At 73.1% G+C, this 56,330-nt stretch carries 54 protein-coding genes (2 of these 54 running past the window's edge); 29 read left to right on the top strand and 25 right to left on the bottom strand.

Going from position 1 to position 56,330, the window contains the following annotated elements; translation table 11 throughout:
* From BM339_RS05345 to BM339_RS05335, 3 genes are all read right to left on the bottom strand, one after another.
* On the bottom strand, positions 1-866 hold the 5' portion of the coding sequence (locus BM339_RS05345) for a hypothetical protein (protein WP_021597189.1). Its footprint begins 316 nt before the window's first position; only the first 866 of its 1,182 coding nucleotides appear in the window; it begins with the start codon at positions 864-866; its stop codon lies beyond the left edge, outside the window.
* Positions 863-1,345: a SigE family RNA polymerase sigma factor gene (locus tag BM339_RS05340; protein WP_412517187.1), complete on the bottom strand. Its 483-nt coding sequence runs from the start codon at positions 1,343-1,345 to the stop codon at positions 863-865. The genes BM339_RS05345 and BM339_RS05340 overlap by 4 nt, the downstream gene beginning before the upstream one ends.
* A gap of 121 nt (positions 1,346-1,466) precedes the next feature.
* Positions 1,467-2,243: an SDR family oxidoreductase gene (locus BM339_RS05335; protein WP_075020046.1), complete on the bottom strand. Its 777-nt coding sequence runs from the start codon at positions 2,241-2,243 to the stop codon at positions 1,467-1,469.
* Between the two features lie 127 nt (positions 2,244-2,370).
* Here BM339_RS05335 and BM339_RS05330 point away from each other — a divergent pair, with 127 nt between their 5' ends.
* From BM339_RS05330 to BM339_RS05320, 3 genes are all read left to right on the top strand, one after another.
* The gene (locus tag BM339_RS05330) at positions 2,371-3,207 is read left to right on the top strand and encodes an SDR family NAD(P)-dependent oxidoreductase (protein ID WP_075020045.1); all 837 of its coding nucleotides are present in this window, start codon (positions 2,371-2,373) and stop codon (positions 3,205-3,207) included.
* 126 nt (positions 3,208-3,333) lie between these two features.
* Positions 3,334-4,767, top strand: coding sequence for a glycoside hydrolase family 47 protein (locus BM339_RS05325; protein WP_075020044.1), 1,434 nt, complete (start codon positions 3,334-3,336; stop codon positions 4,765-4,767).
* A gap of 17 nt (positions 4,768-4,784) precedes the next feature.
* Positions 4,785-5,354 (top strand): putative glycolipid-binding domain-containing protein, encoded by a 570-nt coding sequence (locus tag BM339_RS05320; protein WP_075020043.1) that lies wholly within the window; start codon positions 4,785-4,787, stop codon positions 5,352-5,354.
* Positions 5,355-5,385: 31 nt separating this feature from the next.
* Here the strand turns inward: BM339_RS05320 and BM339_RS05315 are convergent, their stop codons facing one another.
* From BM339_RS05315 to BM339_RS49610, 5 genes are all read right to left on the bottom strand, one after another.
* The gene (locus tag BM339_RS05315; RefSeq protein WP_143118279.1) at positions 5,386-6,954 is read right to left on the bottom strand and encodes a hypothetical protein; all 1,569 of its coding nucleotides are present in this window, start codon (positions 6,952-6,954) and stop codon (positions 5,386-5,388) included.
* 88 nt (positions 6,955-7,042) lie between these two features.
* The gene (locus BM339_RS05310) at positions 7,043-8,503 is read right to left on the bottom strand and encodes a pentapeptide repeat-containing protein (protein ID WP_075020041.1); all 1,461 of its coding nucleotides are present in this window, start codon (positions 8,501-8,503) and stop codon (positions 7,043-7,045) included.
* Between the two features lie 60 nt (positions 8,504-8,563).
* On the bottom strand, positions 8,564-9,223 hold the full coding sequence (locus BM339_RS05305; RefSeq protein ID WP_021597197.1) for a response regulator transcription factor: 660 nt from the start codon (positions 9,221-9,223) through the stop codon (positions 8,564-8,566).
* Entirely contained in the window at positions 9,208-10,704 is a 1,497-nt protein-coding gene (locus BM339_RS05300) for a sensor histidine kinase (RefSeq protein ID WP_075020040.1), read from the bottom strand. The genes BM339_RS05305 and BM339_RS05300 overlap by 16 nt, the downstream gene beginning before the upstream one ends.
* Positions 10,682-11,014, bottom strand: coding sequence for a hypothetical protein (locus tag BM339_RS49610; RefSeq protein WP_075020039.1), 333 nt, complete (start codon positions 11,012-11,014; stop codon positions 10,682-10,684). Before BM339_RS49610 ends, BM339_RS05300 begins: the two co-directional genes overlap by 23 nt.
* Positions 11,015-11,174: 160 nt before the next feature.
* On the opposite strand from BM339_RS49610, the gene BM339_RS05290 reads away from it, so the two are divergent.
* Positions 11,175-11,801, top strand: coding sequence for a DUF4956 domain-containing protein (locus BM339_RS05290; RefSeq protein ID WP_021598939.1), 627 nt, complete (start codon positions 11,175-11,177; stop codon positions 11,799-11,801).
* On the top strand, positions 11,798-12,673 hold the full coding sequence (locus BM339_RS05285; protein WP_075020038.1) for a polyphosphate polymerase domain-containing protein: 876 nt from the start codon (positions 11,798-11,800) through the stop codon (positions 12,671-12,673). Before BM339_RS05290 ends, BM339_RS05285 begins: the two co-directional genes overlap by 4 nt.
* Here BM339_RS05285 and BM339_RS05280 read toward each other — a convergent pair.
* Positions 12,657-13,649, bottom strand: coding sequence for an ArsR/SmtB family transcription factor (locus tag BM339_RS05280; RefSeq protein ID WP_075020037.1), 993 nt, complete (start codon positions 13,647-13,649; stop codon positions 12,657-12,659). The two genes, BM339_RS05285 and BM339_RS05280, sit on opposite strands and share 17 nt — an antisense overlap.
* Positions 13,650-13,708: 59 nt before the next feature.
* On the opposite strand from BM339_RS05280, the gene BM339_RS05275 reads away from it, so the two are divergent.
* On the top strand, positions 13,709-14,887 hold the full coding sequence (locus tag BM339_RS05275) for an MFS transporter (RefSeq protein WP_075020036.1): 1,179 nt from the start codon (positions 13,709-13,711) through the stop codon (positions 14,885-14,887).
* 5 nt (positions 14,888-14,892) lie between these two features.
* On the opposite strand, the gene mftR is transcribed toward BM339_RS05275, so the two are convergent.
* The gene (gene mftR, locus BM339_RS05270; RefSeq protein WP_021598935.1) at positions 14,893-15,486 is read right to left on the bottom strand and encodes a mycofactocin system transcriptional regulator; all 594 of its coding nucleotides are present in this window, start codon (positions 15,484-15,486) and stop codon (positions 14,893-14,895) included.
* A gap of 87 nt (positions 15,487-15,573) precedes the next feature.
* Here mftR and mftA point away from each other — a divergent pair, with 87 nt between their 5' ends.
* From mftA to BM339_RS05230, 8 genes are read left to right on the top strand one after another with little or no spacing between them, the layout of a single operon-like run.
* Positions 15,574-15,708: a mycofactocin precursor MftA gene (gene mftA, locus BM339_RS05265; RefSeq protein WP_021598934.1), complete on the top strand. Its 135-nt coding sequence runs from the start codon at positions 15,574-15,576 to the stop codon at positions 15,706-15,708.
* Positions 15,709-15,715: 7 nt separating this feature from the next.
* Positions 15,716-16,006, top strand: coding sequence for a mycofactocin biosynthesis chaperone MftB (gene mftB, locus BM339_RS05260; RefSeq protein ID WP_075020035.1), 291 nt, complete (start codon positions 15,716-15,718; stop codon positions 16,004-16,006).
* 40 nt (positions 16,007-16,046) lie between these two features.
* Positions 16,047-17,288, top strand: coding sequence for a mycofactocin radical SAM maturase (gene mftC / locus BM339_RS05255; RefSeq protein ID WP_021598932.1), 1,242 nt, complete (start codon positions 16,047-16,049; stop codon positions 17,286-17,288).
* The gene (gene mftD / locus BM339_RS05250) at positions 17,285-18,475 is read left to right on the top strand and encodes a pre-mycofactocin synthase MftD (RefSeq protein WP_075020034.1); all 1,191 of its coding nucleotides are present in this window, start codon (positions 17,285-17,287) and stop codon (positions 18,473-18,475) included. Before mftC ends, mftD begins: the two co-directional genes overlap by 4 nt.
* Positions 18,472-19,269: a mycofactocin-coupled SDR family oxidoreductase gene (locus tag BM339_RS05245; protein ID WP_024936568.1), complete on the top strand. Its 798-nt coding sequence runs from the start codon at positions 18,472-18,474 to the stop codon at positions 19,267-19,269. Before mftD ends, BM339_RS05245 begins: the two co-directional genes overlap by 4 nt.
* Complete coding sequence (gene mftE / locus BM339_RS05240) at positions 19,266-19,943, top strand: mycofactocin biosynthesis peptidyl-dipeptidase MftE (RefSeq protein ID WP_024936567.1); 678 nt, start codon at positions 19,266-19,268, stop codon at positions 19,941-19,943. The genes BM339_RS05245 and mftE overlap by 4 nt, the downstream gene beginning before the upstream one ends.
* Entirely contained in the window at positions 19,930-21,363 is a 1,434-nt protein-coding gene (gene mftF, locus BM339_RS05235) for a mycofactocin biosynthesis glycosyltransferase MftF (protein WP_075020033.1), read from the top strand. The genes mftE and mftF overlap by 14 nt, the downstream gene beginning before the upstream one ends.
* A 50-nt stretch (positions 21,364-21,413) precedes the next feature.
* Positions 21,414-22,265 carry a DUF72 domain-containing protein gene (locus tag BM339_RS05230; RefSeq protein ID WP_075020160.1) on the top strand — a complete coding sequence of 284 codons (852 nt, stop codon included), beginning with the start codon at positions 21,414-21,416 and terminating at the stop codon, positions 22,263-22,265.
* Positions 22,266-22,293: 28 nt separating this feature from the next.
* Here the strand turns inward: BM339_RS05230 and BM339_RS05225 are convergent, their stop codons facing one another.
* Positions 22,294-22,998 (bottom strand): FadR/GntR family transcriptional regulator, encoded by a 705-nt coding sequence (locus BM339_RS05225; RefSeq protein WP_021596608.1) that lies wholly within the window; start codon positions 22,996-22,998, stop codon positions 22,294-22,296.
* 138 nt (positions 22,999-23,136) lie between these two features.
* Here BM339_RS05225 and BM339_RS05220 point away from each other — a divergent pair, with 138 nt between their 5' ends.
* Positions 23,137-24,528, top strand: coding sequence for a GntP family permease (locus tag BM339_RS05220; protein ID WP_021596609.1), 1,392 nt, complete (start codon positions 23,137-23,139; stop codon positions 24,526-24,528).
* Positions 24,529-25,044: a cupin domain-containing protein gene (locus tag BM339_RS49605; RefSeq protein ID WP_075020032.1), complete on the top strand. Its 516-nt coding sequence runs from the start codon at positions 24,529-24,531 to the stop codon at positions 25,042-25,044.
* 38 nt (positions 25,045-25,082) lie between these two features.
* Here BM339_RS49605 and BM339_RS05210 read toward each other — a convergent pair whose 3' ends face one another.
* The 5 genes from BM339_RS05210 to BM339_RS05190 form a co-directional block, all read right to left on the bottom strand.
* Entirely contained in the window at positions 25,083-25,616 is a 534-nt protein-coding gene (locus BM339_RS05210; RefSeq protein ID WP_021596611.1) for an HU family DNA-binding protein, read from the bottom strand.
* Between the two features lie 66 nt (positions 25,617-25,682).
* Positions 25,683-26,642, bottom strand: a complete 960-nt coding sequence (locus BM339_RS05205) for a glycine betaine ABC transporter substrate-binding protein (protein ID WP_075020031.1) — start codon at positions 26,640-26,642, stop codon at positions 25,683-25,685.
* A 19-nt stretch (positions 26,643-26,661) separates the two neighbouring features.
* On the bottom strand, positions 26,662-27,423 hold the full coding sequence (locus BM339_RS05200; RefSeq protein ID WP_075020030.1) for an ABC transporter permease: 762 nt from the start codon (positions 27,421-27,423) through the stop codon (positions 26,662-26,664).
* Positions 27,420-28,385, bottom strand: a complete 966-nt coding sequence (locus BM339_RS05195) for an ABC transporter ATP-binding protein (protein ID WP_021596614.1) — start codon at positions 28,383-28,385, stop codon at positions 27,420-27,422. The genes BM339_RS05200 and BM339_RS05195 overlap by 4 nt, the downstream gene beginning before the upstream one ends.
* Positions 28,382-29,026, bottom strand: coding sequence for an ABC transporter permease (locus tag BM339_RS05190; protein ID WP_075020159.1), 645 nt, complete (start codon positions 29,024-29,026; stop codon positions 28,382-28,384). Before BM339_RS05190 ends, BM339_RS05195 begins: the two co-directional genes overlap by 4 nt.
* Before the next feature lie 359 nt (positions 29,027-29,385).
* On the opposite strand from BM339_RS05190, the gene BM339_RS05185 reads away from it, so the two are divergent.
* Positions 29,386-30,336, top strand: a complete 951-nt coding sequence (locus BM339_RS05185; protein WP_021596616.1) for an alpha/beta hydrolase — start codon at positions 29,386-29,388, stop codon at positions 30,334-30,336.
* Here the strand turns inward: BM339_RS05185 and BM339_RS05180 are convergent.
* Positions 30,333-31,238, bottom strand: a complete 906-nt coding sequence (locus BM339_RS05180) for a PDR/VanB family oxidoreductase (RefSeq protein ID WP_218163565.1) — start codon at positions 31,236-31,238, stop codon at positions 30,333-30,335. The two genes, BM339_RS05185 and BM339_RS05180, sit on opposite strands and share 4 nt — an antisense overlap.
* A gap of 3,169 nt (positions 31,239-34,407) precedes the next feature.
* Between BM339_RS05180 and BM339_RS05175 the strand changes: the two genes are divergently transcribed.
* Complete coding sequence (locus tag BM339_RS05175; protein ID WP_021596618.1) at positions 34,408-34,764, top strand: MmcQ/YjbR family DNA-binding protein; 357 nt, start codon at positions 34,408-34,410, stop codon at positions 34,762-34,764.
* On the opposite strand, the gene BM339_RS05170 is transcribed toward BM339_RS05175, so the two are convergent.
* Complete coding sequence (locus BM339_RS05170; RefSeq protein WP_143118278.1) at positions 34,742-35,497, bottom strand: hypothetical protein; 756 nt, start codon at positions 35,495-35,497, stop codon at positions 34,742-34,744. The genes BM339_RS05175 and BM339_RS05170 overlap by 23 nt on opposite strands.
* Before the next feature lie 300 nt (positions 35,498-35,797).
* Positions 35,798-36,598 carry an alpha/beta hydrolase gene (locus tag BM339_RS05165; RefSeq protein WP_075020027.1) on the bottom strand — a complete coding sequence of 267 codons (801 nt, stop codon included), beginning with the start codon at positions 36,596-36,598 and terminating at the stop codon, positions 35,798-35,800.
* A gap of 65 nt (positions 36,599-36,663) precedes the next feature.
* Between BM339_RS05165 and BM339_RS05160 the strand changes: the two genes are divergently transcribed.
* From BM339_RS05160 to BM339_RS05145, 4 genes are all read left to right on the top strand, one after another.
* Positions 36,664-37,233 (top strand): RNA polymerase sigma factor, encoded by a 570-nt coding sequence (locus tag BM339_RS05160; protein ID WP_024936561.1) that lies wholly within the window; start codon positions 36,664-36,666, stop codon positions 37,231-37,233.
* Between the two features lie 112 nt (positions 37,234-37,345).
* Entirely contained in the window at positions 37,346-37,780 is a 435-nt protein-coding gene (locus BM339_RS05155; protein ID WP_075020026.1) for a VOC family protein, read from the top strand.
* Between the two features lie 600 nt (positions 37,781-38,380).
* Complete coding sequence (locus BM339_RS05150; protein ID WP_024936559.1) at positions 38,381-38,692, top strand: hypothetical protein; 312 nt, start codon at positions 38,381-38,383, stop codon at positions 38,690-38,692.
* 158 nt (positions 38,693-38,850) lie between these two features.
* Complete coding sequence (locus tag BM339_RS05145) at positions 38,851-39,486, top strand: hypothetical protein (RefSeq protein WP_075020158.1); 636 nt, start codon at positions 38,851-38,853, stop codon at positions 39,484-39,486.
* 190 nt (positions 39,487-39,676) lie between these two features.
* Here the strand turns inward: BM339_RS05145 and BM339_RS05140 are convergent, their stop codons facing one another.
* Positions 39,677-41,812 carry a protein kinase domain-containing protein gene (locus tag BM339_RS05140; protein WP_075020025.1) on the bottom strand — a complete coding sequence of 712 codons (2,136 nt, stop codon included), beginning with the start codon at positions 41,810-41,812 and terminating at the stop codon, positions 39,677-39,679.
* Positions 41,812-43,971, bottom strand: coding sequence for an outer membrane protein assembly factor BamB family protein (locus BM339_RS05135; RefSeq protein ID WP_075020024.1), 2,160 nt, complete (start codon positions 43,969-43,971; stop codon positions 41,812-41,814). The genes BM339_RS05140 and BM339_RS05135 overlap by 1 nt, the downstream gene beginning before the upstream one ends.
* A gap of 479 nt (positions 43,972-44,450) precedes the next feature.
* On the opposite strand from BM339_RS05135, the gene BM339_RS05130 reads away from it, so the two are divergent.
* On the top strand, positions 44,451-45,362 hold the full coding sequence (locus tag BM339_RS05130; RefSeq protein ID WP_075020023.1) for an LLM class F420-dependent oxidoreductase: 912 nt from the start codon (positions 44,451-44,453) through the stop codon (positions 45,360-45,362).
* Here BM339_RS05130 and BM339_RS05125 read toward each other — a convergent pair.
* Together BM339_RS05125 and BM339_RS05120 are read right to left on the bottom strand one after the other, a co-directional pair.
* Positions 45,349-45,726 carry a VOC family protein gene (locus BM339_RS05125; protein WP_021599056.1) on the bottom strand — a complete coding sequence of 126 codons (378 nt, stop codon included), beginning with the start codon at positions 45,724-45,726 and terminating at the stop codon, positions 45,349-45,351. The genes BM339_RS05130 and BM339_RS05125 overlap by 14 nt on opposite strands.
* Positions 45,723-46,349, bottom strand: a complete 627-nt coding sequence (locus tag BM339_RS05120) for a TetR/AcrR family transcriptional regulator (protein WP_075020022.1) — start codon at positions 46,347-46,349, stop codon at positions 45,723-45,725. Before BM339_RS05120 ends, BM339_RS05125 begins: the two co-directional genes overlap by 4 nt.
* Before the next feature lie 273 nt (positions 46,350-46,622).
* On the opposite strand from BM339_RS05120, the gene BM339_RS05115 reads away from it, so the two are divergent.
* From BM339_RS05115 to BM339_RS05100, 4 genes are all read left to right on the top strand, one after another.
* Positions 46,623-47,546, top strand: a complete 924-nt coding sequence (locus BM339_RS05115) for an ABC transporter substrate-binding protein (RefSeq protein WP_075020021.1) — start codon at positions 46,623-46,625, stop codon at positions 47,544-47,546.
* A 283-nt stretch (positions 47,547-47,829) separates the two neighbouring features.
* A complete protein-coding gene (locus BM339_RS05110; protein WP_052357468.1) occupies positions 47,830-48,849 on the top strand; it encodes a FecCD family ABC transporter permease in 1,020 nt (339 codons plus the stop codon).
* Entirely contained in the window at positions 48,846-49,616 is a 771-nt protein-coding gene (locus BM339_RS05105; RefSeq protein WP_021599051.1) for an ABC transporter ATP-binding protein, read from the top strand. Before BM339_RS05110 ends, BM339_RS05105 begins: the two co-directional genes overlap by 4 nt.
* The gene (locus tag BM339_RS05100; RefSeq protein ID WP_256255213.1) at positions 49,613-50,305 is read left to right on the top strand and encodes an adenosylcobinamide amidohydrolase; all 693 of its coding nucleotides are present in this window, start codon (positions 49,613-49,615) and stop codon (positions 50,303-50,305) included. Before BM339_RS05105 ends, BM339_RS05100 begins: the two co-directional genes overlap by 4 nt.
* Before the next feature lie 116 nt (positions 50,306-50,421).
* Here BM339_RS05100 and BM339_RS05095 read toward each other — a convergent pair whose 3' ends face one another.
* Both BM339_RS05095 and BM339_RS05090 read right to left on the bottom strand, forming a co-directional pair.
* A complete protein-coding gene (locus BM339_RS05095; RefSeq protein ID WP_075020020.1) occupies positions 50,422-51,828 on the bottom strand; it encodes a coiled-coil domain-containing protein in 1,407 nt (468 codons plus the stop codon).
* A gap of 77 nt (positions 51,829-51,905) precedes the next feature.
* A complete protein-coding gene (locus BM339_RS05090; RefSeq protein ID WP_075020019.1) occupies positions 51,906-53,453 on the bottom strand; it encodes an AMP-binding protein in 1,548 nt (515 codons plus the stop codon).
* A 234-nt stretch (positions 53,454-53,687) separates the two neighbouring features.
* On the opposite strand from BM339_RS05090, the gene BM339_RS48415 reads away from it, so the two are divergent.
* Together BM339_RS48415 and BM339_RS05080 are read left to right on the top strand one after the other, a co-directional pair.
* A complete protein-coding gene (locus tag BM339_RS48415; protein ID WP_075020018.1) occupies positions 53,688-55,787 on the top strand; it encodes a vWA domain-containing protein in 2,100 nt (699 codons plus the stop codon).
* Positions 55,784-56,330: the 5' end (the start) of an extracellular solute-binding protein gene (locus tag BM339_RS05080; RefSeq protein WP_075020017.1), read on the top strand. Its footprint extends 812 nt past the window's final position; the window shows 547 of its 1,359 coding nt (coding positions 1-547); the start codon lies at positions 55,784-55,786; its stop codon lies off the right edge, out of view. The genes BM339_RS48415 and BM339_RS05080 overlap by 4 nt, the downstream gene beginning before the upstream one ends.

The following is a 56,330-nucleotide window of genomic DNA, read 5'->3' as shown; positions in this document are numbered from 1 at the left end:
CAGTAGTCGGCCTCGTGCGCGGGCGCCGGCCGCCGCTCACCGGACGGGGTGAAGAAGACCTTGGTCGGCACGGTCGCGGTGGGCGCCCAGATCAGGGTTCCGTCCCGGCTCCACCCCAGGTCCTGCCGGGCGTTCGGATTGTCGCGCAGGGGCGGCATGGGGTGGAACGCGCCCGGCCTGGACGCGCTTTCGGCGAGGTAGTAGCCGGTTCTGGGAGACGCGCCCGGATCGGCCTGGACGTCGGGGTTCTTGTCATAGGCGGTCATTAGCAGCCGGCGACCGTCGGGCGACCAGGCCGCTCCGCCGACGGGGTGGTCGACCGGGATCCAGTCGGTGACCTTCTGCGTCCTCATGTCGAGCACCCCGACCCTGGTCGTGGGGAGGGGCCCCTGCAGGACGGCCGCCCGCGCCATGCCGGGGGCGACGCTGACGTACGCCCAGCGGGTCCGCTCGTATGTACCGGTCGACGGGTTGTACAGGTGCCACGTGCGTTCGAGCGTCCGCCGGCCGTCGTCCGTGTGCGTGCGGAAGGTGAAGTAGGCGGCCACGGCCGTGTGCCCGGCGGCGACGAGGTGGCGCGGGAAAGCGCTGCCCGGATCCGTGCGCAGCGTCGTGTCCGACGACAGGGCCACCGGTTCGAACGCGGGTGCCGAGGGCCGGTGCCGCTGGGCCGGGCCGCCGGCGGAGGAGACGACGGCCACGGCCGCCGCACCGACGAGGAGCGCGGTCGCCCCTCCCGTCAGCGCCATCCTGAGCGGACGGCGCCGGGGGCGTGCGCGCAGCGCCCGGTCGGCCAGGTCGGCGGGGACGCGCGCCTCCGCGGCCCAGTCCTCGCACGCGCTCTTGACGATCGGCTCCGCCTTCATCGCCCGACCTCCTCGGCCAGTTCGGATTCGTTCAGTTCGGGAGCCAGCCGGCGCAGGCGCGCGAGCGAGCGGTGGGTCGTGCTGCGCACCGTGCCGATGCTGCATCCGAGGATCTGCGCCACCTCCGCCTCGGGCCGGTCCTCCAGGAAGCGGAGCGCCAGCACCATCCGCTGCCGGGGAGTGAGGCGGGCCAGGGCGCCGCGGACGGCGAGCTTCAGATCGACCGCCGATATGTCGTCCCGTGCGATCTCCTCGGGCAGAACCCCCCGCTGCGTCTCGCGCTGCTTCCACTTGAGCCGCCGGAAGCTGGCCTGCTGCCGGTACATCACCCGGCGTACGTAAGCCTCCGGGTTCTCCACGGCGGTCCAGCGGGCGGCCGTCTTCGCCAGGGCGATCTGCAGGACGTCCTCCGCCGCGTGCTGGTCGCCCCCGGCGAGCAGGTACGCCAGGCGCATCAGCGCCGCCGATCTCGATGTCACGAACTCACGGAAATGTCGCTCTGTGGCGGCATCCATCGTCACCTCCGAAATGATGTCGTCTCTGAGACGCCTCCGGAGGCTCGCCACTATGCCTGCGCCGCGGAACTTTCCGCGGGCGTGTTCAGAAGTGCGACGGGTCGCGGAGGGTGGCCTCGGCGCCGCCGTCCACGTAGATGACCTGGCCGGTCATGTGGGTGTTGACCGTGGAGACCAGCCAGCGGAGCGCCTCGGCGATCACCTCCGGTTCGGCGTGGCCGTTCAGCGGCATCGGGACGGCCTCGTTCATGATCTCCAGCATGGCCTCGTCCTCGAACAGCGGCCTGGTCATCGGCGTCCTGACGACGCCCGGCGCGATCGCGTTCAGCGGGATGCCCGCGCCCGCCCACTCGGGGGTGGTGCAGGCGCGGCGCAGCCACTGGGCGAGGGCCGACTTCGACGACGGGTACAGCAGGCCGCCGGCGCCGCTCTCCTCGATCCTCGCCGCCGCCGCGATCGCCGCCGGCTCGTCGCGGCCGAGGCAGGCGCGGACGACGTCGCCGTCCACCGGGTGCGTGCCGGAGATCGAGGCGACCACCGCGGCGCGCGGCGCCTCGGCCTCCGCGAGGAGGGGACGCAGCCCCTCCAGCAGGTCGACGGCGCCGAAGAAGTTCACCTTGACCGGCGTGACGGTGAAGTCGGAGACGCCGGCGCAGGCCACGGCGGCGTCGAGCCGCCCGCCCGCCTTCTCCAGCGTCTCCTCGACCGCGCGCGCCCGGCCGTCCGGGACGCCGAGGTCGGCGCACACGTCGGTGCGGTGCAGGTCGATGCCGATGACCGTGTCGCCCGCTTCCCGGAGGATCTCGGTGAGGGCCTTGCCGATGCCGGAGGCCGCGCCGCTGACGGCGATGGTGCGTGCCATGGCGGCACGGTAGCCGCGGCCCGGGCGCGTACGACTGGACCGTCCCGATCACCGGGAGGTCCCCCGTTCCTCCCGCTGAGCGGGAGTCGCGCGGCGCACCCGCCCGGGGTGCGGCTGTGATCGTGGGATGGCGGCACGGAGACCGGTCGCGCTGGTGACCGGGGCGAGCCGGGGCATCGGCCGGCGGACGGCGCTCGCGCTCGCCGCCGCCGGGCACGACGTCGCGTTCACCGCGCGGACCGTCGACGAGGGGACGGGCCGGGTCCCTCCCCGGCACGGCCTGGCGGAGGCGATCCCCGTCCCCGGGAGCCTGGCGCGGACACGGGCGGAGATCGAGGCGCTCGGGGCGCGGGCCCTCCCCGTCCGGATGGACCTGCTCGACCGCGGGAGCGTCACCGCCGCGGCCCGGACGGTCCTGGACGCGTGGGGGCGGGTGGACGTCCTGGTCAACAACGCGGTGGCACATGTCGCGGGCACCCACGAGCGGTTCCTGGACCTGGACCTGACCGTCGCCGAGCGAACGGTCACCGGCAACTACCTGAACCAGATCGCGCTCCTGCAGGTCGTGCTTCCGGCGATGCTCGACCACGGCGCCGGGACGATCGTCGACCTGTGCTCGGGGTCGGCGGCCAGCGACCCGCCGGGCCCTCCCGGCGAGGGCGGGTGGGGCGTCGCGTACTCGGCGTCCAAGGCGGCGTTCGGTCGGCTCGCCGGAGCGATCAACGCCGAGTACCTCGGGCACGGGATCCGGGCCTTCAACCTCGACCCGGGCTTCGTCGTCACCGAGGCCGGCGCGGCGCGCGGCGGGCTCGGCCCCCTGTGGGAAAGGGGGTTCGAGTCGACGCCCGAGGAGGTGCCGGCGGCGGCCGTCGTCTGGCTCGTCACGGATCCCGCCGCGGACGAATACCTCGGCCGCGTCATCCGGGCACCCAAGCTCGTCACCGACCTGGGCCTGCTCCAATAGCCACACTTCTGCGAATTCGCACCGTCCGTCGCAGGGGCCGTATGTGGCCACGCTGATGGTCATCTTCCCCCCGCGGTGATACGAGTGACGTGATTGACAACGTTGTCGTACACCGGACGGTGCGCAGTGCGATCCCGCCATTCCCTCACCCGCAGAAGTGTTCTCACCGCCACGGCGGGCCTGGTCGCCGCAGGCGCGCTCCCGGCGCCCGCCCACGCGGAACGGCTCTCCCCCGGCCGTCCGAAGGACTGGCGCCCGGTGGCCAGGGACGTGCGCCGCGAAATGCTGCACACGTGGAACTCCTACAAGCGGCTCGCCTGGGGCCACGATCACCTGCTGCCGGTGAGCGGCGGGCACAGCGAATTCTTCGACCAAGAACATCCCGTGGGGCTGACCATTGTCGAGGCCCTAGACACGCTCTACCTGATGGAGCTGGACGACGAACTGGCCGAGGGCGTCGCCTGGGTGAAGGAGAATCTCGATTTCTCCGCCGTCAACGCCGATGTCCAGGTTTTCGAGACCAATATCCGGATGGTGGGCGGCCTGCTGTCCGGCTACCTGGCCACCGGTGAGCGGGCGCTGCTCCGGCACGCCAAGCAGATCGCCGACATCCTCATGCCCTGCTTCGACCGGTCGCCGACCGGCATCCCGTACCGCTTCGTCAACCCGAGCACGGGCGAGATCAGCGGGGTGACCAACCCGCTGGCGGAGGTCGGCACCATCATCACCGAGTTCGGCACGCTCTCCCGGCTGACCGGCGACCGCAGGTACCACCGGGCGGCCAGGAAGGCGATGAAGGCCGTCATCGAGCGGCGTTCCGACCTGGACCTCCTCGGCACGGAGATCAATGTCGAGACCGGGGAGTGGGTCAACGACACCGCGACCGTCCACCCGCCGGTCGACTCGTTCTACGAGTACGTCTGGGACGCCTGGGATCTGTTCGGCGACACCGAGTTCCGCGACCTGTACCGGATGCTGACCCGGGCCATCATCAAGCACGAGGCCACCACCATCAACGGTCACGTGTGGTTCGCCCAGGTCGACAAGGACGACGCCGAGCAGGTCACGGCCGAGCAGTCCGAACTCGGCTCGTTCTACGCCGGCCTTCTCGGCCAGAGCGGCCATCGGCGGCTCGGCGACGCCTACCTCGCCTCGTGGACCTCGGTGCTCGACCGGTTCCCGGTGCTTCCCGAGGGCTATGACCCCACGTCCGGTGCCGCGACCGCGAAGGGCAACCAGCTGCGGCCCGAGTACGTCGACTCCTGTTTCAACCTGTGGCTGGTCGAAGGGCCGGGCCGGCACGCGTCGGAGCGGTACCGAAAGCTCGCGTACGACTACTACCTGCGGCAGAAGAAGCACTCCCGCGTCCCGAACGGGTGGACCATCATCGACGACGTCACCACCTCGCCCCTGAAGCACGGCGATCTCACGTCGGGTTACTGGTGGTCGGAGCAGATGAAGTACTGGTACCTCATGTTCGCCAAGGCCCCGCGCTTCGACTACCGGAACAACTACCTCTCCACGGAGGGCAACGCTTTCCGCGGACTTCGCCGACGCTGAGGCTTACCCTTACCGGCATGTCGTTCGCCGCTCTGCCCTCGGTCGCGTCCTGGCGGCACGAGGGGGCTCGCGCAGGGTTCGAGGTCGCGTTCTTCTCCGTCGACGCTCGTGGTGCCCGGGTCACGGGCACCACGGCGGCGACGGAGGACGGCGTGTCCTGGGTCGTGGACTACGCGATCCAGCTGGACACCTCGTGGCTGACCAGGTCCGCGCGGATCACCGGGCGCAGCGGCGGCTCCGCCACCGTCACGGAGATCGAGGCCGACGGTGCGGGGAACTGGCGGATCGACGGGGTCGCCGCACCCCACTTGCAGGGGTGCCTCGACCTGGACCTGGAGGCGTCGGCGATGACCAACACCTTCCCGGTGCACCGGTTGCGCTTCCCCGACGAGCGGCCGGTCGACGCACCGGCGGCCTACGTCCGCGCGGTCGGGCTGGACGTGGACCGTCTGGAACAGACCTACTCCCGTTCCAGCGAAGAGCACTACGACTACGCCGCACCCGCCTTCGACTTCGCCTGCCGCCTGGTCTACGACCGGCACGGCCTCATCGTCGACTACCCCGGCATCGCCACCCGAGTCCAGTGACCCGTCGCCTGACCCGCCCGGAACGGGCGGCTCAGGCCAGAGCCGCCCCGAAGCGGACGGCGTCCGCGGGGATCCCGCCCTGGCCCGGGACGAAGAGCAGGGGCGTCCCGGACGTGCCCGGCCACGGGATTCCATGCACGGCGCCCTTGCCGTAGGTCACGTCATCGGGGGTCGCGACGAGCACCTGGCCGTAACGGCTGGAGAGCGCGGCGCCGAAATGGTCCCCGGCCTGCGGGACCTGTCCGATGCTCTCCTGGGTGAGGGAGACGTCGCCGTTTCCGGGCGCGCTCGCCGCCTCGCCGAAGATCTGCACTCTGCCGGCGTCCGCGGCGGTGCCGACGTCCTCACGGGGGACGCCGACCACCAGCGGCTCGCCGAGGCCGTCCCGCCACGGACCGCCGAGTTCGAGCACCGACCCGAACTGGTCTCCGGTCTCGGCGGTCCCGGCGACATCGGCGCTGTCCTGGGTGACGCTCCACCGCTGGGGCAGCGGCAGCTCGTCGTCGTCCGTGGCGAACAGGTGGACCATGCCGGCGTCGCCCGCCGAGCCGATGTCCTCCAACGGGACGCCGACCGCCAGCCTGACGTGCGACGGGCCGTCGTGCTCGCAGAACGAATCGAGCGCGAGGCGGGCACCGAACTGGTCGCCGGGTTCCGTGGCGCCGTCCACTCCCGGAGAGTCCTGCGTCAGGGGCGTGTCGCTGCTCAGATCTCTGGCCAGATGCACCATGCCGGCATCCCGGTCGCCGCTCAGATCCTCGCCCGGCGCCCCCACGACCAGCGTGTAGCCCTCGACGCCGGTGACGCTGCAGCTGAAGCCGCCGGGCCCCTGAAACAGTTCGACCGCGGTGCCGAACCCGTCACCGGCCTCCACGCCGCCGCCGATGCCCGGGCTGTCCTGCGTGAGCGCGGCGACGGTCGCGACGTCGCCGGTGTCCCCGTCGAACGTCACGACGCCCGCGGCGCCGGCGTCCGCGACGCTCCCCACGTCCTCGCCGGGCACGCCGAACGCGAGCGCGGGGGCGGGCCGGAAGTCGCCGCTGGTCCTGTTGACGGCGAGCCCGGCGCCGAACCGGTCCCCCGCTTCGGGGCCGCCGGGTATGCCGTGGGTGCCCTGCCGGAGCACGATCCCCGCGCGGCCGCCGCCCAGCCCGTCGGCCGATCCGAAGATCACCTGGATGATCCCCGCGTCATCGGCATCGCCGGCGGACTCCGAGGGCACGCCCACCACGAGATCGGTGCGGTCGTCGAAGTCGACGTCCATCGTCCGGATGACGGCACCGAACCCGTCGCCGGACTCGGGGCTCTCGCCGACCCCCGGCCCTCCCTGCGCCAGCACGGCCCGCTCACCCGTCCCCGGATCGCCCTCCGCGCCGTAGAGCACGGTGATCCGCCCGGCCCCCGGCACTCCCCCCACGGCGGCATCGGGGTCGCCGACCACGACGTCGCCGCACCGGTCCCCGTTGAAGTCGGGGCCCTGCGGGGTGCACGCCGCCGCCCGGCCGGGCACTCCCGCGACCGCCGCTCCGGGCGCCGCCACCACCGCCACCGCCGCGACCGCCAACGCCGCGGTCACCACTGCCAGCCCGTCGCGTCCCACCGGGATCCCCGTTCGCTCGGTGACATCCGTCACATGGGTGACGGGCCAGGAGGCGAAGCGGTTTACGCGATCTCGGTCCGTGGCGCGGTCACGTGGCCGTGCCGTGCAGGACGACGTCGCCGGGCGGGTCGGTCCCGAACACCACGTCGCCGTGGAAGCTGGCCCGGCCGGATGACCCGTCCAAGGTGAAGACGGCGTGGTCGAAGCCGCTGCCGTCGAACCGGGTCGTGCCGTGGAACTGAGCGCCGGCGAAGTCGGCGAAGTCGGCTTCGCAGCCGCTGAAGTCCAGGTCGACGAACGTGGCACCGCAGAGCCACAGGTCCATGCCCTTCCACTGACCGGGGCCGGGCCGGAGCCGTTCGGCGAGCGTCCGCTGCGCTTCCCGCCGCAGCCGCAGCAGCGCGTCCTGCTCGGGTGCGCGGCCGTCCACGCGCAGGTCGAACGGGAGGGGGATCCGCAGGAAAGCGCACAAAGTGGCCACGAGTCGCTGCCGCACCTCGGGCCGGTCGTCACCGAGCCGGGCCAGGATCTGGAGCCCGGCCGACCGGACCTCCGGGTCGGGGTCGGCGAGCTGCCCGGTGTACGGCGCCACCGAGGCGTCCGGCACCAGGTCCGCGGCGCCGTCCCGCGCCCCGGCGGTGACCGGTCGCGTGGTCCAGCCGAGCGGCCACACCGACTCGCCGTCACCGGTGTCGCCGCCCCAATACGCCCCGGTGAGGTCGACCGCGGGCTGGTCGAGGTGGGCGCGCCCGGCGAACCGCGCACCGGCGAACGTCGCCGCCGCGCCGAAGCGGGCGTAGTGGAACCAGGCGGGGCCGTCGAAGCGGACGTCGCGGAACGACGCGTCGCCGAGGAACCGGGCGCCGTCGCCGCCCTCCTCCCAGTCCTGGTAGTCCTCGATGAGCACCGCGACGGGCCAGTTCGGGTCGTCCTCGTTCGGCTCCTCCCACGGCGCCGGATCGATCTCCTCGACCGTCTCCCAGGCCTCGTCGTCGTCCCACCAGGTGTCGGCGCCCCGGCCGAACCAGGCCGTCCCGGAGAACACCGCGCCGGTGAAGTCCGCCCGCCGGCGGAACCGCGCCCGGCCGAACTCCGCGTCGCCGCCGAAACGCGCCCCGGTGAAGACGGCGTCGCCGTAGAAGACCGCGCGCTGGAACGCGGCGTCCGCGAACGCCGCGCCGGCGAAGACCGCTGTGCCGTGGAAGCGGGTGTCGGCGAACTCGGCGGCGTCGAGCCGGCAGCCGCTGAAGTCGGCATCGCCGAGCGTGCAGCCCGACAGGTCCACGCTGATGTCGTCCCAGGGAGCGGGGCCACCGGCGCGCAGCCGGTCGATGAGCGGTTGCAGCACCGCGTGGCGCTCCCCGGCCGCGGCACCGTCCGCCGGCGGGGTGCGCAGCCATGAGCAGACGGCGTCCGTGACCGGTTGCCGCCGCTCGGGATCGGTCTCCGCGTGCGCGATCAGCGCGTCGACCTCCGCGTGTCGCGTGCCCGGCGCGGCGGCTTCGAGCCGGCCGAGTGCCGCCCTGTAGGCGGCCGAAGGCTCCTCCACGGCCAGAGCCTAGCGGCGGCGGCCGCTCGGAGGGGCCGTTCCGCCATTCGCCCGCGGGGCCTAGAGGCGCAGGCGGTAGCCGGTGCCGCGGACCGTCTCGAAGCGGTCGGCCCCGAGCTTGCGGCGCAGATAGCGGACGTAGACGTCCACCACGTTGGAGCCGGGATCGAAGTCGAAGCCCCACACGTGCGCCAGCATCTGCTCGCGGGTCAGCACCTGGTCGGGGTTGCGGCAGAACATCTCGGCGAGGGCGAACTCCCGGGAGGTCAGCTCGACGGTCCGGCCCGGCACGTGGGCCCGGCGGGTGCGCAGGTCCAGCACGAGGTCGCCGACCCGCAGCAGCGTCGGCTCGCGCGCCCCGTCGGCGCGCAGCCGCAGCCGCACCCGGGCGAGGAGCTCGGCGAAGGCGAACGGTTTCGCGATGTAGTCGTCGGCGCCGCCCTCCAGCCCCGCGACGGTGTCGGCCACCCCGTCGCGGGCGGTGAGGATGATGACCGGGAGCGTGACGCGCTCCTCGCGGAGCCGGCGCAGGACGGTGAACCCGTCGCGCAGCGGCAGGCCGACGTCCAGGATCATCAGGTTGAACGCGCCGCCGCGGGCCAGCTCGTAGGCGGTGATCCCGTCGGCCGCCACGGCGGTGCGGAAGCCGGCGCCGCCGAGGCCCTTCTCCAGGAACGAGGTGATGCGCGGCTCGTCCTCGGCGATCAGGATCCGGCCCATGCGGCCTCCTCCCTGGGCTCGGCGTCCAGGGCGAGCGGCTCGCCCTGCGGGATGCACAGGGGCAGCTCCAGGACGAAGCGGGCGCCCCCGCCGGCCGGGTGCTCGACCCGGGCGCCGCCGCCGTGGGCGCGGGCGATCGAGGCGACGATGGCCAGCCCGAGGCCGGCGCCCTCGGTCGGCCGGGGGCCCGGCACGCCGCGGACGAACCGGCCGAAGATGCGCGCGGCGTCCTCCTCCGCCACGCCCGGACCGGTGTCGCGGACCCACAGCGTCACCACCGAGCCGTGCACCGCCGAGCCGACCTCGATGGTGTCGTCCGGGACGGTGTGCTGGACGGCGTTGGCGGCCAGCTGCATGAGCGCCTGGGTGAGCCGCTGCCGGTCGGCGATGACCCGCACTTCCGCCACCTCGCCCACCCGCCACCGCCGCGCGCCCAGCCCGCGCGCCTTGGCGACCGTCTCGACCGTGAGGTCGGCCAGGTCGACCTCGGACTGGGTGAGGAAGTCCGAGCGCTCGGCCTTGGCCAGGATCAGCAGGTCGTCGACGATGCGGTTCATCCGGTCGAGCTCGTCGATGAGCAGCTCGCGCGTCTCGGCGCGCTCGCCGGGGTCGTCGCCCATCAGCTCCAGATGGCCCCGGATCACCGTCAGCGGCGTGCGCAGCTCGTGCCCCGCGTCGTCGACGAACCGGCGCTGCGCGGCGAAGGACGCCTCCAGCCGGTCGAGCATCACGTTGAACGTCGAGGCCAGGGCGGAGACGTCGTCGGTGCCGCGCACCTCCAGCCGCCGGGCCAGGTCGGACGCGCCGATCCGCTCCGCCGTCCGGCGCACCATCCGGATCGGCGCCAGCACCCGCCCCGCGATCAGCCAGCCGGCCAGCCCGGCGACGGCGAGCGCGCCGAACGCGGTGACGGCGAGGACCCGCGTCGTCTCGGCCACCTCGTCCCGCTGCGCGTCGCGGAACTCGGCGACGACCAGGGCGGCGCGGGCGGGGTCGCCCTTCATCCGCACCGGGATGGCGGCGTACCGGACGCGTCCCGCCGCGCTGTCCGCCCACCCGTGGACGGGCCGGTCCGCGCCGGCGACCCGGGCGATGAACGCGGCGTCGTGGTCGAGCCTGGCGGGCGGCGGGTAGGGGCTGCGGCGGTCGGCGCGGCCGTCGACGACGGTGAAGAACGTCTCGCCGTCGTCCGGGAGGTTGTGCCCCAGGTAGCCGGTGAGCAGCGCGCGGACGTCCCGGACCGGGCGTCCGGTCGCCGGGTCGGCGCCGTTGTGGGCGTACTCGCGCAGCTTCTCGGCCTCGTGCCCCAGTTCGGCGGCGATCCGGTCGTCCAGGCGGGCCGACAGCACCGACCAGGTGACCGACACCGACCCGCCGAGCGCCAGCGCGACCAGCAGCAGCATCCAGCCGACGATGCGGGCGCGGGCGCTCAGGCCGCGGCGGACCTCCCGCGCGCCCTCAGTCGTCGGCATCGCGGTCATCGGCCTCCACCTCCACCTCGTCATCGTCGTCGCTGGCCGGCGGCACCGGCGACGGGGCCGCCCGGACGTCCTGCCGCGGCGCGGGGCGGGCGGAGCGGGCGGGATCGGCGGGCCCGGCGGGCCCGGCGGGCGCCCTCGCCGGGCGGGAGGCGGCCGGGGCACGGCCGCGGGACGCGGGCGGCGGGGACACCTGGACGGTGTCGCCGAGCCGCGGCGGATGCGAGTTCTGGGCGTGGGCGAATCCGGCGGCGAGGCCGAGGGTGGCCATGGCCGCCGCCGTCATGCCGGCGATCGCCGCGCGGGTGGCCATGGGGCAACTATCTCCCGGTGGCCCGCCGCTCACGACGCCGCGGCGATGAGAACCCTCTCATTGTGTGCGGATGAAAGTGCTCTCATGGTCATCTCATGGTGATCTCACCGGGCGGGGGGAGTCTCCCCTGAGCAGGAATCCGCCGTCCAGAGGGGTAACCGTGCGCACTGACGTCATCTACGGCCTGGCCGTGGACCTGGTCGCGATCACGATCCTCGCGCACCTGATCTACTTCTACCGCCACTACCGGCGGGACCTGCGGCTCGCCTACGTCTCGGTCAACGCCGGCGTCTTCACGGTCGTGACGCTGCTGCTCGTCCAGCGGGCGGACCTCGCGATCGGCTTCGGCCTGTTCGGGGTGCTGTCGATCATCCGGCTGCGGTCCAGCGCGCTGACCCAGGAGGAGGTCGGCTACTACTTCGTCTCGCTCGCCCTCGGCCTGGTCAACGGCCTGGCGGCCCAGGCGCCGTGGGTGGCGCTCCCGCTGGACGCGGTGCTGCTCGGCGTCATGTACGTGGCGGACCATCCCCGGTTGCCGCCCCGCACGGTGCAGCGCGTCGTGACGCTGGACGTCGTGCACCCCCACGAGGGGGCGCTGCGCGCCGACCTGGAGAACCGGCTCGGCGGCACGCTGCTGCGGCACTCGGTGATCGAGGTCGACTACGTCCGGGACATCACGGTGGTGGACGTGCGCTTCCTGCCCCGCGCCCCGCGGCGCGAGACCGTCCGCGTGCCGGCCACCAGGGCCTCCGCCCCGGAGGACTCGCTGCCGGGGAGCACCACGTGACGGACACCGCCGCGCTGATCGGCGCCGCCGCGGCGCGCCTGCCCGCCATCGGGCTCGACGGCGTGCTGGCCCGGTCGGCGCTGCAGCTCCGCATGGACCGCAAGTACATCCTCCCGGCGCGGCTGGCGCCCGAACTGCTCGACAGGATCGCCGGGACGCACGCGGTGCTGGAGATCGGCGGGCTGCGCACGTTCCGGTACACCTCGACCTACTTCGACACCCCCGGCCTGCTCACCTACCGGCAGCACGTGCAGGACCGGCGCCGGCGGTTCAAGATCCGCACCCGGACGTACCTGGACAGCGACGAGTGCATGTTCGAGGTGAAGGTGAACGGGGCGCGCGATGCCACCGACAAGCGCCGGATGCCGTATGACCCGGCCTGCCGCACGCGGATCACGCCGCCCGCCGAGGACTTCCTCTGGGAGACGCTGCTGGCCGCCTACCGGATGAACCCGCCCGCCCCCCTGGTCTCCTCGGCGACCACGTCGTACCGGCGGCTGACGCTCGCCCAGCGCCGCGGCACCGGGCGCGTCACGCTCGACTTCGGGCTCGTCTGCACCCGGCCGGGCGCGCGGGCTTGGGGCCGCGACGACTGGCTGCTGGTGGAGTCCAAGTCGGCGGCGGTGGACGCCCCGGCCGACCGGCTGCTGCGCCGGATGGGCGCCCGCCCGGTCAGGATCAGCAAGTACTGCCTGGCGGTGGCCGTCCTGTACCCGGGGGCGGTCGCCAACCCGTGGCACCGCGTCCTGCGCCGCTGCTTCGACCCCGCCGACGCCGTCTTCGACCCCGCCGGGCACGCGCTGGACCCCGCCGGCCCCGCCTGCGGCCGCGGCGCCGGCCGGTCGCCCGCCGGCGTCACGCCGGGCCGCTGACCTGCGCCTCCACGAGAGCGTCCCCGGCGGCCGTCCGGTAGTACAGGACGGATCGCCCGGCGCGGCGGCGGTCGACCAGGCGGGCGTCGCGCAGCACCTTGAGATGGCGGCCGACCGAGCCGAGGCCCTGGCCGGTCAGCGCGACGAGCTGAGTGGTGCTCAGCGGCGTCGCGAGGTGGACGAGGACGCTCGCGCGTGCCGGCCCGAGGAGCCGTCCGAGCGCTTCGGGGACGGCGGTGCCGCCCGCGCCGGCCAGCGGTGCCGCGCAGGGGTAGACGATCACGTACCGGTCGGGGTCGGGCTCTTCCCAGGCCACCCACCCCAGGCGCGGCGTGACCGGGACGAAGAGCAGTTGCGCCCCGGAGATGTCGCGCGGCGGGAAGTCGTGCGCGGTGATCTGCAGGCGGCCGTCACCGAGCCACCGCATCCCCGGGCGCATGTCGTCCAGCGCGGCGGCCCAGCCGCCCCGGCTCAGCTGCCCGGCCCGCGCGACCGCGTCGGCCTCGAGGAGGCGGCGGCGGCGTTCCCAGTCGGGCTCGACGGCGTGCGTCCAGACCCACTCCAGCAGGGCGGCGATCCGCTCGGGCACGTCGGGGCGGCGCAGCTCGGCGGGCAGCGGGTGCCCGAGCGAGACCTCCAGGTCGGCGAGCGCCCGCTCGGCAGGGGTCCGGCGGATGGTCGCGAGCTCCTCGTGGAACTCCGGCGAGCCCGTGCCCGGATGCGGCGGGGTGAGGAAGTCGGCGCTCCACTTGGTCCGGGCGCCGAGGGCCGCCTCCAGCAGCGCGGCGGTGACCGGCTCCCGCCGGAGGACCTGCCGGTACGCGGCCAGATGGGCGTCGAACCAGGCCCGCTCCCCCGGATGCGCCGCGGTCCCCGCGTGCAGGGCCCGCAGGCAGGCGGTCGTCTCCGCCAGGGCCGAGACGACGAACCGCCCGCCCGCGAGGGTGTCCGCGTTGATCAGCCACCACGACCCCATGTTTCGCCTCCCTGCGAAACATTAACGGCCGCCCGGCGCCGGGCCGGAGCCTTTCGATCATGCGCACGTATCGGGAGCTCTTCCGCGCACCGGAGTACACGCCGCTCTTCGCGTCGTTCACGGTGCACGTGTCCGCCCAGACCATCGGCGCGCTGGCGCTCGGCACGCTCGTGTACGACGCGACCCGGTCGCCGCTGCTCTCGGCGCTCAGCATGTTCGGGGGCTCGTTCGCCCAGATGGTCGGCGCGCTGACCCTCCTGTCCGCCGCCGACCGCCTGCCGCCCCGGAACGCGCTCGCCTGCATGGCCCTGGTCTTCGCCGCGGGCACGGCCGCGATGGCGGTCCCCGGGCTCCCGGTGGCGGTCCTGCTGGTCATCGTGCTGGCCCTCGGCCTGGTCGCCTCGCTCGGCGCCGGCGTCCGCTACAGCCTGCTGAGCGAGATCCTTCCCCGCGAGGGCCAGATCCTCGGCCGCTCGGTCCTGAACATGTCCGCCGGGACCATGCAGATCTGCGGCTTCGCCATCGGCGGCGTGCTGGTCGCGACGTTCTCGTCCCGGGGCACCCTGCTCACCGGGGCCGTCCTCTACCTCCTCTCCGGGGTCCTGGTGCTCGCCGGCCTGAGCCGGCGCCCGCCCCGCGCCACCGGCCGCCCGAGCGTCGCGCAGACCTGGCACGGCAACGTCCGGCTGCTCTCGTCCGCCCCGCGCCGCGCGACCTTCCTGGCGATGTGGGTGCCGAACGGGCTGATCGTCGGCTGCGAGGCGCTCTTCGTCTCCTACTCCCCGGACCACGCGGGCCTCCTGCTCACCGCGGGCGCCGCCGGCATGCTGATCGGCGACACCGCGGCGGGCCGCTTCGTCCCGCACCACCTGCGCGAACGTCTGGGCACACCACTGCTCCTGCTGCTGGCGGCGCCCTATCTGGTCTTCGCGGGCGGGCCGCCGCTCCCCATCGGCGTGGCGGCCGTCCTGCTCGCCTCCGTCGGCTATGCCTCCACCCTGCTGTTCCAGGACCGCCTCATGGCCCTGACGCCGGTCTCCATGCACGGCCACGCCCTGGCTCTGCACGCGTCCGGCATGCTCGCCATGCAGGGCGTGGGCGCGGCGCTGGGGGGCGGCGTCGCCCAGCTCACCTCCCCCGCGCTCGCCATGGCGATCATGGCCGCCGCCTCGGTGACCGTCACCCTCGCCCTCGCCTCCGGCCTGCGTCCTCTCCCCCGCCCCCAGCCCGCGCGGTGAGGGGGCTACTCCTGAAAGCCCCGGGCGAGGGCGCGCAGGGACGTGTCGAGCAGATCGCCGAGGTCGCTTCCGGGGCGCCGGAGCCACTGCTCGTAGGCGGCGACGGCGGCGCCGAGGCAGGTGGCCGCGACCGCCTGCGGCATCAGGTCGTCCACGGGACGTCCGAGGCGGGCGGCGGCGAACCCGGCGACGACGGCGCGCCAGTCCGCGTAGCGGAGGGTCGAGTGCGCCTGGAGCGCGGGGACCTGGAGGATCAGCGTCATCCGCAGCCGGTGCCAGGGGACCTCGGCCGGGTCGAGCCGGTTGAACTCCACGATCGCCTCGCGCAGCGCGTCCATCATCGGGGCCCGCGGCGGCCAGGCGGCGAACCGCTCGCGCATGCGCTCCAGCTCGCCCTCGAAGTCCCCCCAGACCACGTCGTTCTTCGAGCCGTAGTACCGGAAGAAGGTGCGGCGGCCGATGCCGGCGGCGGACGCGATGTCGTCGACGGTCGTCTCCTCGAAGCCGCGCTCGTCGAAGAGCCGCAGCGCGACGCGCTCCAGCTCGCTGCGGGACGTGCGCGGCCGGCGGCCGACGCGGGGCGCGGACGGTCCCGTCACCGGGCCCCCTTCCTTTCGGCACTCGGTGCCATTATTGTGGCGGCCACGACACGCGATCGTGCGTGCACGATTTTCAGGGAGTCTCCCATGAGCGACGCTTCCCAGACCGCGACCGCATCCACGGCCCCCGCCGAGGACGAGACCGCGACCGGCCCGGAACTCGTCGAGGAGGACCTGCTCGTCGAGGAGGTCTCGATCGACGGCATGTGCGGCGTCTACTGACCCGCCGATGGACCGGACACCCGCCGCGAGCGACTTCGACCTGGACGCCGCCTGGGACCTGCATCCCCAGGTGGCGGTGCGGCCGGAGCCGTTCGGGGCGCTGCTCTACCACTACGGCACGCGGCGGCTGTCGTTCCTGAAGGACCGCAGGCTGCTGGACGCCGTCCGCGCCCTGGGCGACCAGCCCCGGGCCCGGGACGCCCTGCTCGGGGCCGGCGTGCCCGAGGACGATCTCGGCCGGTACCGGACCGCGCTGTCCACGCTGGCGTCCTCCGACATGCTCGTCCCGCGGCTTTGAGCCGTCCCCCCGAAGGAGCCGTTCTTTTGAAGGAGCAGGCATGGTGACCAGCACCGCGACGGCACCCCGCCCGTCCGCCGGCCGCCTGGTGGACCACTTCCAGCACGGGCTCCAGGCCCCGATCTGCCTGACGTGGGAGCTGACGTACGCGTGCAACCTGGCGTGCGTCCACTGCCTGTCCAGCTCGGGCCGCCGGGACCCGCGGGAGCTGACCACCGCCGAGGCGAAGGGCGTCATCGACGAGCTGCAGCGGATGCAGGTCTTCTACGTCAACATCGGCGGCGGCGAGCCCACGGTCCGGTCCGACTTCTGGGAGCTGGTCGACTACGCCACCGACCGCGGCGTCGGCGTGAAGTTCTCCACCAACGGCGTGAAGATCACGCCGGAGGTGGCGGCGAGGCTGGCCCGCAGCGACTACGTGGACGTCCAGATCTCGCTGGACGGCGCGACGGCGGACGTCAACGACGCGGTCCGCGGCGGCGGCTCCTACGCCACCGCGATCCGCGCGATGGAGAACCTGCACGAGGCCGGGTTCCGCGAGTTCAAGGTGTCGGTCGTGGTGACCCGCCACAACGCCGGCCAGCTGGACGCCTTCAAGGCGATCGCCGACCGGTACGGCGCGCAGCTGCGGCTGACGAGGCTCCGGCCGTCCGGACGCGGCGCCGACGTGTGGGACGAGCTGCACCCCACCGCGGCGCAGCAGGAGGACCTGTACCACTGGCTGGTCGAGCACGGCGAGCGCGTCCTGACCGGGGACTCCTTCTTCCACCTGTCGGCGTTCGGGTCGGCGCTGCCGGGGCTGAACCTGTGCGGCGCGGGCCGGGTGGTGTGCCTGATCGACCCGGTCGGCGACGTGTACGCCTGCCCCTTCGCCATCCATGACCGGTTCCTGGCGGGCAACGTGCGGGACGAGGGCGGCTTCGCCACGGTCTGGCGGGAGTCGGAGCTGTTCACCGAGCTGCGGCGGCCCGACACCGGCGGCGCCTGCACGCGGTGCTCCGCCTACGACGCCTGCCGGGGCGGCTGCATGGCGGCCAAGTTCTTCACCGGGCTGCCGCTGGACGGTCCCGACCCCGAGTGCGTCAAGGGACACGGCGAGGCGGCGCTGCGCTCGGCCGACCGCACCGGGGCGCCGCGCCCGAGCGGCGACCACTCCCACACCGGGCCGGTGCGAGCCCGGCCGGTCGCGCTCGGCATGCCCGCGATGCCCGCTTCCGGGCGCCCGGACCGCTTCTGCGACGAGAGCCCGCTGGCCGGGCACGACACAAGAGGACGATCATGAGCGGTGGCTGGTTCGAGACGGTCGTCGAGGCGCAGCGGCGAGCGAAACGGCGTCTCCCGAGGTCGGTGTACAGCGCGCTGCTGGCGGGCTCCGAGCGCGGGGTGTCCTACGACGACAACATGAAGGCGTTCGGCGAGCTGGGGTTCGCCCCGCACGTGGCCGGCCTGTCGGCCAAGCGCGACATGGAGACCACCGTCCTCGGCCAGCAGATCTCGCTGCCGGTGATCATCTCCCCGACCGGCGTCCAGGCCGTGCACCCCGAGGGCGAGGTGGCGGTGGCGCGGGCCGCCGCCGCGCGCGGGACGGCGATGGGGCTCAGCTCGTTCGCGAGCAAGCCGCTGGACGAGGTCGTCGCGGCCAACCCCCAGGTGTTCTTCCAGATGTACTGGATGGGCACCAAGGACGAGATGGCCCGGCGGATGGAGCAGGCGCGCGCGGCCGGGGCTAAGGGCCTCATCGCCACGCTCGACTGGTCGTTCTCCCACAGCCGCGACTGGGGCAGCCCGTGGATCCCCGAGCGCCTCGACCTCAAGGCCATGGCGAAGCTCGCGCCGCAGGCGGTGACGCGCCCCCGCTGGCTCTACGAGTACGCCAAGACCAGGCGCCTGCCCGACCTCACCACGCCGAACCTCGCCGACCCGGGCGCTGAGCCCCCGACGTTCTTCGGCGCCTACGGGCAGTGGATGCAGACCCCTCCCCCGTCGTGGGAGGACGTCCGCTGGCTGCGCGAGCAGTGGGACGGGCCGTTCATGCTCAAGGGCGTGTGCCGGGTCGACGACGCCCTGCGCGCGGTGGACGCCGGGGTGAGCGCGATCTCGGTGTCCAACCACGGCGGCAACAACCTCGACGGGACGCCCGCGCCGATCCGCGCGCTGCCCGCCGTCGCGGACGCGGTGGGCGGCCAGGCCGAGGTCCTGCTCGACGGCGGCGTCCGGCGCGGCGGCGACGTGGTCAAGGCGCTGGCCCTCGGCGCGAAGGCCGTCATGATCGGGCGCGCCTACCTGTGGGGCCTCGCCGCGAACGGGCAGGCCGGCGTGGAGAACGTGCTCGACATCCTGCGCGCCGGGATCGACTCGTCCCTGCTGGCACTGGGCCGCTCGTCCGTCCACGAGCTGACGCCCGGCGACGTGCTCGTCCCGCCGGGGTTCACGCGGACGCTCGGCGCCGTGGAGGAACCGCGGCCGTGAGCGCGGCGGGGCGCCCGGTCGCGGTGGTCACCGGCGCCGCCCGCGGCATCGGCGCGGCGGTCGCCGGCGCGCTCGCCTCCGCGGGCTACGACCTCGTGCTCGGCGACGTCCCGTCCCCCGACGCGGTCGAGGGTCTCGGCTACCCGCTGGCCGGCGCCCGCGACCTCGCCGAGGTGGAGGAGCGCTGCCGGGGCCTCGGCGCGGGCGTCGCGGCGCTGCCCTGCGACGTCCGGTCGCTCTCGGACACGGCGCGGCTCGTGGACGCCGCGGACGGCCGGCTCGTCGCCGCCGTGGCCGTCGCCGGGATCATCGGCGCCGAGGGGCCCGCCTGGGAGCTGGCCCCGGCCGACCTCGACCGCGACCTGTCGGTCAACCTGCACGGGGTGGCCAACCTCGCCCGCGCGGCCGTGCCGCGCCTGCTGCGCGCCCCGCGCGGCCGGGGGCGCTTCGTCGCCGTCGTCTCCTCCGCCGGGGAGCGGGGGCTGCCACGGCTGGCGTCCTACGTCGCCGCGAAGCACGCGGCGCTCGGGTACGTCCGCGCGCTGGCGGCCGACCTCGGGCCGAGCGGCGTCACGGCCAACGCGGTCCTGCCCGGCGGCACCGCCACCGCGCTGCTCGACCGCACCGCCGGCGTCTACGGGCTCTCCGGCGCCGGCGAGCTGGCCCGGCACCAGCGGCTGGGCCGGCTGCTCGACCCCGCCGAGATCGCCTCGGCGGTGGTGTGGCTGTGCTCGGACGGCGCATCGGCGACCACCGGTGCGGCCCTCCACGTCGACGGCGGTTTCACCGGATGAGCCGCCCGCTCGTCGACGCGACATGGCCGGAGGCGCAGAGGCCGGGCCGGGTACTGCTCGTCCCAGCGGGCTCCCTCGAACAGCACGGGCCGCACCTGCCGCTGGACACCGACACCCGCATCGCCTCCGCCGTCGCGGCGCACGCCCACCGGGCCCGCCCGGCGGCCGACCTCGGCCCCGCCCTCCCCTACGGCGCCAGCGGCGAGCACGCCGGCTTCCCCGGCACGCTCAGCATCGGCACCGAGGCCCTCGCGCGGCAGGTCACCGAACTGGCGCGGGACGCGTCCCGGCACTGGCCCGCCCTGCTGATCGTCAACGGGCACGGCGGCAACGTCGACGCCCTCCGGCAGGCGGCCGAGCTGTGCTCCCGGGAGGGGCGGCGGCTCCTCGTCCACCACCTGGACGTCCGCGGCGGCGACGCGCACGCCGGGCGCACCGAGACCTCGCTCCTCCTGCATCTGGCGCCCGAGGCGGTCCGCCTGGACCTCGCCGAGAAGGGGGCCACCGAGGCGCTGCCCGCCCTCATGCCCAGGCTGCGGGCGGGCGGGGTGCGCGCGGTCAGCCCCAACGGCGTCCTCGGCGACCCGGCCGGCGCGAGCGCCGCCGAGGGCGCGCGCCTCTTCCAAGCCCTGACCCGGTCACTTCTCGACAGGCTCGACGATGAACTCGGCTAAGACCCCGATGCCCGCCGGCTTCCGGCTCCGTCCTGATCCGGGCCTGGCACCCCTTGAGGACGGGCGCGTCCTGCTGGGCGGCGCGCCCGCGCGCATCGTCCGGCTGACCCCGGACGGCGCCGGCCTCGTCCGGAGGTGGAGCGACGGCGCCCCGGTAGGACCCGGCCGCGGCGGCGGGCTCCTCGCCCGGCGGCTCGTGCAGGCGGGCATGATGCACCCGATCCCGCCGGAACGGGCGGCCGACCCGGCCGAGGTGACGGTCGTCGTGCCCGCCTACGGGCGAGCCGAGCAGCTCGCCGGATGCCTGGCCGGGCTGGGACCGGACCACCCGGTCATCGTGGTGGACGACGGCTCCCCCGATCCCCGGCCCATCGCCGAGGCGGCGGCCCGGGCGGGCGCCCGGCTGATCCGCCGCGACGCGAACGGCGGGGCGGGCGCGGCCCGCAACACCGGCGCACGCGCGGCCCGGACGCCCTTCATCGCGTTCGTCGACTCCGACTGCGTGCCCGAGCCCGGCTGGCTCGGGGCGCTGCTGCCGCACTTCGCCGACCCGGCCGTCGCGGCGGTCGCGCCCCGCATCACCTCGCACGTCACCGGCTCCGGGGTGCTGGCCCGCTATGAGGCCGAGGGCTCGGCTCTGGACATGGGCGCCGCGGAGAGCATCGTCCGGCCGCGCTCGGCCGTCTCCTACGTGCCGAGCGCCGCCCTGGTCGTCCGGCGCGCCGCGTTCGGGACGGGCTTCGACGAGGGCATGCGCGTCGGCGAGGACGTCGACTTCGTGTGGCGGCTCGCGGACGAGGGCCACCACGTCCGCTACGTCCCCGGGTCCGTGGTGGCCCACCGGCACCGGACGCGGCTGCGGGCCTGGCTCGCCCGCAGGCACGACTACGGGACGTCGGCCGCGCCGCTGGCGATCCGGCATCCCGAGGAGCTTCCCGCGCTGACCATGTCCGGCTGGAGCGCGCTGGCCTGGGGCCTCGCGGCGGCCGGCTCCCCCGTGGCCGGGCTCGCCGTCACCGCGGGCGGCACGGCGCTGCTGGCCCGCAAGTTCGCCGCCTGGACGGACCGGCCGTGGCCGCTGGCGGTCCGCATGGCGTCCGGCGGCACCCTCGCGGCCGGGGAGGTCCTCGGCCGCACGGTGACCCGGACGTGGTGGCCGCTGGCCGTCCCGGTCGGCGTCGCCGTCCCGCGCCTGCGCCTCCCCCTCGCGGCGGCCGTCCTCGGGCCCGCCGCCGCCGCGCTCCGCCGCCAGGGCGGCTCGTCCCTCGGCCCCCTGACGTGGACGGGCCTGCGCGTCCTGGACGAGTTCGCCTACGGCCTCGGCGTCTGGCGCGGCTGCGTCGAGGAACGCACCGTCGCCCCGCTCCTCCCGCGGCTGTGGTGGACGTCCAAGGACGGGCTCGGTTCCCGCTCCGGGTGAGCCCGCCCGGACGGCTCCGCGGCGCGCGGGACACCGGTAGCGTCGGGGCCATGCGGCTTCATGTGGGGTGCGCGATGTGGGCGCACGCGCGGTGGCAGGGGCGCTTCGTGCCGCCGTCGCTGCCGCCGGGCGAGCGGCTCAGGGCCTATGCGAGCTGGTGCGACGCGGTGGAGGGGAACACGACCTTCTACGCGACGCCGTCGCGCGCCACGGTGGAGTCGTGGGCGGAGCAGACCTCCGAAGACTTCCGCTTCGTGCTCAAGCTGCCGAAGCAGGTCACGCACGAGGGCCGGCTCGCCAGGGGCGGCGAGGAACTGCGGACGTTCCTGCACGCGATCGAGCCCCTGCGGTCACGGGCGCACGCCCTCTGGGTGCAGCTGCCCGCCTCGTTCGGCCCCGGAGACCTCGGGACGCTGGCCGGCTTCCTGCACGGGCTCCCCGCGGAGCACAGGTACGCGGTCGAGGTGCGGCATCGCGCGTTCTTCGAGGACGCGGGGTGCGTCCGCGACCTCGAACGGGTGCTCTCGCGGGCGGGGGCCGAGTGGGTGCCGTTCGACACGACCGTGTTCTTCCAGAGCCCTCCGACCAGTGACGCCGAACGCGACGCGTGGACGAAGAAGCCGCGCGTGCCGCGCCGTTCGGCGGCTCTGACGGACCGTCCGATCGTCCGCTACCTCGGACGGGACGACACCGGGCGCACCGTCGAGGGCTGGCGGTTCTGGATCGGCCGGGTCACCGAGTGGCTGCGGGAGGAACGCTCGCCGACCGTGTTCGTCCACACCCCGGACAACGCCGACGCGCTCGACCTCGCCCGCCGCTTCCACGCCGAGGTGAGGGCCCGCGTGCCGGAGCTGGAACCGCTGCCGGAACCCGTCCCGGCCGAGCCGCCCACGCTCTTCTGACGGGCGGCCGCTGAGCGCGGCGGCTCGGTCAGTCGCGCGGATCCAGCATCGCCTGGGTCGCCTCGTCGACGATGTCGCGCATGGCCCGCTCGGCGGCGTCCGCGTCGCCGGACTGGACGGCCTGCGCCACCTCCGCGTGCCAGCGGATCGCGATCGGCTCGGGATGCGCGGGCATCAGGTGGTGGTGGGTGCGGCCGGCCAGGACGGCGGCGACCACGCCGCTCAGCGCGCCGATCATCTCGTTGCCGGACGCCTCCAGGAGCGTCCGGTGGAAGAGGATGTCCGCGGTCAGGTAGGCCTCCAGGTCGCCGGACTTGCCGTGCACGGCCATCTCCATGACGGCGCCGGTCAGCGTCCCGCACTGCGCGGGGGTCGCGCGGCGGGCGGCCAGGGCGGCGGCCATCGGCTCCAGCCCGCGGCGCAACTCCCCGAGCGAGCGCAGCTGCTCTTCCCGCCCGTCGCCGTCGAGCCGCCATCCGATGATCTGCGGGTCGAAGAGGTTCCAGCCCTGCCGCGGGGCGACCGTGACGCCGACCCGGCGGCGACTGGTCACCATGCCCATCGACTCCAGGACCCGGATCGCCTCCCGGACCACCGACCGGGACACCCCGAGCCGGGACTCCAGCTGCTCGATCCGCAGCACCTCGCCCGCGGGCAGCGCTCCGGACGTGATCAGCGTGCCGAGCGTGTCGAGGACGCTGCCGTGCAGTCCGGTCTGCGGGGTCTCCGTCATGCCCCAATCATCACACGAAGCGAGGGCAGGTCCCGATAAAGATATGTTTTTTCCGCTCCATCTCTTGTTAAGAGCAGGTCATAAGCGTCACACTCGGGCGACCATCGTCATTTGCACCGCTCCCAGGAGGATGACGCCATGCACCCGATCGTGCTGGCCGCGGAGCCGGCCGCGTCGAGCGGGCGGCTGGTGCCGGCCGCGCTCGCCGGCATCGCGCTGATCGTCGTACTGATCACCTACTTCAAGGTGCACCCGTTCCTGAGCCTCACGCTCGGCTCGGTGCTGGTCGGCGCCATCGCGGGCCTGCCGATGGCCGACACCATCGAGGGGTTCGGCAAGGGGTTCGGCGACACGGCGGCCGGCGTCGGCGCGCTCATCGCGCTCGGCGCGATGTTCGGCAAGCTGCTGGCCGACTCCGGCGGCGCGGACCAGATCGTCGACACCATCGTCGGGCGGTCCGGGCGCAGGTTCCTGCCGTGGGCGATGGCCCTCGTCGGCGCGCTGATCGGCCTGCCGATGTTCTTCGAGATCGGCCTGGTCCTGCTGATGCCGGTAATCTACTTGGTGGCGCGGCGCTCCGGGCTGTCGATCATCGCGGTCGGCATCCCCGCCCTGGCCGGCCTGTCGGCCATGCACGGGCTCGTCCCGCCGCACCCCGGCCCGCTCGTCGCCATCGACGCCCTCAAGGCCGACCTCGGCATCACGCTCGGCCTCGGCGTGCTGGTCGCGCTGCCGACCATCGCGCTGTCCGGCCCCGTCTTCGCCCGGTACGCGTCCCGCTGGGTGGACGTGGCTCCGCCGCAGATGTACGTCACCGGCGCCGCGGACGACGAGGAAGAGGTCGCGAAGGGCGAGGGCCGGCGGCGCCCGTCGTTCGCCGTCACCCTGCTCACCGTGCTGCTCCCCGTCGTCCTGATGATGGGCAAGGCGTTCGCCGACATCCTGCTGGACGAGGGCGACCGCGTCCGGACCGTCCTGGACAACCTCGGCACGCCGCTGGTCGCGCTGCTCATCGCGGTCGTCGTCGCGATGTTCACCCTCGGCCTCGGCGCCGGCATGAACCGGCAGTCGATCACCACCTCGGTCACCGAGTCGCTGCCGCCCATCGCCGGGATCCTGCTGATCGTCGCGGCGGGCGGCGGCTTCAAGCAGACGCTCATCGACACCGGGATCGGCGACCTCGTCGCCGACTGGGTCAAGGACAGCGGGCTCTCCGTGCTGTTCCTGGCCTGGGTGGTCGCCGTCCTCATCCGGCTCGCCACCGGGTCGGCGACCGTGGCCACGGTGACCGCGGCCGGCATCCTCGCGCCGCTGGTCAGCGGCCTGGACAGCGGAGAGACGTCGCTGCTCGTCCTCGCCATCGGGGCCGGCTCGCTGTTCTTCTCCCACGTCAACGACGCCGGATTCTGGTTGGTCAAGGAGTATTTCGGGCTCACCGTCGGGCAGAACATCAAGACGTGGTCGCTGATGGAGACCGTGATCTCGGTGTGCGGTCTGGTGTTCGTCCTCCTGCTGAACCTGGTGGTGTAGATGACCTATCCCGACGCCCGCTACTTCGCAGACGCCGGCGAGGCGAGCGCGACGCTGCGTCCCGCGGACGCGCCGCCCGACCTGCTCGTCGGCGCGGCGGACGACGACCGCGTCCACCGCGGTACGCAGGTCCACTACCTGGCGACGGGCGGCACGACGAACGGCGCCTTCGGGCTCTACCGGTGGGAGATGGGGCCGCGGCCGTCCGGCCCGATGCCGCACTTCCACCGGACGATCACCGAGTCGTTCCACATCCTGTCCGGGACGGTCCGGCTGCACGACGGGACGGGCTGGAAGGACGCCCGTCCGGGCGACTTCCTGTTCGTCCCCGAGGGCGGCGTGCACGGCTTCCGCAACGAGTCGGGCGAGCCGGCGTCGATGCTCCTGCTGTTCACCCCGGGCGCGCCGCGCGAGGCGTACTTCGAGGAGCTGGCGGAGATCGCCGCCACCGGACGGCAGCTCGGCGACGACGAATGGACCGACCTCTACCTGCGCCACGACCAGTACATGGTGTGACCGCGGGGGGCGCCTGGGTGGGCGTCCCCCGGGCGGCGCTACCGGCCGGCCTTGGCGGCCTTACCGGGTTTACCGGCCTTGGCGCGCGCCTTCGCCTTGCCCTGCTTCTTCTTCGCCGGGGCGGAGGCGGCCTTGGCCTGCTTGGCGTTCTTCTTCTTCGCGTCCGGCCCCTTCTTGGCCTTCTTCCCGCCGTTCTTCGCCTTCTTCGGCCGGGGCGGCTCGACGGCGACGGACACCACCGGGGCCGGCTCGGCGGCGGCCTGCACCTCGGCGGCCTGCACCTCGGCGGCCGGGGCGCTCGCGGCGACCCGGGTCCGGAACGTCTGACCGGACCGGAACCGCGGCACCTGCGCGGCGGGCACCTCGACCGGAAGGCCGGTCCGCGGGTTGCGGGCGCTGCGCGCGGGCCGCGACAGCCGGTCGAACGTCCCGAAGCCGGTCACGATGACGCGCTCCCCGGCGGACACCCGGTCCATCACGGTGTCGAACACGGCGTCCACGTGCCGGCGGGCGGCGGCCTCATCGCCCCCCGCGCGTTCCGCCACGGCCCTGACCAGTTCGGTGCGGTTCATTCGCCATGCCCTTCACTCCGGCGACAGGTAGGGGCAAGGGTAGCCGCGCCGGCGCCGTCCGGACGGTCATCCCCCGATGAAGCCCTTGGACTTCAGCCAGGTCTCGGCGACCTTCTCGGGCTGCTCGCCCTCGATGTCGACCTTGCCGTTCAGCTCCTGCAGGACCGGGTCCGTGAGCTCCGCGGCGATCGGATTCGCGATCTCGCCGATGGCGGGCGCGTCCTTGTAGACCTGCTCCCGGACGGTGAGCGCCGGGTTGTAGACGGGGAAGAACCTCTTGTCGTCCGGGACGGAGGTCAGCCCCAGCGCCTTGATACGCCCGTCCGTCGTCGCCACCTCACCGAAGGCGCAGGGCCTCCCCTTCCCGATCGCGTCGTAGATCGCGCCCTCGGCGAGCGTCGCGACGGCGGACTTCGGCAGCGTGAACCCGTAGGCCTTCTGCAGGCCGGGCCACCCGTCGCTGCGTCCCGCGAACTCGCTGGCGACGCAGGTCGACGCCTTGGCCGGGTCGCGCTTCGCCAGCGCCGCGTAGTCGGACAGGTTCGCGATCCCGAGCTGCCGCATCGTGGTCGTCTTCACCGCGATCGCGTAGGTGTTGTTGGCGGGCGCCGCGGCCAGCCACCTGATCTTGTTCTTGGCGAGGTCCTGCTCGGCGACGGCCTTGTACTGCCCGGCGGGATCGCCGATCGGCTCGGTCTCCTTGAGGTAGTTGATCCAGGCCGTCCCCGTGTACTCCCAGTACATGTCGATGCCGCCGGACGTCAGCGCGGCGCGGGTCGTGTTGCTGCCCTGCAGCCCGCACTTCTCGTTGACCGTCGCGCCCGCCGAGCGCAGCGCGAGCGCGGTGACCTGGCAGAGGACGAGCTGCTCGGTGAACTCCTTGGACCCGACGGTGACGGTGACGCCGTCCAGCGAGTTGCCCTCGGCCAGGCTGCCCGCCTCGGCGTCGGTGCCGCTGGAGCTGAAGCATCCCGCGGTGAGGGCGACGGCGGCGAGGGAGGCGGCGGCGGCGGGGAGCGTGCGCATGGTGACTCCTCAAGGTGATTCAGATCCCGCGCGGGCGCAGGACGTACTCGGCGATGCCGATGAGCCAGTCGGCCGCCATAGCGAGGACGGCCGTCAGGATGCTGCCGGTGAGCAGGATCGGGGTCCGGTTCAGCGAGATGCCCGTGTTGATGAGCTCCCCGAGACCGCCCGCGTTGGTGAACGCGGCCAGCGTCGCGCTGCCCACGTTGAGGATCACCGCGACGCGGACGCTGGCGAGGATCACGGGGACGGCCAGCGGCAGCTCCACGCGGAACAGCACCGCCGTCCTCGACAGCCCGATGCCGCGCCCGGCGTCGACGAGCGAGCGGTCGACGCCCCGCAGGCCGACCATCGTGTTGCGCAGCACCGGCAGGGCCGACACGAGGATGAGCGCGATCACCGCCTGCTGGAACCCGATGCCGACCGTGACGGCGAGCAGGACGAGCACCCCGATGGACGGGACCGCCTGCCCCACGTTCGCGAGCGCCAGGAACGGCGCGGACAGCCGCCGCAGCCGCGGCCGGGTCAGCAGCACGCCGAGCGGGATCGCGATCGCCAGCACGAGCGCCGTCGACACCGCGACCAGCTTGACGTGCTGGACCGTCTGGCCGGCGATCTCCGACCGGTTGATGGAGCGGCGCTCGATCGCGTCCAGGTCCAGGCCGCGCACGTACACGTAGAGCGCCACCGACACGACGACGAGGAACAGCGGCGTCACGAGCAGCCCGGCGAGCGAGCGGCCGTCCGTCTCCGTCCGCTCCGGCACCGCCGTGACGGTCATGGCTTCCGCTCCGGCGCCTGCCGCACGATCGCCGACCAGGAGACGGCGCCCGCCGCGCGCCCGTCCCCGTCCAGGACCGTCGCGGTCTCCGAACCCGCCCGCAGCATCGCGTCCAGCGCCTCGTACAGGGACTGGTCGGCCCGGACGGTCGCGCCGCCGGCGTGGCCCTCGACGGGCTTCAGCTCGACGGACCCGACCTCCACGAGCCGCAGCCGCCGCATCGCGGCCCCCGCGCCCACGAACTCCGCGACGAACGCCTCCGCCGGCTCGGCGAGGATCGCCGCGGGCGTGTCGTACTGGACGAGCCTCGCCCCCTGCCCGAGCATCGCGATGCGGTCGCCGAGCTTGAGCGCCTCCGTGAGGTCGTGGGTGACGAGGACGATCGTCTTGCCGATCCGCGCCTGCAGTTCGAGGAACGCGTCCTGCAACCGCTCCCTCGTGATCGGGTCGAGGGCGCCGAACGGCTCGTCCATCAGCATCGCCGGCGGGTCCGCGGCCAGCGCGCGGGCGACCCCGACGCGCTGCTGCTGCCCGCCCGACAGCTCCTTCGGATAGCGTCCGCGATAGGTGCCGGGGTCGAGGCCGACCATGTCGAGCAGCTCGTCGACGCGGGCGCGCGCCCGCTTCTTGTCCCAGCCGAGCGTCCGCGGGATCAGGCCGACGTTGGCGGCGATCGTCATGTGCGGGAACAGCCCGACCTGCTGGATGACGTAGCCGATGCGGCGCCGCAGCCCGTCCGGGTCGACCCGGGTGACGTCCTCGCCGCCGAGCAGGATCCGGCCCGACGTCGGCTCGATGAGCCGGTTGATCAGGCGCAGCGTCGTCGTCTTGCCGCAGCCGGACGGGCCGAGCAGCACGACGATCTCCCCCTCCCGGACCCCGAGCGTGAGATCCTCGACGGCCGCGGCGTCCTGCCCCGGGTACCGCTTGCTCACCCCCTCCAGCCGGATCATCTCCGTCATCGCAGCCCCCTGGAGGTGGTGAACCGGGACAGCACGACGAACAGCACGTCCAGGACGAGCGCCAGGACGGCGACGCCGAGTGTGCCCGCGACCGTGTCGTTCAGGGCGTTGGCGCCGCCGATGCGCGACAGCCCGCCGAAGATCAGCTCCCCCAGCCCCGGCCCGGCGACCGCCGCCGCGATCGCCGCGATCGCCACCGTCATGATCGTCGCGACCCGGACCCCGGTGAGCACCACCGGCCAGGCCAGCGGCAGCCTGATCCGCAGCATCCGGCTCGCCCGGCTCATCCCCATCCCCCGCGCCGCCTCCTCGACCGCGCTCGGCACGCCTTCGAGACCGGTGATCGTGTTACGCAGGATCGGGAACACCGCGTAGAGCGTCAACGCGGTGATCGTCGGGGCCAGCCCCAGCCCGAACACCGGGATGAGCAGCCCGAACAGCGCCAATGAAGGAACGGTCAGCATCGTCCCGGTGACCCCGAGCGCGAGCCCCTTCGCCCGGGGCCGCCCCTCGACGGCGACCCCGAGCCCGATCCCGATCACGGCCGCGATCGCCACGGCGATCAGGACCACCTCGGCATGCTCGGCCATCATCACGCCGATCGTGGGCCAGCGGTCGGCCAGGTACTCGGAGAAGCTCACCGCCGCCTCCCGCCACCGCACCGCGCGGCGGGAGCGCGGACATGACTCTCGTGTCCCATACCACCAGAGGCTGCCTACGGATGATCAGCAAAACAACCCCAGATCCCCGAACCCCACCCCCGCCGGCAAAGCCACCCTTCAGGGCTGACAGCCGACGAACACCGCCAACGCGTACGCTCCACACGACCACTGAAGGAGTACCCGCAGAGCACCGAGCCCGCGGCACCTGGTACACGGTCCAGCCCGGAGAACAGCGTGTTCGGCAAGGCCGGCTACGGATTTTCCTTGGGCCGCGGCTGGGCAAGGGGGTGATCGGCAGTCGACACTGGTGACGGTCACCCCCTGAGAGGAGCACCGAGGTGTCGTACGCCTTCGATCCGGAACTCGCGCCATGGATCGCGACGATCCCGCATCTTTCGATCGCCGACGTTCAGCAGATCCGCCGGAACGAAGCGGAGTTGTTCGCGGGAGCAGCGAAATACGAGCCGCCGGTTCCGGTCGAGACCCGCGATATCACGGTGCCGGGGCCGCAGGGCGCACCCGAGGTCCAGGTACGCATCTTCGCCCCGGTCGAACGGTTCGACGACCTGCCGGGCCTCGTCTACTTCCACGGAGGCGGGTTCGTCATCGGTAGCGTCGACATGTCCCAGGACGACACCACCGCCATCGCGGCCGAGGTCGGCGCCGTGGTCTTGTCCGTCGAGTACCGGCTCGCCCCCGAACACCCGTTCCCGGCCGGCCTGGAGGACTGCTACGCCGTGCTGACCTGGGCGGCCGCGCACACGGCCGACCTCGGGATCGACCCGGATCTGCTAGCGGTGGGCGGCGAAAGCGCCGGCGCCGGGCTCGCCGCAGCGGTCTCCCTGTTGGCGCGCGACCGTGGCGGCCCGGCACTCTGCTTCCAGCTTCTCGGCATTCCGGACCTGGACGACCGGCTCGACACCCCGTCCATGCGCGCCTTCACCGACACGCCGATCTGGCATCGACCCAACGCCGAACTGAGCTGGGATTACTACCTCGGCAAGGGGGTCCGCGGCACCGACGGCGTCTCCCCCTACGCTGCTCCGGCCCGCGCCGAAGACCTGACCGGGCTACCGCCCGCCTACATCACGACCTGCGAGTTCGACCCGCTCCGCGACGAGGGCCTGAACTACGCGCAGCGACTCATCCAGGCAGGCGTCGCGACCGAGTTGCACCACTACCCCGGCACCTTCCACGGCTCCACCAGGATCAAGGAGGCGGGCGTGTCCAAGCGCATGCGCGCCGACCGCTTGGACGCCATCCGCCGCGCCCTGCATCCCACCCACTAGAGCTCTAGAACGAGACGGGAGCCGCGGGCGCGCGACACGCAGATCATCATGAAGCCGCCGTCCGCGCGCTCCTCGTCGGTCAGGACGGAGTCGCGATGTTCCGGCTCCCCGTCGAGAACGGGCGTCTCACACGTCCCGCACGTCCCTTCGCGGCAGGACGACAGGACGTTCACGCCCGCCTTCTCCACGGTCTCCAGAATCGATCGTCCAGGTTCGATCCGCAGCGTCCGGCCGCTCAACGCGAGCTCGACCTCGAAGGCCTCGTCCACTCCCTCGACGGGCTTCGGTGAGAACCGTTCAGTGCGCAGCGCACCGACCCCGAGTGCAGCGCACCGCTCCTCGGCCGCGGCCAGCATGGGTTCCGGACCGCAGCAGTACACGAGCGCCTCGTCCGTCCAGTCACGCAGCGCGCCCTCAAGGTCGAGCAGCCCGAACTGATCCTGCGGACATATCTCGACCCGGTCGCCATAAAGGCTCAGCTCGTCCAGGAAAGCCATGGCAGAGCGCCGCCGCCCACCATAGAGAAGCCGCCACTCGGCCCCCGCCGCCTCCGCTGCCGCCACCATCGGAATCATCGGCGTGATCCCGATACCTCCAGCCAGGAACAGATAGCGCGGCGCTTCCTCAAAACGGAAATGATTCCGCGGCCCCCGCACAATGAGCCGATCCCCCACCCGAACCCGCTCGTGGACGAACGTGGACCCGGGCCCCTCCTTCAACACACCGATGCGCCACGCCCCCGCATCACCCGGATCCCCGCACAACGAGTACTGCCGGACAAGCCCGTCCCCCAACACCAGATCAATATGCGCCCCAGGCTCCCACAACGGCAGCCCCCCGTCCCCCACCGCACAAAGCGTCAACCCCACAACCCCATCAGCAAGAACCTTCTTGCCCTCCACAGAAACCCGAATATCACTATCCACAACCGCCACCTCCCAAAACCCAATCACTTACACACGCAACGCCATTACGCAGGGCATGCAGGGCCGCACCGCCATCGCCCCACCACCACGCAACCGCAACCACCTCAACCTGCCACTCCACCGGCCGCCCTTGGCACCGCCTCCCCCGCACACCTCGTCAACCAATCCTCCTGACACGACTCGCGCGAGGCACCACCCAACACAGCCGCCACGCACGGGCCGATGATCTCGACAGCGAGGACCTTGCGGCGGGCGGCAAGGCGGCGCAGGGGGCATTCCCAGGCGGGTCGTAGAAGCCGTCCGGTGTGAGGAAGTCGAAGATGACGACACGCAGGCCGCGGCAGGCCTGCCCTCCCTGACATCGGCCTCGTCGAGATGACGCCCCCGAGACCGAAACCGTCCACGAGACGCCAGCGGCCGAACAGTTCCGCGCGACAACCCCACCGGCACACCCCAGACACCCCGTCGAGCACCCCCGGCAGGCCCAGAATGCAATGCCCACAACACGCCGCCGACAACCCGGGCAGTCGGCACCACGGGCCGCGCCGTGCTGAACACAGCGGCCAGGCGTGGCTCCGCGAGGACCATCCATCGACCAAAGACTGCGGCGTGCAACCACCCCGCCGTCGCTCGCCCTGGCGGCCTGCGACCACCCCCGCCGCCCACTCTGGCAGCGTGCGACCACCCGCCATCGCCCGCCGTGGCGGCGGGCGGCCGGGTACTGGGCGAGTGGAGCGGCTTCGGCAGGGTCGGGCGAGTGGGCGTCGGTGCCGCAAAGGCGCTCGTCGCGACCGTTCGCTTGGCGCTGGCCAAGGTTGGGCGGGGAGCACCCGAGTGCAGTTGGCTCCTTCTGCCCAGATCGGGCGGCCGCAGGCCTGCCGATGGCCCGTGATCTCCGAACGCATGCCGGGACGGCGGCATTTGCGTGGTTACCGCCGCGCCAACCTGCTGAACCTGCCAACGGCTCGGTGCCATACGACCCGGCGTAAGACACCCGGCTTGAACCACCGAGGCCGCCGTCCACCACCAGCGCATCGGAACACCGCATGCCATCGCCTTGAGCACGTTGACGTCTAATCACCTCAGCTACCTGCTCCGCCGTAGATCTACGCAACGCCGGGCCACCGCCGGGTAGCGCCGACTCGTGTCAGCGTCATGGCTGGTAACCGCCCACCAGTGCCAGGGCACCGGGGCGGCCTAATCACGACGATCGTTCGTGGTCGGAGGCTCAGTCAGCACCGCTTCCGCAGAATGGAAGAACCCACGCCGGGCTTCGCTCGTCCCGGCGAGGATCGCAGGAACCGCTTCCGTCCATGTGACCGCACGGCCCCCTCCGGCCCTCGGGATGGACGCGGCCCACTGGCTTCCCAGGGCCGCGTCTATCCCGCACGGGCTACTCCCAGACCATGGCCGCGCTTCCCTCACCTGGTCATCCCGCTTCCACGAGCCAGCGTCAGGCCCGCGCGAAGAACACGCAGGCAATCGGCCGTGTCTGCGGCCCCGCCGTCGCCGGAACCATGGCTTCGAGGACTTGCTCGATAGCAACTCCGGACATCAGCAGATCCAGACGCCAGCAGCCCTAGACGCCACCGTCCTAGACGCCACCGCCCTGGACACCACCAGCCTGGACGTCTCAGCTCTGGACGTCTCAGCTCTGGACGTCTCAGCTCTGGACGTCTCAGCTCTGGACGTCAGCGGCCCTGGACGTCAGCGGCCGCGGAAGGGCTAGGTGGGAATGGCCGCAAGCCAGGTCGTCGCGCTGCGGGAGCTGTCCGAGGCGGCCGCGGAAGGTGACGGCCGCGGAAGGTGACGGCCGCGGAAGGTGACGGCCGCGGAAGGTGACGGCCGCGGAAGGTGACGCGGTACGCCGACGGCGACACCCGACCGCAGCCAGATGCCGCGGCAGCGAGGCCGCCGTCCTGAACCCGGCCCGCTCGGCGACTCCGGACATCTGTCCTCGGCGGGTCAGTCTTCTACCGTTCCGGGCATGCGATGATCACGGGCGCTGACCTGCACGGCTGTCCGGGCCGGCGACTCCGTCTTCCGATCCACAGCCACCGCCGCGACACCGACGGTGCCCGCGTGCGTCATGGCCAAGGAACCGCGTCCACGCCGCCACACCCGCCAGCGACAGATCCAGCAGCACATCCACCAACCGCCCGCTCGTGCGTACCCATCCGCCCTCCACCCGGCGGCGGACGGTCGACCGCTCACATGTTCGGAGGCAGGGTGTGCCTCGCGAGGACGATCCGAACTAGAGCACGTATCACCTACACGGCCAGCAGCCTGGGCGGTGGCGGCGACTCGGGACGACGGGGGACGGGGGCGGCCCGGGGGCGGCGGCCGCCCGCGCCGCAGCCGGCTGGCGTGGATGCCCACGGGACCAACGCGCTGAGCAGCGGCCGGGATGTTGGAGCAGGCGCAACCGGCCTCGGCACACCACTCCGGTCATTGCGCCGTGCCGTCACGGATCTGGACCAAGATGCCCACGGATCCAGGGTTCGAGGCATCGTCCGTTCGGACGCCTACCGGACGGCATCGGCCAGTCTGCTGACGTCCTTTGGGAACCAACGCCAGCCTGGCGACGACCTGCAGCGCAGCTAGGCTTGCGGCGCCCAGCACTCTGGGCTGCGCGTCCAGTACGCGTGGGTTGGGGGCAGGCGCAAAGGTGGCGGGGTTCTGGCCACGCATTGGACGGCCGGACAGTACACCGCTCACACGTTCGGAGGAGGGGTGCGTCGCGAGGACGATCCGAACTAGAGCACCTAGCGCCTACACACGGATTTGGACCAGGACGGCCACGGATCCAGGGGCCGGGCATCGTGGTTCGGACGCCTACCGGGTGGCATCGGCCAGTGTGTTGACATCCCTTGGGAAACGACGTCGGCCCGGTGACGGCCTGCAGTGCAGCCCGGGTGCAGCGTCCAGTACGGGTGGGCTGCGGCGCCCAGTACGGCGATGGTCGGGGTGCGGGCGCAAGTTGACGGGGAGGCGAGGTGCGTCGCGAGGATGATTCGAACGAGAGCACGTCTCGCCTGCACGCGGATTTGAAGCAGGATGGCCACGGAGGCGGAGTTCGGGGCTGTTTGATCGAAGTGACACTCCAGATCCGCCGAGCGGATCGGCTATTGGAAGGAACATCGGTATGGATGATCGGGACGTGTCGGCACTGATACGGAAGATCTGCCTAGCGCTGCCTGAAACGACGGAGAAGCCGTTCGGCGGTCACACCGCGCCCTCCTATCGGGTTCGCGACAAGCTCTTCGTGATGACCTCCGAGGACGGGCTCTCCATGACGTTTAAGGCCGGACCCGGCGTTCAGGAGGCGCTCGTGGCGGAGGCTCCGGAACGGTTCTTCGTCCCGAAGTACGTGGGTGCACGGGGCTGGGTCGGAGCGCGGCTCGACGTCGACCAGGACTGGGACGAGATGGCCGAGCTCATCGAGGACAGCTACCGCCTCATCGCACCGAAACGCCTGGTCAACCTCCTCGACCGTGACTAGCCCGGCGCCGGGCTCCGTTGCCTTCACCTCGCTGGCGTCGCAGGAATGCCAGGCGGGCGGCCACGTGGTCCATGGTGGCGTCGTCAGCTTTCCAGCCGCGCTGGAGTAATGCCGTCAGGAGAGCCTCCAGATAGGGCGCTGGGCGGGTCAGGAAGTTCTTGCTCACGGGGATGACGTCCCAGCCCGCCTCCTTGGCGAGCCAGCGCCGGCGCTCGGTGTCGTGGGCACGGGCTTCGCGGCCGGTGTGGTGCCTTTCGCCGTCATATTCCAGGCCGACTCGGTATTCCGGGTAGCCCAGGTCGATGTACCACCAGTGACCGCGGGGCCCCATCACCTGTACTTGTGTCTTCGGCGGCGGGAATCCGGCCTCCACTACGGCGACGCGGGTCCAGCTCTCGCCGGGGGACGCCGCGCCTCGATCGCCGAGCCGGACGATCTGGCGCAGCCGCTTGTTGCCGCGATACCCCGGAAGGGTCCGGGCCATCGCGGTGAGTTCGCCGGGGTCCACTCCGCGCCGGAGGAATTGATCGAGGGCCGCGACAGCCTCATAGCGAGGAAGCCATCGCGCACAGTCCAGTGCGGTGCGGGCAAGGCACGTGACGCGTACATCGGATCTCTCCACGACATGGTCGGCCGGAAGTGCCGCGTTCTCGGCGGTGAACGCAGGCACGCCGGAGTCGGTCCCGGGTGATCGGGGAGTGATGAGCTCGACGTCCCAGTCGGCTTCGTTCACTCCCGGAGGTAATACGTCGAGGCCCCATATCCACGCGGCCGTACGGCGCGCGATGACGACGTCGTCCGGGAGGAGGCCGCTCAACGCGGCGGCGCGAGCCGTGAGGGAGGCGCCCTTCACGGGGACGAAGTACGCGCCGGGGCCGACGGGGACGATGCCGGCCGCCGTTCGCTTCCAGGTCAGGCTGAAGCCGTTCATGTGAACCGATGATGCCCGCCGGGGCGGTCACCGCGAGGAGCGCTGCAAGAATGTGGATAACTTTGAGTTTCCCCAGGTCAGAGCCAAATGGCTCGCGGGGTGTCACCCCTGGGATTCCGCCGGGGTGCCGCCGCGGCCTCCCGTCGTGGAGACTGCGCCCGTCGCCCAGGCGCCGATGCGCTTGATCAAGCCAGGGGTGGCGGCCGTCTCGGCGTGCCCGAAGGCGGGCTCGATCCACAACTCCCTCGGGTCGGCCGCGGCGCCGAACAACTGACGTCCGTGTTCGAGGGGGAAGAAAGGGTCCGCGTCCCCGTGGACGACGAGGAGCGGCACCGGCGCGATCCGGCCGACGACCTCGTGCGGCGCCTCTGGTACTGGGTCCCATCCGTTCGGCGCGATCCGTGTCCCCCGCGCCAGCCGGACCGCCATCCGGCCCACCCGCCGCTCGATCGCCCAGTGCACGCGCCGCATCGGAACCGTCCCCCGGTAGTACCAGCGTGCGGGCGCGCTGACCGAGACCACCGCGTCGACCCCACCGTGCAACGCGGCATGCCGGACGACGATGCCACCCATGGAGAAGCCTGTCAGGACGACCCGTTCGTACCCGCGTCGGCGTGCCGCCGCGACCGCCGCGTCGACGTCGAGCACCTCCCGGTCACCGACCGTGGATCGTCCGCCCGACCTGCCGTGCCCGCGGAAGTCGAGCCCGATCACGCCACCGTGCCGGTTGAGGGCGTCCGCGATCCGGCGGAGTGCGGGCTGCCTCCACGAGCACGTGAACCCGTGCGCGAGGACGAAGCACACATTTCCGTCACCCCTGATGTGACCTGCGTCGATTCGCACGCCGTCCGCGGTGTAGAGGGTGAGGGGTTCGGGAATCACCACGCCTCCATGATCGTCCATCACGTCCTCGCCGATTTTTTCACTCCCACCCGTCGGAGAATCGGCCCGCCGAGCGATGGAGGGATATGAACCACCCGGGACGACTCCAGCCCGACCCGGGGCCGGCGCTGCTCGATCTCTACGACGAGGCCCTGCCCGAGGTCTACGGCTACCTGCTGTCCCGGTGCGGTCGGCGGGCGCTGGCCGAGGACCTGACGGCGGACACCTTCCTGGCCGCGGTAGAGGCCGTGCGGAAGGAGCCCCCGCCTGTGCTGTCCGTCGCCTGGCTGGTCGGCGTGGCGCGACACAAGCTGGCCGACCACTGGCGGCGGGCGGCACGGGAGCAACGCGGCCTTCAGGCGATGGACGGGGGCGCCTCAGACGCCACGGAGGACCCATGGGACGAGCGCGTGGACGCACTCCTCGCCCGGGAGGTCCTCGAACAGCTGGGGCCCCACCATCGCGCCGCGCTGACGCTCCGCTACCTGGACGGGCTCCCAGTCCCCCAGGTCGCCGAGCATCTCGGCCGGACGCTCCACGCCACCGAGGCCCTGCTGACACGGGCCCGGACGGCCTTCAGGCACGCCTACAACGATCACTGTTCACCAGGAAGACCGAGACCCGGAGACCGCGGAAAGGAGGGCCACGATGACTGATCCGCTGGAGGCTCTCCGTACACCGGTCGTCCCCGTCGATCCTTACCCGGCCTTCGCGGCACGCCTGCGCGAACGTCTGCGGCGCGCGCTGCTTCAACCCACGGGAGACACCATGACCACGAGCACCGTCCAGGAGTCGGAGGCCCGAGTTCGAACGCTGACCCCGTACCTGTGCGTTGACGACGGGCAGCATGCCCTGCGCTGGTACGCCGACGCGTTCGGTGCGGAGCTCCACAGCGAACCGACGATGATGGAGGACGGGCGGGTCGGCCATGCCGAGCTCGCCATCGGCGACTCCGTGCTGATGCTCGCCGACGAGTGGCCCGAGCTGGGTCTGCTGGGCCCGAAGGCCCGCGGCGGCCCCAGCCAATCGCTCTACCTGTCGGTCCCGGACGTCGACATCGTCTTCTCCCGCGCCGTCGAGATGGGCGCCGCCCCCGACCGTCCCGTGGCCGACTACCCCTACGGCCGGAACGGCGTCGTCATCGACCCGTTCGGGCACCGCTGGATGATCTCAAGCCCTCCCCCCGCCGCTACGCGAACGTAGGCACCGCGATGTCAGCCATGCCTGGCTCTGGACCGAGCGGGGGCGCTGCCCAGGGGCGCGGGCTGACCTGCGGGCCGGAGCCGCAGCGGTGGAACCGCAGAGCAGAGTCCAGACTGCCCGGAACGTGGAGCGAGGGCGCCGACCAGAGGCGCGGACTGCGGCTCGGGGCTGAACTACCGGCCAGAGGCACGGTCCAGCGGCACCGACCAGGCCCCCGCGGGGCCAGAAACACAGAAAACGGCTCAGGGCCGAACCACAGGCCGGAGGCGCCGGCCAACGGCACCGGCCAAGCCCCTGCCGACCGGAGGCACGGAAAAGCAGCTCGGGCTGAACTACCGGCCGGAGGTGCGGGGCCGCGGGCCGGCCAGGCGCCCGCGGGCCAGAGGCGCGGAAAGGGCTCTGGGCTGAGCTACGCGCCGGAGGCGTAGGGCGGGGGTTTGGGGCTGGCCCGGGGCCGGAGGCGTGGGCAAGGGAGTTGGGCTGGAGGGGGTAGGGGCTCGGGGCCCAGTTGCGGGGTGGGTGGGGGTGAGGGGTGGGTAGGTAGGGGGATGTGGGTGGAGGGCTGGTTCTTCGGTGGGCTCGGGCGTCGGAGTGGCTGGTATGGACGGCGACGAGCGTGCGTCTCGGCTGAGGGCGCGGCGGGGCGGTGAGCGCCGTGCCGCCGAAGCCGACGGGGCTGGGGCGCGTGCGGAGCAGAGGCGCGAGGCCGAGGAGTACGCGCGCCAAGCGATGGTCTCCTCGGCGCGTGCCCACGATCGGGCCGCTTCCCTGCTGGAGGGGATGGCCGCCGCACATCCCGAGGAGGCGGAGCTGCATCTCCAGTCGGCCGCTCGGCATCGTAAGTGGGCGGAGAACGACAGGGAGCTGGCGCGGAAGTACGCGCCGCGCGGCGGCGGCCCGGACGCATTGTGATGGTTGACCTCCACTACAACGCGGAGTTGCCGGCGTCCTGGCTGATCCCCAACGGGCTCCGCTAAGCAATCGAGCGGCGACTCCTGCTGGAGCGCATGCTGGCGACGACGAGGGCGGTGGGGGCGGCGCGTACCGCGGGTACGGGGAAGAATGGGGGCATGACCGTCGATGCGGAGACTTTGGCCACGGCTCGCCGTTCGTTGCACGGGGTCGCGGAGCTCGTACTGGCAGGGCCCCAATACCGGCAAAGCGGGACGATACGGCTGCGTGTCGTGCCGGGCGGGTTCGGGACGGTCCAGGCCCCCGACCTGCGGGTGAACGAGACCGAGCTGGTGTGCGGCGACCGTGAGGTGCCCTTGAACGGGGCCACCTGCCGCGAGCTGGGCGCGGCTGTCAGTGTTGAGGCAGGGGGTGTTGGAGACCTGTACAAGGATGGCAGCGGTGTCGGTCTGGACGAGGTCCTGGGAGTCGACGCGGAGGCGGCGCATCAGATCGTCCGGGCATTCGGGCAAGGACAGGAGGCTCTGACCAGGTTCGCGCCGGACATCACTCCCGTGCTCTGGCCGGAACACTTCGATCTGGGCATCGCGGTCGATGCCGTCAATTACGGAGTGTCGCCCGGAGATCAACAGGTGAACGAGCCCTACGCGTATGTCGGCCCGTGGGAGCCGCGGCACGGGGAGTTCTGGAACACCGCCTTCGGTGCCGCGCGGCCCTTGCGTGTCCTGCCCGGTGCCACGGCTCTGCTGGACTTCTTCATGGAGGGCCGAGACCGCGCGATCCGCGACGCGTGACTTCCCAGGGCGCCCCGGTGTCGTGAGCCTGTGAACGGACCTCGCACTTTGTACCGTCGGTGCGAGGCTGCGTTGAGCTCAGGAGTAAAAGCGTGCAGGTGAGGCGAGTCCTGGCGTCACCCCCGGCACGATCTTCGAGACCGCGTGGGGCCTCGCGTCGTCCCGGGCCGGGCAATGCCGGCGGCTGGAGTCAGCGGGTTATGGCGGCCGCGCGGAGGTGGCCGTCACCGGCGCCGAAATAGACCACCCCGCCGGACACCACCGCGTTGGGATCGCGGCCGTCCGCCAACCTGACCTTTCCCAGGGAGGCGCCGTCACCGGAGTTCAGGAGGTGCAGTTCGCCGGTCTTCGTGCTGACGTATGCCGTCCCCGATGAGACGGTGGGCGACGAGCTCACCTGGGGAAGGTCGCGCCGCCACATCATCGCGCCGGTCTTCGCGTTGAACGCGACCGCCTGCCCGGCATCTCCCTGGGAGTCGGCGTTGCCGCTGACGTAGAGAACCCCATCGGACAGCACGGGCAGCCACGAGTCTGAGAAGTCGCGGAGGCCGGTTGGGGTGTTCCACAACAGTGCCCCGTTACCCGGGTCGCGGGCCGAGACGGTGCCGTCCTCACCGATCGCGTAGATGACGCCGCCGGTCACGGTGAGCGACTCCGGCCGGCTGCGGATGTCGCCGGAGAAGGGGGCCTTCCACAGCCGCTCGCCGGTGTCGGCGTTCAGCGCGTGGAGTTGCGGGCCCGGCTCGTCGTAGGTGCTCGCGACGTAGTAGACGACGTTCCCGTGGGCGGTCATCTCCCAGACGATCCCGGCTTCGTGGCTCCACGCCTTCTTGCCGGTGCCGGTGTCCAGCGCGTACACCGACGTCTTCTCCTCATCGGACGTCCGGTGGAAGAGGTACATGTGCCGGCCGGACACCGCTTCGCCGAGCAGCAGCGTGCCGCCGTGGGACTCCCACAGCCGGCGGCCGGAACCGGCGTCCAGCGCGAACACGCGGCCGCTGTCGCTGTCGCGGGAGGAGTCGGTGTAGGCGCTGACGTAGATCCTGTCTCCAGCGATGATCAGGGAGTTGCCGCCGCCCCACACCCGGTCGCGTTTCCAGCGGGCTTCGCCGGTCCGGGCGTCCACGGCGTGGATGACTCCGCCACCGTCGCCGAAATACACCGTCCCGTCCTTGACCTGCGGTGGCCAGGCCGTGTCTCCCCCGTAGGACCACAACTGCTTCAAGACCGGCGGGCTGGGCTCAGCGCCACGATCGGTGCGGCCTGCCCGGTCGGCGTCCGGATCTCCACCGGTGAGGAGCAGTGTGGTGGCGACGCTGACGAGGACGGTGACGGCGGCGAGTCCCGTCAGGGCACGCCTCCGAGTGAGCAGCCGCCGGGGAGCGGGTGCCTGAGGCGGGCCCTGGTACGGCGCCGTCACGACGGCGGTGGGAGCGGGAGGCGGGGCGACCGTGCGGGTGATCTCGGCCGTCAGCGGTTCGGGCAGCCAGCCGACCGGCCACGCCCGCGACGCGCGGCCCAGTTCCGCGACCAGGTCGGGGACGGTGGGACGCCTGCCAGGGTCCTTGTCCAGGCAGCGTGCCACGACGTCCGCCAGCCCGGACGGCACGCCGGTGAGGTCGGGGTCCCCGTGGACGATCCGGTAGTTCAGGGCGTGCACCGAGCCGCCGCGGAACGGTGCGGTCCCGGTCGCCGCGTACGCCAGGACGGCGCCGAGGGAGAAGACGTCGCTCGCCGGGCCGACCGCGCCGCCCCGCAACTGCTCGGGGGACATGAAGCCGGGCGTGCCGACCATCGCCCCCGTGACCGTCAGCCGCGTGCTCTCGGACGCCAGCGCGATCCCGAAGTCGATCAGGCGCGGGCCGTCCGCCGCCAGCAGCACGTTCGACGGCTTGAGGTCGCGGTGCACCACACCCGCCGCGTGCACGCCCTCCAGCGCCTCCGCGAGCGCGGCGCCCAAAGCCCGGACCGTTCCGTCCGGCAGGGCGCCGTGCGCGTCGAGCGCGGCCTTCAGCGACAGCCCCGGCACGTACTCGGTGGCCAGCCACGGCGGTGCCCCGCCCGGGTCGGCGTCCACCACGGCGGCGGTGAAGGGACCGCTCACGCGGCGGGCCGCCTCGACCTCCCGGACGAACCGGCGCCGGAACCCCGCGTCCTCCACCAGCTCGGCCCGCACCGCCTTCACCGCGACCGCGCGGCCCCCCGGCGACGACGCCAGGAAGACCTGACCCATCCCGCCGCCGCCGAGCCGCCCGACGAGCCGGTACGGCCCGAGCCGCTCCGGGTCGCCCGCCTCCAGCGGCGCGTACGCCTCCCCGCGCCCCATCAGCGGGCGTCCGAGAGCACGCGCAGGACGTCGTCTTCCTCGACATAGAGTCGACCGTCGATGACGCCCGGACTCCCGCCCACGTGCTCCTTCCACAGGCGGGTGCCGTTGCGGGCGTCCAGGGCGTAGAGGTTCCCGGCGTCCTCGTCGTCGCCGTCGCCGAAGAGCACCGTCCCGTTCTCGACCGACAGCAGATGGGCCTCGTCCACTCCCGGCTTGTGCCGCCACAGCGGCTTGCCGGTGTCGGCGGCGAAGGCGCACACGTAACCGTCGTTCTCGAAGTAGGCGACGCCGTCCGCGATGATCGGGGCGCCGGCTCCGCCGGCGATGGCGGGGTCCCAGGAGGCGCCCTCGAAGCCCTGCTTCCACGCGTACCGGCCCGTCGCGGCGTTCACCGCGTGCAGGGAACCGTCCCGGACGCCGAAGTAGACGGTGCCGTTCGCGGCGACGGGCGATGACGCGAGCCGGTCCCCGGCCTCGATGCGCCAGAGGTCCGCGCCGGTCTCCGCATCCACCGCGCGCAGGGTGCCGTCACTGATCACCGCGAAGACGACTCCTCCGGAGACGACCGGCCCCTGCTTCGAGAAGCCCTTGTAGGTGTTGGTCCACGTCTCCCGCCCGGTTCGGGCGTCGCGCGCGATCAGCCGGACGTCCGACGCGTAGAGCTTTTCTCCGACCACCTCGATCGACGGATGGATGCCGTGGTCCTTCCACTTCCACAGTTCCTCGCCGCTGCCGGCGTCCCGGGCGTAGGTGTACTCTCCGGCGCCGTAGTACACCGCCGAATCGGTGGCCCCCAGGAACAGCGGGCCCGTCGGGACGTCGCCCAGGGAGTGCGCGTACTCCCAGCGCAGCCGGCCGTTCTCGCCGTTCAGGGCGTACAGGCCGCCCTTCTGGTCGTCGATGTACGCCGTGCCTCCGACCACTTGCGCCAGATGCATGCCCTCCTCCAACGGGAAGGTCCACAGCTCCTTGCGCCGCGGCGGCCCGGCGGCCTCGGCCTCCCCGTCGTCACCCGACAGCCGGACGGTGAGGACGACCGCCGCGACGACGAGCGCGACCGCCCCCGCGCCGGCCACGGCGGCCAGGATCCGGCGCCGCGCGGGGCCAGGCGCCCGCGTCCGTCCCACTGGAACAGGCGACACTCGCGCACCGGGCGAGTCCGGCGGGGCGGCGGCGGGCGGGGCAGCGGCGGACGCGGCGGCGGGCGGGGCGGCGGACGCGGCGGCGGGCGGGGCGGAAGCGGGCGGGGGCGGAAGCGGCGCGGACCTGATGCGGAGGACATCCGCGGCCACCGGGTCGGGCAGCCAGCCCGCCTCCGTGAAGAAGCCCGCGGCCTGCCCTGTCCCCGGCATCCGGCTCAACTCCCCGACCAGGTCGGGGACGGTGGGACGCCGGGCGGGGTCCCTGGCCAGGCAGCGGGCCGCGACGTCCGCCAGCGCGGTCGGCACACCGGTCAGCTCCGGCTCCTCGTGGACGACCCGGTAGTTCAGGGCGTCGGCGTGCCCTGCCCCGAACGGGCCGGTGCCGGTCACCGCGAACACCAGCACGGCGCCGAGGGCGAAGACGTCGCCGGCGGCGGTGACCTCGTCGTCCACGAGTTGCTCGGGGGCGATGAAACCGGGCGTGCCGATGACCATGCCGGTCTCGGTGAGCTCGGTGGCCTCGGCCGCCCGCGCGATCCCGAAGTCGATCACGCGCGGGCCGTCCGCCGCCAGCAGCACGTTCGACGGCTTGAGGTCGCGGTGCACCACACCCGCCGCGTGCACGCTCTCCAGCGCCTCCGCCAGCGCGGCGCCCAGCGCGAGCACCGTTCCCTCCGGCCAGGCGCCGTGCGCGGCCACCGCCGCCTCCAGAGAGACCCCGGGCACGTACTCGGTGGCCAGCCACGGCGGCCTCCCCTCGGGGTCGGCGTCGACCACGGCGGCGGTGAAGAAGCCGCTCACCTGGCGGGCCGCCTCGACCTCCCGGACGAACCGGCGCCGGAACCCCGGATCCTCCACCAGTTCGGCGCGCACCGCCTTCACGGCGACCGCGCGCCCGCCCGGCGACAGGGCGAGGAACACCGTGCCCATCCCGCCGCCGCCGAGCCGCCCGATGATCCGATACCGCCCGAGACACCCCGGGTCGCCCGCCCGTACCGGCGCGACACCGCTCACTCGGCTCCCTCCCCGGCCGCGGCGCCGAGACCCGGCAGGGCCGTGCCCGGCATCAGGCGCATGATCATAAGTGTGGTTTCTCCATCATCGACGGGGCATGGGGCGGCTCGCATCCAAATAGACGGTTCTGTTCGACAGAGAGTTCGCTCGCACCCTGACGCAGTAGGGGCCCGCGCCATGACGGAGCACAGGGACCCCGGGGCGGCGGGCCTCGTCCAGCCCGATGCCGAGATCGTTGCGCAGCTGGACGGGCGTGAACGCCGGCGCCCGGCCGAGGTTCACGAATGCGGGCGACAGAATCAGCGGGCGAGGCGCCGCCGCCGGATGATGGCTGTGGCAAGGATCACGAACGCCTCGCGCACACCGCGCCCGGCCGTCACCGCATGTCGCGCCCTGCACATCTTGTGGTGACCTCTTCATGATCGGCATATGCGGGGCGTGTGTAAGGATCGGGTTATTCCGGTTCTGGGGAGGGTGCTGTGCGGGTCGGTGTGTTGCTGAACGATCGTGGCGGCGCGGACGCGCTCGCCAAGCTGGCGGACGATGTGCGGCGGGCGGCGGACGACGGGTTCCCCTCGGCGTGGCTGTCGCACATCTTCGGGCTGGACGCGCTGACCGCGCTGGCCGTGGCGGGGCGCGAGGTGCCGGGGATCGAGCTGGGGACCGCCGTGGTGCCGACGTATCCGCGGCACCCGGCGGCCATGGCGCAGCAGGCGCGCACGACAGCCCTGGCGCTGCAGGGGCGGCTGACGCTCGGCATCGGGCTGTCCCACAAGATCGTGATCGAGGACATGTACGGGTACGATTTCGGCCGGCCGCTCCGGCACATGGACGAGTACCTGTCGGTGCTGGTGCCTTTGCTGAACAGGGAGAACGCCGCGTTCACCGGTGAGACGGTGACGGGGAACATCGGGCTGAGCGTCCAGAACGAGGAGCGCGTGCCCCTGCTGCTCGCCGCGCTCGGGCCGAAGATGCTGAAGCTGGCGGCGGAACGCGCGGACGGGACGGTGCTGTGGATGACCGGTCCGGTGACCGTGCGCGACCACATCGCGCCGACCATCACGGCGGCGGCCCAGGCGGCCGGACGGGACGCGCCGCGGATCGTGTGCAGCCTCCCGCTGTGCGTGACCGGCGACGTGGAGCGGGCGAGGGAGCAGGCCGCGAAGACGTTCGAGGTGTACGGGACGCTGCCGTCCTACCGGGCGATGATGGACCGGGAGGGCGCCGAGGGGCCCGGCGACCTGGCGGTCGTCGGGGACGAGGACGCGGTCGCGGCGAAGCTGGAGGAGCTGGCGAAGGCCGGCGTCACCGATTTCGTCGCCGGCGAGTACATGCCGGGCGACGACCGCAGGCGCACCCGGGAGTTCCTCAAGACCGTCACGGGGCGATGAGCTCGTAGAGGTTGCCGCTGGAGTCGGAGAAGAAGAGGCCGCGTCCGCCCAGCGGATGGTCGTCGTCGACGCGGCCGCTGTCCGGGTGGGCGGGGTCGTCGCCGTAGGGGATCTCGCGGGCGTCGAGGCGGTCCCGGACGGTGTCGAAGGTGGCGGCGTCCACGTCGAAGGCCAGGTGGTGGCCCTGCGGGTAGGCGACGGTCATGAAGTCGAGGGTGAGCCCGTCGTTCACGCGGATCGGGACGAAGTGCCGCGCGTGGGGGTGGACGCCGGTGTAGCGCAGGCCCATCACGGTGGCGAAGAAGCGGGCGGCCTCGTCGTTGTCGGCGGCGGTCACGATCGTGTGGTTGAGCGTGATCGTCATTCGGGGGTTCCTTCCTTGAGGGCTCCGTGGAGGAAGACGTCGAGGTAGGCCTCGACCGGCAGGGGGTCGGGCGTCTCGGGGCCCCCGGGCGGGCGGGAGCGGGTGAAGAGCAGGCCCATGAACAGGCTCGCGATCTGCTCGGCGGGCAGGCGCAGCCGGTCGCGTTCCGGTTCGAACAGGTCGGCGAGGGCGTCGCGGGTGCGGGTCATCGCGTTCTCGCGGCCGGCGCCGGGATGGTCGCGGCCGCCGGGCAGGCCGCGGTTGCCGCGTCCGGTGGCGTGCAGCGCGCCGATGACCAGGCCCATGCGGATGAGGTAGGCCTCCACCGCGGCGGCGGCCTCGGCGAGCCGGGCGGGCAGCGGCTGGTCGAGCGGGATCGCCTCGATCTCCGCGAGGACGTGCTCGCCCCGGAGCGCCTCGGCGACGCACGCGTCCAGCAGTTCCTCCTTGTCGGCGAACACCCGGAAGATCGTGGCCTCGCCGATCCCGGCCGCGCGGGCGATCTGCCCGGTCGTGACGGCGGTGCCGTGCTCGGCGACCAGCGGCAACGCGGTCCGGACGATCATTTCGCGGCGCTCGGCGGGGCTCATCCCGGGAGCGCGCCGCCGTCTCTTCGGCTCCATGCACGCCAAGCTACGGAGTGAGCACTCACTCCGTCAACTTCGAAGTGAGTACTCACTCCGGAGATTCCGACAGACCCGCACTCATGGGCTGATACCGTTGCGATGCTGCGCGCCTGGAGCGAAGTCCGGTGTGAACCCGGCGCTGTCCCGCAACTGTGGTGCCCTTCCGAGTGGCCGAGCCAGGTCGCCTCCTCGCGCGCCGACGACCATCGACCCCGTGGAAGGGCGATCCGTCCTGAGCGGGCCGCGGCTTCCCGCAGCATGGAGGCTCCAGTGAGACCCGTACGCACCCTCGGCGCGGTGATGGCGATCGGCGCCGTCATGTTCGCCTCCGCATGCGGCGGCGACGACGCGACGTCCGGGGACGGGACGACGTCCGCCGAGCAGTCCGTCACCGTCCAGGCCGGGAACGGCGCGGTGACGGTGCCGGCCAGGCCGAAGCGGATCGTCTCCCTCTCCCCCACCCACACCGAGACGCTGTTCGCGATCGGTGCCGGGCCGCAGGTGGTGGCGGTGGACGAGTACTCCAACCACCCGGCGAACGCGCCCAAGACGAAGCTGTCCGGCTTCAAGCCGAACGCCGAGGCGATCATCGCCTACAAGCCGGACCTCGTCGTCCTGTCGGACGACCTGAACGGCGTGGTCAAGGCGCTGGAGAAGGTCAAGGTGCCGGTCCTGCTGGAGCCGGCGGCGACGAAGCTGGACGACGCCTACGACGAGATCACCGACCTCGGGCAGGCCACCGGCCACACCGCCGAGGCGAAGAAGGTCACCGACGACATGCGCGCCTCGATCCAGCGGACGGTCGCCGCGTCGTCCAAGGCCAAGGGCCTCACCTATTACCACGAGCTCGACCAGCAGCTGCACTCGGTGACGTCCCAGACGTTCGTGGGCCAGGTGTACGGGCTGTTCGGCCTGCAGAACATCGCCGACAAGGCGGGCAAGGCGTCCGGCGGGTACCCGCAGCTGTCCCGCGAGTACCTGCTCAAGCAGGACCCGGACCTGATCTTCCTGGCCGACACCAAGTGCTGCGGGCAGAACGCCGCCGCCCTCGCCAAGCGCCCCGGCTGGTCGGACCTGGAGGCCGTCAAGGGCGAGGGCGTGGTCGAGCTCGACGACGACATCGCCTCCCGCTGGGGTCCCCGCCTGCCCGAGTTCGTGAAGGCGATCGGCGACGCCGCCCAGAAGGTCCAGTGACCGGGAACGCCCGCCCGTGAGCAAGGCCCGCTCCGGAGACGCCCCTGACGACCAGACCAAGACGTCTGCGCGACGCGGGCCGGGCCCGGACGCCCCGACCGACGAGGCCGGGACGTCCGAGCCCCGCGTGCACACGAAGAACGCTCCAAACGACGAGACCGTCGAGGCCGAGACCGGGGCGCCCTCTCAGCAGGGGGATCTTTCGGACGCCGGGGCCGGTGTGATCGGGTGGCGCGGGTGGAAGGCGCGGCGCGGGCGGAGGGAGGCGCGGCAGCAGGCCAGGTTGCGGCCGTTGCCACTTGCGGTGGCGGTCGGGCTGCTGGTGGCGGCGCTGCTGGCCGGGGTGCTGGTCGGGGCGGCCGGGCTGCCGGTGGCGGGGGTGCTGAAGGCCCTCGCCGACAAGATTCCGTTCGTGCACGTCGACTCGGGTTTCGGGGTGATCGACGAGAACGTGCTGTTCCAGCTGCGCGTGCCGCGGGCGCTGATGGCGGCGCTGGCCGGCGGGATGCTGGCGGTGGCGGGCGCCGGGTACCAGGGGGTGTTCCGCAACCCGCTCGCCGACCCGTACCTGCTCGGCGCGGCGGCCGGCGCGGGGGTCGGCGCGACGCTGGTGATCGTGCTGGTGCCGGGCGACCCCGGGTACGGGGTGCCGCTGGCCGCGTTCGCCGGCGCCATGGGCGGGGTGTTCCTGGCGTACACGCTCGGCAGCGTCGCGGCGGGGCGCGGGAACGGGGCGGCCACGCTGGTGCTGGCGGGGGTGGCGGTGTCGTCCTTCCTGGCGGCGGTGCAGACGTTCGTCCAGCAGATGAAGGCCCAGGAGCTGCAGCGGATCTTCTCGTGGATCCTCGGCGGCGTCGGGACGGCCGACTGGCACCAGCTCGGGCTCGTGGCCCCGTACGCGCTGGTGTCGACGGTCGTGCTGCTCGCGCACGGCCGGCTGCTGGACGTGCTGAGCGTCGGGGACGAGGAGGCGGCGTCGCTCGGGCTGTCGGCGGCGCGGGTGCGGCTGACGGTGCTGGTGGCGGCGTCGCTGGCGACGGCGTCCGCGGTCGCGGTGAGCGGGCTGATCGCGTTCGTCGGCATCGTCGTCCCGCACATCGTGCGGCGGCTGGCGGGCGGCTCGTACCGGATCGTGCTGCCGCTGTCGCTGCTCGGCGGGGCGGCGTTCCTGGAGGCGGCGGACCTGGTGGCGCGGACGGTGATCAAGCCGGGGGAGCTGCCGCTGGGCGTCGTGACGGCGTTCGTCGGCGGGCCGTTCTTCGTCGTGGTGCTGCGCGCGTCCCGCAGGCAGGTGGACACGTGACGGTCGCGGTGCGGGGCCTGGACGTCGCGCTCGGCGGGCGGCCGGTGCTGGAGGGGGTGTCGCTGGACGTCCCCGCCGGGTCGTGGACGGCGGTCATCGGGCCGAACGGCGCGGGGAAGTCGACGCTGCTGCGCGCGGTCCTCGGGCTCGTCCCGTCCCGTGGCGGGATCGCCCTCGCGGGCGCGGACCTGCAGACGCTCAAGCCGAGGCAGCGTGCCCGGCTGGTCGCCTACGCCCCGCAGAGCCCGCACCTCCCGGTCGGCATGACGGTGTTCGACTACGCCCTGCTGGGCCGCTCCCCCTACATCCCGCATCTCGGGCGGGAGAGCGCGCGCGACCGGGCCATCACCGGCGAGGTGCTCGGCAGGCTGGACCTCACCGCCTTCTCCGCCCGCCCGCTGGACCATCTGTCGGGCGGGGAGCGGCAGCGCGTGGTGCTGGCCCGCGCGCTCGCCCAGCAGGCCTCGGTGCTCCTGCTGGACGAGCCGACGACCGCGCTGGACATCGGCCATCAGCAGCAGGTGCTGGAGCTGATCGACCAGCTGCGGCTGTCCGACGAGCTGACCGTCGTGACCACGATCCACGACCTGACCCTGGCGGGGCAGTACGCCGACGGCCTGGTCCTGCTGTCGGGCGGGCGGGTCGCCGCGGCGGGACGGCCCGAGCAGGTCCTCACCCGCGCGACCGTCGAGGAGCATTTCGGCGCGCGCGTGCACGTCACGTCCGGTCCGGGCGGCCGGCCGATCCTGTCACTGGAGCGTCCGTGAACATCGAGACGGTGTGGCGCGAGGAGGACGGCGCGCGGCTCGCCATGACCGTGTGGCGGCCGGGCCCCGGGCACCGGATGATCTCCTCGGCGATGCTCGGCGGCGGCATCGGCCCGGCCCGCTGGGTGCTGAACGCGCAGGTGCCGGGCGCCTACGCGCGGACGGATCCCGTCGCGCACCTGGCCGAGCTGGCGGCGTCGCAGGGGCTGGACGGCCGGGGCGCCGGGATGCTCACGGCGGCGCCGGTGGCGCGCACCGTGCGGCGCGACGACGAGGGGGTGAGCGTGTCGGCGACGGTCGGGCTGCGCGTCCCGACCTGGGCCGCCGCGCCCGCCGGGACGGCCGATCCCGAGCTGGCGCCGCTCGCGACGGACGGCGCGTCCGAGCCCGCCCCCGCCCCCGGGACCGTCAACATCGTGGTCGGCGTGCCCGTGCCGATGAGCGACGCGGCGCTGGTGAACGCGGTCGTCACCGCCACGGAGGCCAAGACGCAGGCACTGCTCGAAGCGGGGTTCCCGTGCACGGGAACGGCGTCCGACGCGATCTGCGTCGTGGTCACGACCGGCGGGCAGGAGGAGATCTTCGCGGGGCCGCGCTCGACGTGGGGGGCGAGGATCGCCCGCGCCGTGCACGCCGCCGTGCGCGCCGGGGCCCTCGACTACGCCCGGCTCCTGGCGGGCGAGGACTAGAGGACCGGCACCGGCCGCCGTACCACCCCGGTGCGGTACGGCGGCCGGTCTCAGGGCCAGTGCAGTGTGGGGTTGGCCTCACCTCCTACATGTGCGTCCTCCGACCGGCGTGACCGTCAGCCGGCATAGGGAAGGCGATGTCCGCTGTATCCGTTGTGGCCGTTGTGGCGGAGCGGGTCGGTGGCGAGCGGGTCGCCCCCGATGTCCAGCAGGGACCCGTTCATCGGCGGCAGGGCGTGCAGCCCGGTCGGCGGCTCCCGGTCGACGGGCGGGCGCGGGCCGGGCTCGGGGCGCCCGTCGGCCGTCGCGGTGAGCGCGTCGACGCGGCGGCGGGCGCGGTCGGCCTCGGCGCGGGCGGCGTCGCGTTCGGCGGTCAGCGCCCGGACCGCGGCGCGCAGCTCGTCGGCGGTGCGGGTGAGCTGCCAGGTGTGCTGTTCGAGCTCGCGGGCCCGCGCCTGGATCTGGTCCCGGTCGGCGACGGCCTGCCCCCGCTTGGCCTCGGCGTCCCGGACGGCCGAGCGCAGGTCCTCGGCGGCGCGGGTGGCGGCGTCGGCCTCGACGCGCTGCCCCTCGACGAGGGTCTCGGCCTCCGACAGCCGCCCGTGCAGCGCGACCAGCTCCGCGCGGGCGCTCTCCAGGGAGGCGAGCAGCTCGCCCTCCCGGGAGGCCATCCGGTCGCGTTCGCGCTCGGCGGCGAGGCGGGCCGCGCGGTCGCCGTCGGCGCCGTCCTTGGCCTCCTGGCGCTCCTGCCGCGCGGCGTCCAGTTCGGCGGCGAGGCGCTTGGCCTCCGCGCGCGCGGACGCGGCCTCCTGCTCGGCGGCCTCCGCCCGGGCCCGCGCGGTGGCGGTCTCCCGCCACGCCAGCTGGGCCTGCTGGTGGGACTCGTCGCGCTCCCGCTGCGCGATCGCGACCTGCCCGGCGGCCTCGGCGCGGACGTCGGCGAGCCGCCGCTCGACGCCGGCGACGCTCAGCTCGGACATCAGCGACCCGGCGAGCCGGTCGGCGAGGCCCTCCAGCCGGTCGACCATCTCCCACGTCCAGGCGACCTGGCCGGTGAGGCCGGGAGACTCCAGGCCGCGTTCGCGGCTCGCCAGCGCGGCCTTCTCGCACGCGCCGTCCCCGTCCTGGCAGTAGCGGACGGTGCGGGCGCCGCGCACCGGCTGCGGCACGGGCCGTCCGCAGCCGGCGCACGGCCAGACCGCGACCGGGTCACCGAGGCGTGCGATCCCGGCGCGGTCGTCTTCGGCGGCCGGCGGCTGCCCCGCGCCGGCCCGGGTGGTCGGGTCGGCCGGCGGGTCGGCCCGCCGCGCGGGCGAGCGGGCGGCGTCCGACGCGGCCTGGAGCAGCGCCGCGGCGTCGGCGGACGCCCGCGCCGCGTCCACTCCCTCGACCTGGCCGCCGGAGGGCGCGGGGTCGCCCTCGGCGTAGGCGGCCGGGTCGGTGATGACGGGAAGGTCGGTCTGCGTCGTGGCGGCGGGGGTCGGGGCGACGTTGTCGATCGGGGCGACCTTCTGGTCTTCCATGTGCCGTGGTACGCACGAACACCGGGAGGCGTTCGACGTTTCCGGCAACGACTTGCGGCCCGTTCGCCCCGCAGGGCTCAGCCGGCGTGTTCCCGCAGGTAGTCCTCCCGAACGCGGCGGCGGCTGAGTTTGCCGGACGGGGTGCGCGGCAGCGTCTCGCGGAACTCCACGCGCCGCGGGTGCTTGAGTTTCGACAGGCGCGGCCCGCAGTGCGCGAGGAGTTCGGCGGCGAGGGCGTCACCGGGCTCGGCGTCCTCGGCCGGTTCGACGAGCGCGACGGCGCTCTGCCCCCAGTCCTCGTCCGGGACGCCGATGACGACGACGTCGCCGACCGCCGGATGCTGCAGCAGGGCCGACTCGATCTCGGCCGGGTAGATGTTCACCCCGCCGGAGATGATCAGGTCGGTGCGGCGGTCGCTCATGTAGAGCCAGCCGTCCTCGTCGAGGTGGCCGAGGTCGCCGGGGGTGTAGTACTCGCCCCGCATGCTGGAGGCGGTCTTGTCCGGGTCGCCGTGGTACTCGAACCCGGGCTGGCCGGTCGCGTAGATCAGCCCGGTCTCCCCCGGCGGCAGCTCGGCGCCCTCCGGGTCGAGGATCTTGATCTGGACGCCGTCGACCGGGCATCCGACCGTCCCGGGGCGGGCGAGCCAGTCGTGCGGCCTCGCGACGACGACGGGGCCGCTCTCGGTGGAGCCGTAGTACTCGTAGAGGACGGGCCCCCACCAGTCCATCATCCGCTGCTTGGTCTCCACGGGGACCGGCGCGGCGCTGTGGAACACCTGCCGCAGCGACGACACGTCGTAGCGGGCGCGGACGTCGTCCGGCAGGGCCAGCATCCGGTGGAACATCGTCGGCACCATGAAGGTGTTGGTGACGCCGTGCCGCTGGATCAGCTCCAGGGTGTGCTCGGGACGGAACTGCGGGGCGACGACGACGGCGTGCCCGAGGTTCAGCGCCATCATCGCGTGGACGCACGGCGCGGAGTGGTAGAGGGGCCCGATGGCGAGGTGGACCTCGTCGCCGGGTCCGAGGCCCAGATGGCGCATCAGCGTCTGCCGCATGACCTCGATGAGCATCTCGGGCGGGATGTCGAGCAGCGGCCGCCGGACGCCCTTCGGGCGTCCCGTCGTCCCGGACGTGTAGAGCATGATCGAACCCATTCGCCGTTCGGCGGGCGGGCCGGCGCCGGCCGAGGCGCACAGCGAGGCCGTCGAGCGGAACCCCTCGGCGGGGTCGACGCTGAGGCGCCCGCCGGCCGGAATGCCCGCCTCCTCGGCGGCGCCCGAGACCGCGCCGGCGAGCGCGCTCTCGGTGATGACGGCCTTGGCGCCGCTGTCGGCCAGGATGTAGCCGATCTCGGGCGCGGTCAGGTGGCGGCTCGCCGGGACGAGGTAGAGCCCCGACTGCGTGGCGGCGAGCAGGACGGTGAGGAACTCGGGCCGGTTGCCGAGGACGGTCGCCAGGGCGTCGCCGGGTCGCAGGCCGAGGCCGTCCAGCGCGTTGGAGAGCCGGTTCACCTCGGCGTGCAGCTCGCCGTAGGTCATCGGCACGCCCGGAGCCAGCACGGCGGCACGATCGGGGTGGTTGCGCGCGATCTCGTAGAAGCCGACGCCCTCAACGCCCATGAGGCTCTCCTTTTGTCCGGTCCAGGCGGCCCTTTGTCCGATCCATGGGGTGACCCGCGTCCATCTGACCTATGTTGCTGGCGGCCCGTCAAGAGGGCGGGCCCCGTGCCCGCCGGGCGGCGGATCGCCCGTCTCGGTCGGCGAAGCCGCTGACCGCGACCGTGCGGCTACGTATCATGTGATCTCAAGTGCCGGGGGGCCGAAGAAACGAGACCTACGCGGCGATGGGGCGTGATGACGGGACCGCACGGCGACGGCGACCGGTCACGGCCTCCGGCACGCCGGGACGGCTTACCGGGCTGGCTCCGCCGGCTGCTCCAGGTGCTGGTCCTCGACCTGGTCTCCACCGTGGTCATCAGCCTCGGAGTGACGCTCGTCCACGGCGCGTTCTGGCTCAACGCGGCGATCTCGCTGCTGGTCATCGCGGCGGTGACGGCGGGCCTGTTCGCCTTCTACCCCGACCACGCGCACGCCGTCATGGAGCGTGTGTCGAAGACGCTGAAGTGGGGCGGCGCGGCGCTGGCGTGGGGGGTCGCCGGGGCCGCGGCGATGGCGCTGGTCCTGCTCGCCGGCGTCGGCGTCCACCGGGTGGGTGAGCGGACGGGCGCGTGCGGGCAGCCGCTCGAACTGCGGGTGCTGACCGCCCCGGAGACGCTCACGCCGCTGCGCGCCGCGGCCGCCGAGTTCGCCAACGACGGCCGGGACGACCGCGGCTGCCGCAAGTACAGCGTCACCGTGGTCCCCGAGACGGGGCCGGTCCCGCTGTACGACGGGTTCCGGCTGCTGTGGCGGCGCAGCGAGCCCGCCGACGAGCGGCACAGCGACGCCCAGCAGCTCTTCGGCCCGCAGCCCGACATCTGGGTCCCGTCGTCGACGGCCGAGTACGACTTCGTCCCGAAGGGCGCGGGCCAAGCCGGGGCGGCGGAAGCGGGGGCGGCGCAGGCGGGCGCGGCGAAGGGGGATCCCGTCTTCCGCCCGCGCGGGACGCTCGGGACGTCGCCGCTCGTGCTGGCGCTGTTCACCAAGGCCCACGAGTCCGTCGCCGACCCGATCGCGGCGCCCATCGCGACGGACACGGCGGCGCTGCTGCGGCGGTTCGCGGACGCCGGGGTGAAGCTGCGCGCGATCGCCCGCCCCATCCCCGAGACGTCGGCGGCGGCACTCGCGGTCACCCCCGCGCTGTACGACGCGACGCCGGACGGCGACGACCGGGAGGACGAGCGGTTCGCCGAGCCCGCCGACCTCGTGGCGCCGGACGCGGTGTCGCTGCTGTGCCGGTTCCGCCAGCAGGCCGCCGCGCAGGCGTCCGAGCCGCCGGACGACATCGCCGTCGCCGTCCCCGAGCAGGTGCTGCACGACTACGACATGGGCCGCCCGCTCGGCGACCGCTGCGGCGCCGTCGACGCGGACGCGTACGCGGCGTGGCGGCTGCACCCGTACTACGCGACCGACCTGCCGACGCTCGACTATCCGTTCGTCCAGGTCCGCTGGCGCGGCCAGGACACGCGTGAGCGGGACGCCGCGGTCGCCGGGTTCCGCCGCTGGCTCCAACGCAACCCCTTGACGGCGCAGGGCTTCCGGGACGAGCGCGGCGTGATCCCGCCCGCGAACGAGGGCGACGCCGGGCACCACTACCTGTCGCGGCTCCAGAGCGTGGTCGGCAACCGGGTGATGCCGCCCGTCGTGGGGCTGCAACCGGCGGAGGGCGTCCAGCGGACGCTCGACCGCATCGGCGCCGCCCGCCCGAGGATCCCGGTGTCGCTGATGCTGGACGTGTCCGGGTCGATGGGCGGCGCGACCCAGGGCCGCGACGGCTCGCGCCTCGCCCGCGGGACGTCGTTCCTGCGCAGCCTGGTGACGCAGTTGCAGAGCAACGACCGCGTGGGCCTGCAGGTGTCGTCGTCGACGGCGCCGGCCGGCAGGCGGGAGACGTTCGGGAACGTTCCCCCGGACACGGCGTCGCCGGACCAGAAGAACGAGGTGGCGAGCCGGCTGCAGGCGGTCGCGTCCGGCGGCGCCGACCAGCCGCTCAGCGACGCGATCGCGGCGGCCGACGTCGGGTCGGGCAGGCAGAACCTCATCCTCGTCACCGACGGGCAGTCCCCCGCGACCAACCCCGGCATCGGCTCCCGCGCGGAATGGCTGTCGGGCCAGTTCCGCGACCGGCACCCGGGACTGCGCCTGACGGTCGTGCTGACCGGCCCGGCGGCGTGCGGCTCCTCGCCCGTGCGGCAGATCGTGGACGCGTTCGGCCCGGACGGCGGGCGGTGCGTGCGGCTGACCGACGCGCCCGAGGCCGAGCAGGCGGCCGAGCTCCTGTCGGAGCTGCGATGAGGGGACGGCGGTTCCTGCCGAGGGGCCGGCGGGCGTGGGTCAGCGCCGCCGCCGGGGCCGCGCTGGTGCTGGTCGCGGGCCTCGTGCTCTTCCTGTGGCCGGACCCGTCCTACCGGGCGATCGAGGGCGACTGCGACCGCTCGGAGCTGCTGGTCGCCGGCGGCACCGACGTCAGCCTGAAGAACCAGCGCCGGGCGCTGATCCGGCAGTGGAACGAGAGCCGCTATCCGGGCGGCCGCCCGCACCCGCACGCGACGCTCGTGGAGGTGTCGGAGTCCACCGACCTCCAGCACAGCCAGCTCAAGGCGGTCCAGGAGTCGGGCGGCTGCGCCTACGACGTCCTGATCATGGACAACACGTGGACGGCGCAGTTCGCGGGCGGCGGCTACCTGCGGCCGCTCGACGACATCGAGAACCGGGACGACTTCTTCCCGGCCGCGCTGCGGACGGGCGAGTACGACGGCGAGCAGTACGCCGTCCCGTTCAACGTGGACGTCGGCCTCCTCTACCACTGGGAGGGCGTGACGCCGCCGGCGGCCTGGC

This window comes from Actinomadura madurae (assembly GCF_900115095.1).
GTDB classification, from domain to species: domain Bacteria; phylum Actinomycetota; class Actinomycetes; order Streptosporangiales; family Streptosporangiaceae; genus Spirillospora; species Spirillospora madurae.
This window is presented reverse-complemented; position numbering and strand designations above follow the sequence as displayed.

Coding starts and splice junctions, on each gene's coding strand:
- BM339_RS49605 (WP_075020032.1), top strand. CDS start 24,529: ATGACCTATCCCGACGCCCGCTACTTCGCAGACGCCGGCGAGGCGAGC.
- BM339_RS05160 (WP_024936561.1), top strand. CDS start 36,664: ATGAACCACCCGGGACGACTCCAGCCCGACCCGGGGCCGGCGCTGCTC.
- mftF (WP_075020033.1), top strand. CDS start 19,930: ATGAACTCGGCTAAGACCCCGATGCCCGCCGGCTTCCGGCTCCGTCCT.
- mftC (WP_021598932.1), top strand. CDS start 16,047: ATGGTGACCAGCACCGCGACGGCACCCCGCCCGTCCGCCGGCCGCCTG.
- BM339_RS05095 (WP_075020020.1), bottom strand. CDS start 51,828: ATGGAAGACCAGAAGGTCGCCCCGATCGACAACGTCGCCCCGACCCCC.
- BM339_RS05145 (WP_075020158.1), top strand. CDS start 38,851: ATGACCGTCGATGCGGAGACTTTGGCCACGGCTCGCCGTTCGTTGCAC.
- BM339_RS05210 (WP_021596611.1), bottom strand. CDS start 25,616: ATGAACCGCACCGAACTGGTCAGGGCCGTGGCGGAACGCGCGGGGGGC.
- BM339_RS05225 (WP_021596608.1), bottom strand. CDS start 22,998: ATGACGGAGACCCCGCAGACCGGACTGCACGGCAGCGTCCTCGACACG.
- BM339_RS05230 (WP_075020160.1), top strand. CDS start 21,414: ATGCGGCTTCATGTGGGGTGCGCGATGTGGGCGCACGCGCGGTGGCAG.
- BM339_RS05205 (WP_075020031.1), bottom strand. CDS start 26,642: ATGCGCACGCTCCCCGCCGCCGCCGCCTCCCTCGCCGCCGTCGCCCTC.
- BM339_RS05280 (WP_075020037.1), bottom strand. CDS start 13,649: ATGGGGTCGTGGTGGCTGATCAACGCGGACACCCTCGCGGGCGGGCGG.
- mftB (WP_075020035.1), top strand. CDS start 15,716: ATGGACCGGACACCCGCCGCGAGCGACTTCGACCTGGACGCCGCCTGG.
- BM339_RS05120 (WP_075020022.1), bottom strand. CDS start 46,349: ATGGAGCCGAAGAGACGGCGGCGCGCTCCCGGGATGAGCCCCGCCGAG.
- mftD (WP_075020034.1), top strand. CDS start 17,285: ATGAGCGGTGGCTGGTTCGAGACGGTCGTCGAGGCGCAGCGGCGAGCG.
- BM339_RS05175 (WP_021596618.1), top strand. CDS start 34,408: ATGGATGATCGGGACGTGTCGGCACTGATACGGAAGATCTGCCTAGCG.
- BM339_RS05140 (WP_075020025.1), bottom strand. CDS start 41,812: ATGGGGCGCGGGGAGGCGTACGCGCCGCTGGAGGCGGGCGACCCGGAG.
- BM339_RS05165 (WP_075020027.1), bottom strand. CDS start 36,598: ATGGACGATCATGGAGGCGTGGTGATTCCCGAACCCCTCACCCTCTAC.
- BM339_RS05200 (WP_075020030.1), bottom strand. CDS start 27,423: ATGACCGTCACGGCGGTGCCGGAGCGGACGGAGACGGACGGCCGCTCG.
- BM339_RS05150 (WP_024936559.1), top strand. CDS start 38,381: ATGGACGGCGACGAGCGTGCGTCTCGGCTGAGGGCGCGGCGGGGCGGT.
- BM339_RS05300 (WP_075020040.1), bottom strand. CDS start 10,704: ATGACCGCGATGCCGACGACTGAGGGCGCGCGGGAGGTCCGCCGCGGC.
- mftA (WP_021598934.1), top strand. CDS start 15,574: ATGAGCGACGCTTCCCAGACCGCGACCGCATCCACGGCCCCCGCCGAG.
- mftE (WP_024936567.1), top strand. CDS start 19,266: ATGAGCCGCCCGCTCGTCGACGCGACATGGCCGGAGGCGCAGAGGCCG.
- BM339_RS05275 (WP_075020036.1), top strand. CDS start 13,709: ATGCGCACGTATCGGGAGCTCTTCCGCGCACCGGAGTACACGCCGCTC.
- BM339_RS49610 (WP_075020039.1), bottom strand. CDS start 11,014: ATGGCCACCCGCGCGGCGATCGCCGGCATGACGGCGGCGGCCATGGCC.
- BM339_RS05195 (WP_021596614.1), bottom strand. CDS start 28,385: ATGACGGAGATGATCCGGCTGGAGGGGGTGAGCAAGCGGTACCCGGGG.
- BM339_RS48415 (WP_075020018.1), top strand. CDS start 53,688: ATGACGGGACCGCACGGCGACGGCGACCGGTCACGGCCTCCGGCACGC.
- BM339_RS05320 (WP_075020043.1), top strand. CDS start 4,785: ATGTCGTTCGCCGCTCTGCCCTCGGTCGCGTCCTGGCGGCACGAGGGG.
- BM339_RS05125 (WP_021599056.1), bottom strand. CDS start 45,726: ATGACGATCACGCTCAACCACACGATCGTGACCGCCGCCGACAACGAC.
- BM339_RS05305 (WP_021597197.1), bottom strand. CDS start 9,223: ATGGGCCGGATCCTGATCGCCGAGGACGAGCCGCGCATCACCTCGTTC.
- BM339_RS05090 (WP_075020019.1), bottom strand. CDS start 53,453: ATGGGCGTTGAGGGCGTCGGCTTCTACGAGATCGCGCGCAACCACCCC.
- BM339_RS05330 (WP_075020045.1), top strand. CDS start 2,371: ATGGCGGCACGGAGACCGGTCGCGCTGGTGACCGGGGCGAGCCGGGGC.
- BM339_RS05335 (WP_075020046.1), bottom strand. CDS start 2,243: ATGGCACGCACCATCGCCGTCAGCGGCGCGGCCTCCGGCATCGGCAAG.
- BM339_RS05220 (WP_021596609.1), top strand. CDS start 23,137: ATGCACCCGATCGTGCTGGCCGCGGAGCCGGCCGCGTCGAGCGGGCGG.
- BM339_RS05155 (WP_075020026.1), top strand. CDS start 37,346: ATGACCACGAGCACCGTCCAGGAGTCGGAGGCCCGAGTTCGAACGCTG.